Origin of the sequence: Parafrankia elaeagni, from assembly GCF_000374165.1 — a bacterium.
Lineage (GTDB): Bacteria > Actinomycetota > Actinomycetes > Frankiales > Frankiaceae > Parafrankia > Parafrankia elaeagni.
Map to the genome: position 1 here is coordinate 1 of NZ_KB893727.1, position 57,499 is coordinate 57,499.

The following is a 57,499-nucleotide window of genomic DNA, read 5'->3' on the forward strand; positions in this document are numbered from 1 at the left end:
CCGCCAGTCTGTCGGACAACGCCCTGGGTATACGGCTACTCGACCAGGTCACAGACACCTACCGGGCGATCTCCAAGACCTGGGTCGACAAAGGCTTCAAGAACACCGTGGTCGAGCACGGGGCCACCCTCGGTGTCGACGTCGAGGTCGTCTCCAGAAACACCGGGGCCCGCGGTTTCCACGTCGTGAAACGGCGTTGGGTCGTCGAGCGGACTCTGGGCTGGCTGATGTTCCACCGCCGTCTGGCCCGTGACTACGAGACCCTGCCCGCCAGCTCCGAAGCAATGATCCACATCGCCATGATCGACAACACGGCCAGGCGCGTAACGGGCGAATCGACACCAACCTGGCGAGATTCTCAATAGAAGAGAAGCCGCAATCAAGTCAAATCAAACATCCAGTCAGTTCCCGACCCGACGCTCGTTATGGCGCACTGTCAACGCCGCGATCACCGCCGCCGGACACCCTGGCACTCTCGACCTACACGGCCCGGACGCGCGGCCGGCCGCGACGACGCTCGCTGCCCTGTGCTGTCTCCAGATGCACCGGCCGGACGATGCCCGCGAGTTCGTCGAACGCCTGCCTGAGCCGCTCGTCGCCGGTGCCTTGCAGCTTGCCCGCTTCTCACTGGCCACCGACGGACCTGCGGAGCCGGTCATGCTCACGTGGTCACCCCGCATCGCCGGTCGCCTCGGCGATCGCCCGGCACAGCAGCGGGAACTGCTGAGCATCGTCGAAGCGGTACTCCGGTGAGCACCAGTCCTACTCCCGCCCCGGACTTGTGGCGCCGGAGCCTGCCCGCGATCGAGAGTGCCGCGACCGTGTGGACGGTGCAGGTCGCGACGCCGTGGCTCACCGATCCGGACCACCAACGGGTCCGGGACGACCTCGACCTCATCCTGTTCCGCCGAGCGCTCAAGGAGCAGACCGGCTTCTGCTTCCGGCGCGTCCTGCTCTACGACCCGCCGAGCGACCTCGGCGGCGCGCCGGACAGGTACGCCACCGCCCAAGCCGACCACACGGCCTGGATCGGACGGGTCCGCCGGCACCTTGCCGCCATCGGCGCCGAGGGGAGCGCCGGTGGGTCACTTCCCGACAGTTGCGAGTACACGGTCCGGCTGCTCATCCTCGGCCGGGCGGGCACACGCACCGCCCCGACGGTCGAAGATGGACTCTGGACCGAACCGACGCCACCGGCTGATGTCCAGGCCGCGTGGTCCGACCCGCGGTTGATCCCGCTCGACCCACACGAGGAACTCATCATCGGACCGCATCGGGACCGCAACCCACTGTGGCAGGGGGCGTTCCTTGACTGACGAGCCCTTCATCGACCCTGCCCTCGGCCTGCCGCTCGTCGGGCACCGTTCCCTGGCTGACCGGGGCGGGCCGGTCAGCATCTGCATTCCCGCCCACAACGAAGCCGAGACCATCACCGAGGTCGTCAGCGAGGCTCGACGAGCGATCGAGATACTCGGCACAGATGGTGAAGTCATCGTCGCGGCAAGCGCCTGCACCGACGAGACTGCGACGCTCGCCCGTGCGGCTGGCGCACGCGTGGTCGAAGCCGAGAAAGGCAAGGGCAACGCGGTCAAAGCCGCACTCTCGGAAGCTACCGGCACAGTCGTGGCGACTGTGGATGGCGACTTTCGATACTTTGGCTCCGAGCCGATCGCCGCGACGCTTCTTCGGCCGATCATGACGGGAATCGTCGACGCGACGATAGCCGACCTCTACTGGCGTCCGCTCTATCCGCAGATGTGGCTGTATGGATTCCTGGCTCCGCTAGCGGGCCGCATCTTCCCCGAGATGCTGCCCAAGGTCGGCGCGACCCCCTGGTCAGGGCAACGAGCCGCAGTCCGGTCCCTATGGCCTGCTGACCTGCCCGACGGCTTCACGGTCGACCTCACGCTGAACCTGGCATGGAACGACGCACCGGCGCGCGTCCGCCCGGTGCCTGTCGATGACTGGGTAAACCCACAACGCCCCAAACCTGAGTTGCTCCGGCAGGAGTTCGACGTCATCGCTGCACACGGGGTGGCTAAGGGCCGAATTAACCCCGGAGACGTTGATTTCCTGACCTCTTGGTTCACTCAGGCTCAGCATCGCATGGCCACCTACCGGCCCGACGTTGACGACGTCGATGAGTTTGAACAAATGCTACTTCGAGAAGGCGTTAGAACGATGCCACACCTTCTTGGGTAAGTATAACCGCAGCTCTCGGTTCAGTGCGGTACACGACGGCTGCCATGCACACCAGCTGACGCGCAGACCTCCCGTTTCGATCGACACCTACCGCCCTGCCTCCCAGTGGGAGGTCATGTCTAGATCTAGGGTGCTTACTCCACGGTGGATCAGCAGTAGTACGCTTCTGAAGACAGGTCATCAGCGCTGGCTGTAGGGGCATCCCGGCCGCATCGCCAGCACTCGATGTCACGGACTCTGTAGGAAGTGGCGATGCTGGATCGGGCTATGTCTCCCGAGAGCAAGATCTCGTCTACGCAAAATGAACAAGTGGACGCGTGGAACTTCTTTGTTTCGTACACGAGCGCCGATCGGTCCTGGGCCGAATGGATTGCTTGGGAGCTAGAGGGTAAAGGGTATAGGGTTCTTCTTCAGGCGTGGGATTTTGTTCCTGGCTCCCACTGGATGACTCGCATGGCGCAAGGTGTCGAGCAAGCGGAGCATACCTTGGCGATCATTTCGAGGGCCTACCTAGAATCCGTCTACGGAAGGGAGGAATGGCAGGCAGCACACAGGGCCGACCCGGGGGGCTTGAAGCGGAAATTGATTCCAATTCGCGTCGAAAATTGCCAGCGTCCCGACCTCCTAGGCGGAATTGTTTCCTTCGATCTGTTCGGGTACACCGAGGAAAGGGCCCGATATCATCTCCACTCGCAGATCCAGGATTCAATTCGCGGGCGCGCAAAACCCGCTGGATCGCCCCCATTCCCCAGCATCCCCACTGGGAATTCTGGCGGAAATGAAGTTGGACTCATAGCGCCCAATGAGCCTAGATCGGAGACTTCTCCAGAGTTTCCTGAGAGCGGTGCACCCAATTGGGCGCGGCCCACCCAAAAGCATCCTCGTAAAAGTTGGGGCCCCCGAAGAAGTATCCTAGCGGCCAGCTCTCTCCTTGCGATGATTGCGCTCGCTATCACAATTTACAGCACCGTAGATGGAGATGATAAGCCCACTATATCTGGCACACCAACGAGCACTAGCGCGCCTTCATCGCCGACTGGATCCGAGTCCATACGCCCGCTGGAACTCCATGCGCTCGGGAATGAGATGATCTCTGCCGGGCAGAACGTGAACTCTGTAGAGTACTCACCAGATGGTCGTGTGATCGCGAGCGGCAATGATTCAGGCCTCATAGAGCTTAGGTCTACATCCGACGTTCTCGATGCTAACGAGGTACGTAGCCTCAAATGCGGCAGCGAGGAAATCGGGCACGTGACCTTCTCCCCTGTGGGGGATCTCCTTGCCGCTGGAGCCCACGACGGACTCGTCTGTACCTGGGATATTTCAGACCCGCAGCAGCCCCGTCCACGCCACCAGTTCAAGGGGAGTGGGCCAGCCGGAGTGTCGTCGCTAGATTTCGATCGCATTGGTCGAAGCCTTGCCATTGGCAGCTACGATGGTAGCTCCTGGCTTTGGGATGTGTCGGGTTTGGATGCTCGAAAATCCAATGTACTACCGTTGACGCCTCGTACCGATAAAGGTTACGGGCCGGTTGTAGAGTTCGCACCGAACAGCGATACCCTCGCAGTAGCGAGCAACGCGGACAATAATACGATCAAGCAATGGGATATTTCTGACCCCGCCAACCCGATCCCACTCGGCGTGCCGCTGGAGGAGCTTACCGACTCCGTCATATTTTTGTCTTACTCTTCAGATGGCAAAACCCTCGCCAGCACCTACGGTGGTGGAGACGGAAGAGCGTGGCTATGGGATATCTCCGATCCCGACAGTCCGCATAGGTTGAAGAACCCAGTCAAGGTTGACACTCCAATCATTGTGGCCACTTTCGGCCCCAAGGAGAATCTGTTCGCGACCGGAAGCAGCGATGGCACGATACAACTTTGGGATGTAGCTAACCTGGAAGATCCTCGAAAACTGGGATCTCAGATGCCTGGGCACAGCGATTTTGTCGCCGCAGTTGATTTCGCCCCCGAAGGAGACACTGTAGTCTCTGGAGGGGGTCGTTCTATTCGATTCTGGTCCATAAGTTAATCACTCTTAGTGCGCGAAGGCCGCTTCCTTGATCGATCGGGGAAGCGGCCCTCGTCGTGTGTCAGGTGCAGCCGGTCAGTCGGCCGTAGAGCGCCAGTGCGAGTTCGGTGACGAACGCCTGTTCGTAGCGTTCCTCGGTCCGGAACGTGACCGGCTGGATGTCGACCAGATCGGCCGCGCGCCTACGACGCGCCGAGAGGGTCATGCCTGCAGTGCCCGGTGCCAGGCACAGCATGATCGACATGATCCGGTCTATCGGCGGGTCGAGCGCGTCGACGGTGTCAGCCACCAACCGCGCGGCTTCGAGTGCCCGTTGGGCGTCGGGCGGTGCCTCCTCACTCGGCTTTGCTGGGTTGAGCAGGTCGACGAGCGCCATACGGTCAAGCAGCGACCGGGCCCGTGCGCCGTGGCGCAGGGTTGCGCGCAGCTCGGAGCGGAGAGCCTCGAAGTCAACGGTCGGTGTGATCATCGCGGTTCGACAGGGGCCAGTGTGACCCCACGGCGTCCCCCGTCGGTTCGCCTCCTCTCTGTGGCGGGTGTCCCGGACCTTGCCGGGGGACGTGTTCCGTCCGGGACGACCCAAGAGCATGCCAGGTTTGCAGCTTGATCGCCATGTTTGCCTGCGTTTGCGTCCTACAACCGACGCTTGAGGCTCCCAGGGACGTTCCAAGGCCGTCCGATCACTACGGGCTGCACCTGCGCTGAGCTGCACGGATAGCAGTCAGCCAGCACTTTCCCAGCAGTCCTCCCACACTTTCACCGCGCATTGCCGACGTTCCGTACGCAGTTTTTCGCTCTCTCTCAACCGATACCCATCCGGAACTCGGCGTTCTGGCCTGCGAATGCCAACAGTCGACTGCCCCATGATGGGAAATGTCGAACGGCAGCCACCGGAAAGCGGGTCTGATAGGCGAACCCGCCGAGCGATGACTCCCAACAGAACACCCATCTACTGGAGGCAATAATGCGTCGCTACTACTATCGATCACCCTTCGGGACCATCCTCCGCTGGACGCTGGGGACCGGGGCCCTGTTCCTCTTCCTGGCCGGCCTTCAATGGCTCTTCATCAAGGTCATTCCCGCCATTCTTCCGTTCATGGTCGTCGGAACTCTTGTCGTCGCGGTCGCGTGGAGCGTCCACCGGCTACGGGAGTAGCGAGAAAACCTGATTCTCTGCGGCAGGAGCGAACCCCTTTGGAGGACCTGGCCGAGAACGCCAGTCAAACCGAGAGGATCACCCGCCATTTCATGTTGACTACCGCCGATCCGGCACCGAGTTCCAGAATTCCGTTTCTTTACCCACGACAGAAGGAGCTATAGAGATGTCCAACTCACGTAACGCGGGCACCACCGGGAGCGGCGACGCCACGGTTTTCGGGAGCCTGGTGTTGGCCGATCTGGAGAACCGCGCCACCCGAGCGTACGCCGATCACGGGGACGGCTACACCGCGTCATCTGTCCTGCATGTGCTGTGGATGGACCACGCCGACGAGTCCCTTCGGGAGGCGTTGAACCTCGTCTTCGCCGAGCTGGAGAGGCACCACACGAGGACGCGAAAGGCGTGGCACGACCTGTACAACGCGTGGGCGGTGGCCGCGGGGATCGAGCCCATTCCCGACGAGCCCGACGAGGGTCTCGGCGGTGACATCAGCGACGGCTGCGACTTCGGCTCCGACAGCGTGTGACGCCTCAAAATCCCGTTCGATTCTTCAAGGAAAGGATTCGACGTTCACCATGGTGAGCATCTCCATCGTCGTTCTTCTGCTCTTCGCGGTCGTGGTTCTCGTCCGCTCCTACCGACTCTCCATTTCGTCTGCGCTGCTGTGCATCGTTCTCGGCTTCTACCTGGCCTCGTCCAGACTCGCCCCGACGATCGGCGACATCATCGGCGAGGTTGTCGGGATCGTCTCGACCATCGGGGTTTAGGGGAACCGCATGCCGTCTTTCGTTCTCGCGGCGCTCGTCCTCTCGAATGCAAGCCTGTTCGTGATCCTGCTTATTCGACTCGCGGAGGAAAACCGCGAGGCCGCCGACCGGCGCCGCCTGGAGGAAATGTGGCGGCGTAAGGAAAACGCCACACCTACTCGCTGAATTCGCCCCGGGGCGCGGTCCTGACCGCCAAGACAGACGCCGCGCCCCGGGCTCCCCGCTCTCACGGAGGAACCACAAGTATGTCCGAGAATCCGTCCCCGGCACCGTCCGATCCGGCCGGTGCGCCGCCCCGCACCGGCGGGTGGGTGCCCGACGTCAGCCCCGAGGCGGTCAGCCTCGTCCCGTACGGGTCCGGCGACCGGCTACCCGCCACACCGGCGCAGATCGTGTACGACCTCGTGAAACCCGCACCGCGGGACGGCCGGTCCGACAGCGAGGACGTGGTCGTGACCGGTGTGCCGGTCAACCCGCCCGAACCGCCGCCGAGTCCATGGGCGCTTGCCCGGTCGGGCGCACGGCGGCCGGTCCTGCCGACCTGGTTGCGATCGTGGGCGGCACTGCGATCGGCGGCCCGGTGGTTCGCTGGCTACTGCTTCCACACGGCCCTGTTCCATGCCATCCGGCTACCCTTCTACGCCGCGGTGCTGGTCTGGCGTGCTCCCCGTGGCCTCGGGCGCGTGACGACCGGTACCGCCGGATGGCTGACCGATGCCGAGACTCGACCGGCCCGCGCGACGGCGATCCGTCGGGAGGAGACGAGCGAGTACCTCAGGTTGGCGAAGCTGCGGGACGCGCGCGTCCGCGTCCGCACCATCACGGCCTTCGCCGCGGGACTGCCGTCCATCGCGGCGTTCACGATCGCGTGGACGGCGACTCCCCCGGTCGTCCATCTGGCCATCCTCGCGGTTCTGGTCGGCATCCTCGGGATGCTCGGCGCGCCGGCGGACCGGCCACTCGTCGGCCCGGCCGTCACTCCGACGAAGGTCGGTCGGCTGACCGCTGACATCGTCGTCCGCGCGCTGGAGTCCCTCGGGATCGCTGAGATCAACAAGGCACGACGGGAAGGCGGCGGGATCACCTTCCCGGCACCCATCACCCGCGATGGGCCCGGATGGCGCGCGGACGTCGATCTCCCCTACGGGGTGACCGTGTCCGACATTCTCGACCGCCGGGAACGTCTCGCGTCCGGCCTGCGGCGTCCGATCGGGTGCGTGTGGCCCGAAGCCGTCCATGACACCCATGCCGGACGGCTCGTCCTGTGGGTGGGCGACGAGGACATGTCCAAGGCCAACGCCGCCGAATGGCCGTTGGCGCGGCGCGGCACCGCGGACGTGTTCGCGCCCCTGCCGTTCGGGTCCGATGCTCGCGGCCGGCCGGTCACGGTGCTCCTGCCGGAGAACAACGTCCTCGTCGGGTCGCTACCGGGCGCAGGCAAGACCTCGGCGGTGCGGGTGCTGTTGCTCGCCTGCGGGTTGGACCCGACGTCCGAAGTGTGGGTGTACAACCTCAAGGGCACCGGCGACCTGGACGCCGCCGAGAAGTTCGCCCACCGGTACGTCAGCGGCATCGACGATCCCAGCATCGAAGCCGCCCTCGTCGCGCTGCGGGACCTGCGCGCCGAGGTCGTCCGCCGGGCGGCGGCGATGAAGAACCTCCCGAAGGACCTGTGTCCGGACGGCAAGGTCACCCGCGCACTGGCCAACCGCCGCTCTCTCGGGCTGCACCTGCTCGTCGCGTTCTTCGACGAGTGCCAGAACCTGTTCACCCACCCCGTCTACGGGGAGGAAGCCGGCACCCTGGCCACCGACGTCATCAAGCTCGGACGGGCCCTCGGCGTCGTCCTCGTCCTGGCCACCCAGCGCCCGGACGCCAACAGCCTCCCGACCGGAGTGTCGTCCAGCGTCTCGGTACGGTTCTGCCTGCGGGTCATGGGCCAGGTCGAAAACGACATGATCCTCGGAACATCGATGTACAAGAACGGTGTCCGGGCCACCACGCTCCGGCCGACCGACAAGGGAATCGGCTACCTCGTCGGCGCGACGGACGACCCGCTCATCGTCCGCGCCGCTTACATTGACACGCCAACAGCAGAAAAGATAGCCGACCGGGCACGCGCCGCGCGTATCCAGGCCGGCACGCTCGCCGGAAACGCGGCAGGGGAAGCAGCGCCGACACCGACCGACAGGACATCGACCATTCTGGACGACGTGTTGGCCGTAATTCCAGCCAGCGAAACCAAGGTGTGGTCGGAAACGATCGTCGCCCGACTCGCCGAGCTACGCCCCGACGCATACACCGGGTGGGGCGCCGAGCAACTTACCGTCGCACTCAAGCCCTACGGGATTTCCCCCGGGCAGGTCTGGGGCACGACCACCGGCGGGAAAGGCGCCAACCGGCGCGGGATCGAGCGGCAGCAGATCGTCTCGGCGATCACGGATCGTAGCAGAATCGGGGGCGGTGGCTGACCGCTTGCGCTGCTAGGTCTAGCACCCCCACCTGCTAGGTCTAGCAGCACCTCTAGCAGCCTAAAGTGCCTCCGAGCTGGGCTCTAGTGACCTAGCAGGGCTCCGGCGGAGAGCTGCGAAACGGGCCAGATAGGCACTCTCGCCCCCTTCCCACCGCTACTAGACCGCGAGAGCTGGAGGTCACTCAACGTAGCAGCAGACGACGGGGTCGCATGGGACCAACCGGAACATCACACTCGCCAAAAGGAGCGAAATGCCTACGAAAATTTCCGGATCGGCGTCGACTACCGGAAACCCCGAAGAACGCGGTACGCGACTTTGGACAGCTAACGATCTGGCCCGCTACCTCGGCGTACCCGTCAACACCATCTACAAATGGCGAAGTACCGGGGAGGGCCCTCCGGCGTATCGAGTCGGGCGGTATCTCCGCTTCGATGCGGCGCAAGTGGCCGACTGGCTCGAGAAGCAGCGGAGATAATAGCACCGGAATCCTTTGGCCGCCAGGAGTTTCCAGCCCACGAATCGACGATAGCCAGTTGCGGCGAGTGGACCGCTCGACCCACAACCCGAAGACCGGCCGGCAGAGATCCATAGAGTAGAAACGGCCCCCGACACCTGGTCAGGTGTCGGGGGCCGCTCTGGTTTTCGGTGATGGAGTTCGGATTCTCCTTGTGGCGGAGCTGACCGGCGGCTCCGTCAGGCGACCGACGGCCGACCCGACATGGTCAGGAGCTTCTCCGTGTCGATCCGCAGTCACACGGGCTGACGAGCCACGTCCGCCGTGCGGCAACGCTCGGGTCGAGAATCCCGGTCATCGCCTCTACGTACCGGACGGCGAGCATGGCCGACGGCCGGTGGCGTAGCGGTGACGGCTGGCCGTCGGACTCGACGAACATCAGGTGTACCGGCCCCGGATCGTCGCTCGCGAGGATGACGACACGGGCGCCCGTCGTCGCGCCCATGGCCCTACTCACCGGTGAAGGCGCCGAGGGCCACTCCGACGGCGCTCAAGTCGGCGTCCTCGTCATCGTGGCCGATGACCTTGAACGACAGCTTGCCGTCCATCATCGACGCCAGGACGCACGCGATGGGCAGTGTGCGCAGTGCAGCCGCGAGCGTCGCAGGGTGGATGCCGTCCGGGACGGTCACCGTGACGTAGTGGTATGGGCCTGTTCCCTCCTCGTTGATCGTGAGCGTGGTGTCGGGGGCGCTCCCAGCGCTGGCGGTGCGCGCGGGAGCTGACAACATGTCGGACACGGTGTCGACCTCCTGAAGGGTCGGTGCCGAGGGCCGCCCCTGGTGCTGACTCACCGGGGGCGGCCCGCCCTCTTTTCGGGCTACTGGGCACGCTACACGCGCTCTTCCACCCTCGGTAGTCCTAGGGTGGAAGTCCCTAGGTTCGTAGTGGTGGGCCGGCTGATCACGATCTCCGAGGTGCAGGAGCTACTGCGCCCGTCGTCGCCGGACGGGCACCTCTCACGCCGTCGCGCGGACCAGATCACGCGGAAGGCCGGCTTCCCGGAGCCTGCACAGCGGACCCCGGCCGGCCGCTTCTGGGACGAGGACGACGTCCGCGCCTGGATCGCGGCGAACCGCTCGTCGGACGGCCCCGGCCCCGGCCCCGGCGATGGATGATCCAGGGTCACCACCGCGGCGCCTCAAGCAGCCCTCAGATAGACGACCGTCCGCCGATCGCCCCACGGTGATCGATGGACGCTTCGGCGGCCTCGGTCGCGGCGGTTGAGTCGCGGTAACCGGCTGTCGATACCCGCATCGGCGAAATGCACCGGCCGAACTGCCCTGCAAGCGGACTTCCAGCCCAGCACGCCAGATGGCCTTCCACCCAGAGGATAAACTGATCTACATGCAGGAATCCGTCCCACAATTCGAAACCGATGACCATTGGAGACTTCTAGCAAAACTAATCGATCTTTTTTTTAAGCGCATCACAAAAGATGTTCCAACAGTTTGGATACCAAACACTGAACATTCAGACCCGGCGAAGCTAGCGTCTAGCTTACTGCACGGACTTCAGTCGTCTCACATCTTCAACAGGCCGACCAACCTCTTCCTCGGTTCAGATCTGCAGGATATTCCAATTGATGGGGCCACCTTTTTTGTCCCCTCGTGGAAGATGCGCCGAGACATGAGACCGGAACCATACGAACTTGAAATAATGAGGTGTCGCCCGACCGGGCAGGACTCACTGCTCGGCACGATAATACCCTCAACCACCCTGACCTCCCGCTCCGCGCTGAAAGTGCGAGAGACTCTGGCGGCATCGTGGAAACCAGTCCTGGTAATTCACTCGACAGTCACCCTACCCGGATTGGGCTTAGTTTTTCATGTCACCATTCCATTTTTCGCCGATCGAAACACGAGCATTGATCAACTTTACATGTTCAGAGTTCCTCCAGAAGCAGAGAGCGCTGCCGTCCTCCGAGAGTTCAACAGAATAATTGAGGGCAAGTCACAGAGTTCCAGGTACGGCTACACCTCAATCCTGAAGACTTACGATGGAGAGGCCTTGACGTTTGGCCGACACGATCCTGAGGTATTAAATCTCAAACGAGAGGTCGCGAATCTCGGACCTAACATCGATATTGGAGAGATGTTCAGTCGGGGACCGAATCTGGTACGTTCGAAAGACGCGACGTGGCGCGAAGAGGAAATATACTCGGAGGGCCCAAGGATAATTACCGGACACGATATCGCTCGATATGGAGCGATCGGCCTTCCTGAGACTCAGAGGAAATCCTCAGAGGTAGCGTCCGAGCACCAACTTAAAGTTGGAGATCTACTTCTTCCCAGAATTTTTTCCTCCCGCAGGAAGAGTCTTGCAGTCGTTGAAGTAACGGAAGACCTTCTGCCTGCAGTGGCCCTTCAGTCAGTGCTGGTTCTGCGACCGAACCCGGAGTTCGATGAGCGGGATCACATATTTGTGAAGTACTACCTTCGATCGTCGATTGCCTATGAGATCATAAAATCGACCGCGAATGTATCACCAACGGGATCCGATGTTCGCCTGGATTGGAGTGAACTCCGGAAAGTTCTCTTGCCTCGCCCTGACGAGGCTTTGAAAGCCGCGCTCATGGAGCTCGATGACGCCGCTCGGCAGTTCGACGAGTGGAGGTCGCAGGCAGAGACAGTTCTTCAATCTTCATTTTCCGAGACTAGCAGTAAGGATATTAGACGACTGATAGTGGGTCAGGGACGTGAACTCCGACTTAGAAGCCAGGCGGCATCTCTCATCGGAGACTCGGCGTATACGATCCGGACGAGATATCCTTATCCAATTGCATACCGTTGGCGGCGAGTCGAGGCAGCCACAAGCGCTGGCGACTACCGCGGCGCCTACGAAGAGATCCTCGATAGCGCCGAGATTTTGCTTTGCTACCTAGCGCAAAGCGTGCTGGCGCTGGCGCAGAATAGCCAACTTGAGTTGGGTTTCAAGCAAAATCTGCGAAATCGACTGGCGAATGGCCGGGGTGGTCTAACTCTTGGCGACTGGATCGCGATTCTGGCAGAGGTCCGTGACGGAAAAATATTTCGGAGGCTGCCCGACGAGCATCCTTTGAGCGATTTTCGCGCCACATTGACTGACGCCGCTTTTGAGAGGGCTAGAGACCGCCTCTACAAACGAAGAAATGATCGCGCTCACTTGCGCGGCGTTGACGGGCCAGAGCTTCCCGATGCAGTCACAGAAATACTTGACGACCTCACGCAACTAATGACAGGTGCGAAATTTCTGACAGACCTGAAGCTTGTGCATGTGACCGGTGTCCACTGGGACAGCATGCGAAGCCAAGGAAGCATAACTCATCGCGAACTAATGGGAGATCATCCCGTTGTTCCGACGAAGATTTTGCAACACGATAAATCCGATATTGAGGTGGGCAGTCTATACCTGCAAGACAGGCAGGGTGGATTCTATCTACTGAGGCCATATCTGACCGGACGCCATTGCCCCAAGTGCCACCTATGGTCCACTTTTCATATTGATAGCGCAACATCTAAAATCATCACACTGAAGAGCCTTGAACATAGCCACACCCTAGTTGACCCATCAATTAATGCCGCACTCGAATATGTTGGAATCTTGTAGCTCTCTACCGTGCCAGTGATAGCAATTTTGGCAACAATGTCGACGAAATGCCAGGCTCGCACTGGTGGACGTCGTGTCCAGCGAGGACGGTGCCAGGCTGGCTACATTCGGCCGCCAGACTGGTCGCCCGTGGTTGTCTGGGGTGCGGCTGGTGACCTCAGATCGGTAGCGTCAGACTCGTCGATCACGCATGGCAGCCGGTGGGGTTGCCATGGCAACCTCGGCCATGTGGCAGTGCACCGCCCGTCAGGCCAGGGGCCAAGGCAGGTAGTCGGCGACTCTGCGATCCGGCCAGGACGGCCCACCGACAGCGAAGGACGAGCTACGTCGAAGATCAACGATGGCTGTCGACAGCTTCGCAAAGCGTGGGGTTACCGTGGGGTTTGCGATCTTCAAGATCTGCCTGGCAGACTCGAAAGTGGCTGCCTACCTGCGGGTTTGGTGGGGCGGGTGGGGCTCGAACCCACGACCGACGGATTATGAGTCCGCTGCTCTGACCGGCTGAGCTACCGCCCCGGCGGGCCACCGTGAGTGCGGCGACCGCCCCCCAAGAGTAGCGGTCCGGGTGATGTGCGGTCCGAAACGGTGGGCGGACCGGCTGGGGCGTCCGCAGGGCGGAGGGGGCAGCAGCCGCGACCGGCCGGGAGCACCCTTGCCGGTGCCGCCTGCCTCGGCACGGGTACGGGGTTCCGCGGGCCTGGTCGGGACGTGCCCCCCGGGTGCTCCCCCACCCTGGTCGGCGGGTGAGTGAGCATGATCGGGAGACACGTCCGCGTCCTGGCCCGGCCGGGCCTGCGTCGCACGGCGGAGCACGTCGACGGTGAGTGGGTGAAGAGCGGCTGCTACGACAGCGATCGCAGGGCGCGGGTCTTCGCCAGCATCTCCTCACGCCGACGCTGGCGCTCCTCGTCCGTCGAAGGCGGGCTCACCCAGAAGGAGAAGCACCAGTCCTGGATGGTGCCCATCGAGTCCCAGACGTACTGGATCTCGTAGCTCTGGCCGTCGACGGAGACGATGTGGTTCGGCCCCCAGTTTTCCTCGGTGGTGATCCACGGGTCGTTCCACTCGTCGGGCTGGGTCCGCTTGGTGCTGATGCTCTTGTCCGAGCCGACCGCGTCTCCGATCTCGCGGGGCTGCGCGGTGAAGAGGTAGGTACCGTCGGGGAGGCTGACGTCGATGTCCCACCAGTATTCGAGGTTGTCCTTGATTCCCTCGCTGTTGTCGACCCACATCACGTCCGTGGGGTTTCCCGAGTCCTCGTAAGGGGCGGATTCCGACAGGACGTCCCAGTACTTTCCCTGTTCCAGGGGGGCACCTAGCTGGCTGAACTGCAGCGACAGCGTCGGAGGCATCTGGTTCCAGACATACATCTGGTTCGTCATATGGCCACCCTTCGGTCGACGACGGACACAGTGTCTCCTACCCGTGACCAGGGCCTTTCATGGCAGGGTCTCCCCTTGACGGGCCATGATGGGGGTCCGCGTTCCTCTGAAACTCGCAGAAACGCACGAAAACTCACAGGAAGGCAGAACCTGCGCCCGCCTTTTGCTCGGGTACGGGTGACATGGCCGGATTCTGCTTATCGGTCATGCCACATGCCGTCGAGATACATGCCCCTCGAGAATCGCGGCGGTTTTCGCGGTGTCCGAATGATACGCCCGCGTGGCAGGAACGATACGCCCGCGTGGCAGGTCGGTGGTTCACGGGCTGGATTACGGACTGGGCCCCGGACCGGGCCACGAACTGGGTTCACAGCCGACGAAGGCGGCCGGGGGTGGCGGCTGTCGAGTTCGACGATCATGCGGTGCTGGTGTCCGGGGTGACTGGCGAGCGTCCACGACCGCCACCACGTCAGGGCGGGCAGTCGTCGCCCCGTCTCGCCCTCGCGCTACGCCGGGGTCCGGACGCCGCGCGACGGGCACCGCGGGCTCGTCCACGCCCGCCGGAGAGATCACCGAAAAAAGTTCGGGCGGGGATGTCGAGATGCCGTGGCTGGTTCCGTCCCCGGGGTGGACGCGGCCACAATGGGCCGCACCAGCACCGAGGAGAACCGTCATGGCCAAGTACCTGCTGCTCAAGCACTACCGTGGCGCGCCGGCTGCGGTGAACGACGTGCCGATGGACAGGTGGACGCCCCAGGAGATCTCGGCCCACATCCAGTACATGAACGACTTCGCGGCCCGGCTCGAGGGGACCGGCGAGTTCGTCGACGGCCAGGCGCTCGCGCCGGAGGGCACCTTCGTCCGGTACGACGGCGAGGGACGCCCGCCGGTCACCGACGGCCCGTTCGCGGAGACGAAGGATCTCATCGCCGGCTGGATGGTGATCGACGTCGACAGCTACGAGCGTGCCGTCGAGCTGGCCGGGGAGCTGTCGGCCGCCCCCGGGGCGGGTGGGAAGCCGATCCACGAGTGGCTTGAGCTGCGCCCGTTCCTGACCGCGGCGCCCAACATCTCCGAGTGCCACTGACCTCCGAGAGTGACCGCCGAGATCGGCCTCCGAGAGTGACCACCGAGGTGGACGAGGTTCTGCTGCGCGGCCTCAGCCCCCAGGTGCTCGGGATCCTCGTCCGCCGCGGGGCTGACTTCGCGGCGGCCGAGGACGCCGTGCAGGACGCGCTGGTCGAGGCGGTCCGCGTCTGGCCGGCCGATCCGCCGCGGGATCCGTTGGGCTGGCTGGTCACCGTGGCGTGGCGCCGGTTCCTCGACGGGGCCAGGGCGGAGGCGGCCCGCCGCCGCCGTGAGGGTCTCGTCGAGGAGGAGCCGGCGCCCGGGCCCGCGTCCGCGGTGGACGACACACTGGCGCTGTACTTCCTGTGCGCGCACCCGTCGCTGACGCCGGCGTCCGCGGTCGCGCTGACGCTGCGCGCCGTGGGCGGGCTGACCACCCGCCAGATCGCGCAGGCGTACCTGGTGCCCGAGGCGACCATGGCGCAGCGCATCAGCCGGGCGAAGCGGACCGTCTCCGGCGTGCGGTTCGACCAGCCCGGGGACGTCGCCACCGTGCTGCGTGTCCTCTACCTGGTGTTCAACGAGGGCTACGCCGGCGACGTCGACCTCGCCGCCGAGGCCATCCGGCTCACCCGGCAGCTCGCGGCGGCGATCGACCACCCGGAGGTCGCGGGGCTGCTCGCCCTGATGCTGCTCCACCACGCCCGGCGCGCGGCCCGGACCGCGCCCGACGGGAGCCTGGTGCCGCTCGCCGAGCAGGACCGCGGCCGGTGGGACACCTCGGCGATCGCCGAGGGTGTGGACGTCCTGCAGGCGGCCCTCGCCCGCGACCGGCTCGGCGAGTTCCAGGCCCAGGCGGCCATCGCGGCGCTGCACGCCGACGCGCCCACGGTCGAGGAGACGGACTGGGTGCAGATCGTCGAGTGGTACGACGAGCTCGCCCTCCTGACCGACAGCCCGGTCGTCCGGCTCAACCGCGCGGTGGCGATCGGCGAGGCCGACGGTCCGCGCGCGGGCCTGGCGGCGCTCGCGGGTCTGGACACCGCCCTGCCCCGCCACACCGCGGTGGCGGCGTACCTGCACGAGCGCGACGGCGACCTGGCGACGGCGGCCCGGCTGTACGCCGAGGCGGCCCGGAAGGCACCCAACCTCGCCGAGCGTGACCACCTGACCCGCCAGGCCGCCCGTCTCAACACCCGCCGGTGACACTGCCATCCGCCGGTGACGCTGACACCCGCTGGTTCCCACGCGGCGTTGCTATAGCTGGCCCTACCGGATAGTTTTAGGGAAAGCGCTTCCCAAGCGAGGTGACCGGATGCCTGGCAACCCCCCGCAACCGAGCGGGCCCGCGGCGGCGGGACGGACCCGGGTGCTGGTGGCGCCGGACTCGTTCAAGGGATCGCTCCCCGCGGCCGAGGCGGCGGCCGCGATCGCGGCCGGCTGGTCGTCGGCGAGGCCCGCGGACATGGTCGTCGCCCTTCCCGTCGCCGACGGCGGCGAGGGCACTCTGGACGCCTTCGCCGCCGCCGTCCCGGCTGCCCGCCGCCACACCCGGGCGGTGACCGGGCCGGACGGGCGCCGCGTCGCGGCCGCGGCCTGGCTCGCCCTGCCTGACGGCGTGGCGCTGGTCGAACTGGCACAGTCCAGTGGCCTGCCGCTGATGGCGGGTCCGGATCCGCTGCGCGCCCAGTGCACCGGGCTGGGTGAGATGATCGCCGACGCCGCGGACGCGGGGTCCCGCCAGATCCTGGTGGCGCTGGGCGGGTCGGCGTCCACCGACGGCGGGACGGGTCTGCTGACAGCGCTGGGTGCCCGTTTCCTCGACGCGGCGGGCCGGCCGATCGCCCCCGGTGGGGGTTCGCTCGTCGAGCTGGCCGAGGTCGACCTGACCGGGCTGCGCCGGCCTCCCCCGGGGGGCGTGCGCTGCCTGGTGGACGTCGACGCGCCGCTGCTGGGGCCCACCGGCGCCGCGGCGGTCTTCGGCCCGCAGAAGGGCGCCGGAGCGGCTGAGATCGCGCGCCTCGAGGCGGGTCTGGCCCGGCTCGCCGAGCTGCTCGGACGGGCCGGTGGGCGGGCGGGCGCGGCCGTACTGCCGGGGGCGGGGGCGGCGGGAGGCTGTGCCTTCGGGCTGGCCGCCGCCTTCGGGGCGGAGCTGGTGCCGGGGGCGGCCACGGTCGCGGCGCACGCCGGGCTGCCGGCCGCCCTCGCGCGGGCCGATCTGGTGGTCACCGGCGAGGGCCGGTTCGACCGGACGTCCCTGTCGGGGAAGGTGGTGGGCGAGGTGCTGGCGCTCGCCGCGCGGGCAGGGGTTCCCGTCCTGCTGGTCGCGGGCCGGTTCGGCGCGCCTGCGCCGGCCGGGGTGGCTGGCGCGGTGGCGCTGGCCGACCTGGCCGGCGGTGCGGCGGAGGCGATGGCCCGCCCGGCGCACTGGCTTCGACAGGCCGGTGCCAGCCTGGGTCAGGCGTCGGCCACGTCGGCCACGTCGGCCACGTCGGCGACGGCGGCCGCGGTGTCGCCGGCGGCCGCGGTGTCGCCGGCTCGTCCGACCAGCCGCTCGCAGCCCGCGACACCGCGGGGGCCATCCGCGACGATCACGTCGTAGCTCAGGGTGAGAGTCCCGCCGGGGGCCAGCTCGTGTTCGACGTCGTAGAACGGCGCCGGGCACACGGCGGCGAACACACCCGTGCGCACGAACCACTTCGTCGGATGGCAGTGGTTCGACGTGTGGTCGACGAACACCACGGTGGACGCCGTCCCCGCGCCGTCGTGCCGGCCGACGTAGCCGAGCCAGGGCCCCTGCCAGCCCATTCTCTCGTCGCCGCCGGTCCCGTCCGGAGTGACGACGACGCCGTCGGAGAAGGAGCGCGGTCCACGCCAGAACAGGCCGCTGTAGCCGGCCGCCTCGCGCCCTTTGGTCGTCGGGCTGCCGAAGGCCAGCGGTGTCGCACTGGTGCTGCGCATCGCGGTGGAGTACGTCAGCTGCCAGGCCCCCAGGTCGGGATGTGCCCGCACCGTGAACGCACGCCGCTCGGCAATGATCACGTCGCCGCCCTGTGTGATCCACTCCAGGTCCTCGACGACGTCCACGACGTCGACCTGCCCGGTGACGGCCGGCTCGGTGGTGACGGCCAGCCGGCCGAATCGGACGTGGTTCTGCGTGCCGTTGTTGTCGAGCTGGCGGTAGCCCTCGCCGCGCAGGTAGGTGCGGCCGCCCCAGAAGTTCTCCGTGCCCACGTGGGACAGTGCCCACGAGATCCCCTTGTGCCAGGTGTGGTCATGCGGCCGGTAGAGGCTGACCAGGGCACCGTCCAGGGTGCGTAACGGGTGGAAGTAGGGCCGCGGGGACTCCAGCCGCGGCTCCCAGGGCCGGTACACGTACCGGAGGATCTCGGTGCCGCGCCACCGCACCGTCACCGCCCGGTCCAGATCGTGGTGCAGGCTCAGTCCGGGGGCCGCGGGTTCGACGCCGCCGGGCCCGGCGACCTTGCCCAGCTCCAGCTCGCCCGCCGGCTCCAGCTCGCTTTCCGGCTCCAGCCCACCCGCCGGCTCTCTCGGTGTTTCTGTCTCTCGCACGGCTTCGCGTTCCTTTCGCTGCGGGTGGACGTCCGCCACCGCTGACGGCTCTGCCGCTCAGGGCCGGACGAGCTCGTCGGGGCGGGGGAAACGCGGGCCGTCCGTGACGGGCCAGCGCGGGTCGACGGTGAGGACGGCGGGCTGCTCGGCGGTGAGCAGCACCGTGTCCTCGATCTTGTTCCCGGGGGCGGTCGGATTCCAGGCGAACGCCTGGTCGACGGCGACGACGTCGGTGCCGCCGGGGGCCGCGCGGGGGTCGCGGCCGTGGTAGCCGGCGGCACCGCCCTGATGGTGGCGCCTCCACTCGTCCGGCTCGAACCCGGCCGCGCCGTAGGCGGCGGAGGCCTCTGTGAGGACGTCCGCCAGGGTCCGTCCGGGCGTGGTCGCCTGGAAGAACGCCTCCTCGACGGCCCGGATGCGGGCCGCGGTGGCGCGTTCGGCCGCCGTGGGCGGGGTGAAACGCACCCAGCGGGTGAGGTTCGCGATCAGACCCGCCCGCCGGCCGCAGACGACGACCATCGCCCGGCCGCCGAGAGGCGCGTCGGTGGGGAGCGGGTGGCGGTGGGCCGCGCGGGAGGCACCGCCGACGAGCACGGTGAGCGGGTCGGTTCCGCGTGCCGCGAGGGCTGCCGCGACCCGCGCCGCGAGCGCGCGTTCGGTCTCGTCGGGCCGGGTGGTGGTCAGGGTGTCGGTGAGCACCTCGGCGCAGTCCCGGCCGAGACCGGCGAAGCGCGCGGCTTCGGCCGGGAGCAGGCTCGCGCGGGCCTGGCGCAGTGGGCCGGCGAGCATCGACTCGTCGACGGCGCCGGGTGGGACGGCGGTGGCGAGTGGCTCGTGCCAGGGCAGCGCGGCCACGGGCAGCTCCGGGGGCAGCTCCTCCGCCGCGAGCCGGTCGCGCTCGTTGGCCGTGGTCACGACCAGGTCGCCGGTGCGGTCCACGACGACCCACACGACCGGGTCGCCGGCGAGGCCGACGTGGGTGCGGGCGCCGTCGAGGTACCACGAGACGGCGGTGTGCGAGCGCAGGACGACCGCCTCCGCCTGCGCGGCGTCCAGCACCGCCAGCACCCGCGTGCGCTTGGTGGCGCGGTCGACCGCGGACGGCCCGCTCCCGGCGGCCCTCGCCGGACCCGCGGCCCTCGCAGCACCCACGACTCTCACCGGACCCGCGGCCCTTGCGGCGTCGGCGGCCCTTGCGGCGTCGGCGGCCGTCGCGGCGTCGGCGCTCATCGCGCCGGCTCCCGGGCCCACGGCGCCCCGACCGCCGCGAAGCCGTGCCCCCGCACGGCGACCTGGTCGATCCAGCGGTCGACACCGTCGACGACGGGATGGCGTCCGGACTCGTCGTCCACCCAGCGCACATACCGGTCCGGGATGGGCGCCGGGTCGGGCGCCGTCCGGACGGCTTCGAGCACCGCGGTGAACGCGCCGGTGTCGACCAGCGGGCTGCGCAACGGGCCCGAGTGCGCCCGCGCGTCGAGAAGATCGAGGAGCAGGTCGGTGCGGCCGTGCTTCTCGGTGACCGGCGGACGTCCGTCGATCTCGATACGGACCGTGTCCAGCGTGTAGTGGAAGTCGATGCGGCCCCGTTCACCGAACACGGACACCACCGGCTGGCCCGGCCATTCGGCGCACAGGGTGAGGCCGAGGGCGATGCGCGGCCCGGTGGTGGTCGTGACGACGACGCTGGAGGTGTCGTCGGCTTCGATCGCGTTCGCGCGGTGCAGCTCGACCCGCACCGCGCGGACGTCCTCGGCGCGGCAGGCGCCGGCGAGACGCAGCGCGGTCGCGGTGGCGTGCGCGAGCGGGTTCGTGACGACACCGTCGACGACGGGGACTCCGTCCAGGACCCGCCGCCCCGCCCAGGGCGAACGCTGCCAGTACCGGGTGTCACGCAGCCAGGTGCCTGCCCCGCCGAGGTGCGTGACGGCTCCGACGGCGCCGTCCGCGACGAGGTCGCGGACGCGCTCGATCGCGTGCGAGCCGAGGCTCTGGAAGGCGACCTGGCAGCGGCGGCCGGTCGCGCGCTCCGTGTCGAGGAGGGCACGGAAACCGGCCGCGGTCGCGGTGGGCGGCTTCTCCAGAAGCACGTCGACGCCGGCTGTCATGAGCGCGGTCGCGAGCGGGGCGTGGGTGTGGATGGGGGTGCACAGGATCGCGACGTCGGGTGCCGCCCCGGCGGCGAGGAGGTCGTCGACGCCGGCGAACCACGGCCGTTCCGTCCGGGGGCGGTTCGGGTCGACGACGGCGGCGAAGGTCAGGACGCCCTGCGCCTCGAACTGTTCGAGGCGGGCGGTGTGACTGCGCCCGTGTCCGTGGGCGCCGACGAGAGCGACGGTCGGTCGGTGGCTCACGCCCGCACCCCCGCGGTGCTCGCCCGGACGACGATCTCGGGCCGGTGCAGGAACGGTGCCGTCGGGACGGTTCCGTGGATCGCCTCGTGCAGCAGGTTCCAGGCCTGCGCGCCCAGTTCCAGCTGCGCGACCGCGACGGTTGTCAGCGGCGGCGTCGCATAGGCGGCGAAGGGGATGTCGTCGAAACCGGCCACGGAGACCTCGCCCGGCACGTCGACGCCGCTCTCCCGCAGCCCGGTCAGGAGGCCGAACGCGACCAGGTCGTTGAAGGCCAGCGCGGCGGTGCACCGGGAGGCGAGGAAGTCGGGGGCGACGCGGTGCCCGTCCTCGATCCGCGCGCCCGTCGGCAGGATCGTGAACTCGACGTCGGCGGAGGCTGCGAGCACCGGGCCGAACCCTTCGCGGCGCAGCGCGTCGGAGGTCGATCCCGCGGGCCCGGCGAGGTAGGCGATCCGCCGATGTCCGAGGGAGACGAGATGCTCGGCGAGCGCCTGGGAGCCCGCGGCGTAGTCGACGACGACGGTGGGGACGCCCGGGTCCGAGGCGCGGCGGTTGACGAGGACGACGGGTTCGAGCCGGGGCAGCAGGGTCCGTAACACGTCGTCGGGCATGCGGGGGGCGCAGAACACGAGCGCGTCGCAGCGGCGGCGGGCCTCGGCCGCCACGTCGCTCTCGACCTCGGCGTGTTCCTCGGTGTCCGCGACCAGCACCCGGTAGCCGCTCGTCGCGGCCGCCCGGGTGACGCCGCGCAGCACGGACTGGAACATGGGGTTCTCCAGATCGGGGACGACGACGGCGACCGTCTGGGTGCTGCCCAGCGAGAGGCTGCGGGCGAGGGTGCTCGGGTGGTACTCAAGCAGGGCGATCGCGGCGGAGACCCGTTCGGCGATCTCCGGCGCGACCGTCGACAGCCCGTTGACCACCCGCGAGACCGTGGCCCGGGAGACCCCGGCCAGCTCGGCGACATCGGAGATCGTCGCCGGTCTGCGTGCCGGCCGTGGCGACGAGTCCTCCGGTCTCGCCACGGACGCGTCGCCGCCGGGTGGCTCCACGCCGGACTCCACGCCGGGCGGCGCGTTTCCGGGCGGCTCGTTCTTCAGGGGCCCGGATGCCTCGTCCGCGGCCGGCGGGACTCCGACCGGGGTCTTCGAAAGTGGCCGGACGACAGTCAACCTCACTCCGTTCCGTCGAGGGGGACGCGAGCTCGCGCACACCCACGCCCGCCACCGGGCCTCGCGGCTCTCCGGGTGCGGGCAACCTGCACCCTCTCAGTACGGTAACCGCTTACCCGATTGCTATCGAGCACTTTGACAGTTCGAGGCAACGCAGTAGAGTCCAGTTCGGAAACCGGTTTCCGAGCGTACTCCCCCGATGGAACCGACGCCATGGAACCGACGCCGGCCGCAGGCCACAACCGACACCCGACGGGCCGGCCCCGGACAGGCCGCACACCTGGCGGCGTGGGCAGGGAGGACGGAATGCGCATCATCGTCACAGGCGGCTCGGGCCGCCTCGGCCGCAGCGTCGTCGCGGGGCTCGCCGCTGCCGGTCACACGGTGACGAGCATCGACCGGGCCCGCGCCCCTGTTCCGCCCGACGTCGACCAGATCGAGCGGGCCGAGCAGGCCGAGCAGGCCGAGCGGGCCGAGCGGGCCGAGCACGTCGAGCACGTCGAGGCCGATCTCCTCGACGCCGACGCCACGGCGGCGCTGTTCAGCCGGACCGGGCCCGACGCGGTCATCCACCTGGCCGGGATCGCCGTTCCCTTCAGCCGGCCGGAACGCGAGATCCTGCTGACGAACACGGCCCTCGCCTGGACCGTCCTGGAGGCGGCGGTGGCCGCCGGCGCCGGGCGCGTGCTCGTCGCGAGCAGCCCGACCCCGGTCGGCTACGGCGCGCCGGCGGGCTGGCAGCCCGACTACCTGCCGATCGACGAACGGCACGCACTCGCCCCGTGGCACGCCTACGCGCTGTCGAAGGTCGTCGTGGAGGAGACCGTGCGGACGTTCGTGCGCACGCGGGGAGCGACGACCAGGTTCGGCGTCTTCCGCCCGTGTTTCGTGATCTCGCCCGAGGAGTGGGAGGGAGCACCGACCCAGCAGGGCCACACCCTGGTCGACCGGCTCGCCGACCCCGGCCTGGCGGCGGTGAGCCTGTTCAACTACGTCGACGCCCGCGACGTCGCCGCCTTCGTCGTCGCCTGGCTGGAACGCGCGGAGGACGTCCCGAACGGCACCTGCTTCTTCATCGGGGCGGACGACGCCCTCGCGACCGAACCGCTGGCATCGCTCATTCCCCGCCACCTGCCCGGCTCGGAGCCGATCGCCGGCCGGCTCACCGGTCGGCAGCCGGCGTTCAGCAACCGGCTCGCCCGCGACCTGCTCGGCTGGCACCCGGCCTGGTCGTGGCGCACGGCGCTGGCAGACCCGCTCCGCGACGAGCTCGCGGCGCGTATCGGCGGCCACCCCCGGCCCCCCGCGAAGGAGAGTGTCCGTTGACCAACCCTGTCGCCTTCGACGGCATCCTGTTCTTCCCCGTCACCCCGTTCGACGCCGCCGGCGCCGTCGCTCTCGACGTCTTCGAGTCGCACCTGGCGGCCCGGCTGCCCTTCGGCCCGGGCGCGGTGTTCCCCGCCTGCGGCACCGGGGAGCTGCACGCCCTGTCGGCCGCCGAGGCGGGCGCCGTCGTGCGGCGGGCTGTCGACGTCGTCGCGGGCAGCATCCCCGTGGTGGCGGGCACCGGCGGCCCGCTCGGCCTGGCGATCGAGCTGGCCGGCACCGCGGAGCGGGCCGGCGCCGACGCCCTCCTCGTCCTGCCGCCGTACCTGGTGCAGGGCCCGCAGGCGGGGCTCGTCGCCTACGTGGAGGCCGTGCTCGCGGCGAGCTCCCTGCCGGTGATCCTCTACCACCGCGGCACGGCCCAGTACTCCCCCGAGACGGTGCGGCGCCTCGCCGCCAACCCGCGGGTCATCGGCTTCAAGGACGGCGTCGGTGACCTCGCCCGCGCGCAGGAGACCGTGCTCGCGGTCGCCGAGGAGCGCGCCGACGGGTTCGCGTTCTTCAACGGCCTGCTCACCGCCGAGCTCTCGCAGGCCGCCTACCGCGGCATCGGGATGCCGTTGTACTCCTCGGCGGCGTTCGCGATGGCACCCGAGGTCGCGCTGGCGCACTACGCCGCCTACCGCGCGGGAGACGAAGGGGCACGCCAGCGCATCCTCACCGTGTTCTACCGGCCGCTGGTCGCGCTGCGCGACGAGGTTCCGGGGTTCGCCGTCTCGCTGATCAAGGCAGGCCTGCGGCTGCGCGGGCTGGACGTCGGATCCGTCCGCCCGCCGTTCGTGGACCCCACGCCGGAGCAGCTTGACCGACTCGCCCGCATTCTGGACGCCGGTCTCACCGTCGCGGCCGCGGCCGACACCTCCCACGCCGACACCTCCCACGCCGACAGTGCCCACGCCGGCAGTGCCGCGGCAGCCGGCGGGGACGCTGCCGAAGCCGGCGGGCTTCGCCCCGAGCTGGTGCCGTGACGGCAGCGATCGCCTCACTGTCGACCCGGCTCGTCCGGATACCGCTGCGCCGTCCCTGGGCCGAGGACGTGCGGGACGTGTCCGTGGTGGTCGTCGAGGTCGTCGACACGGACGGAGCGACCGGGCACGGCTTCTCCTGGACGCCCGCCATCGGGGCCCGGGCCGTGCAGGCGTTGCTCGACCACGACATCCGGGCCTGGGCCGTGGGCCGGCCGGCCGCCCTCGCGGACTGGCAGGGCGCCGGGCCGGCGGACGACCTCGACACCCCGGCACCGACGGGGGCCCCGGGCCCGCCGCCGTCCCCGCCCCCGCCCCGGCAGCCGCGGCCGCGGCCGGACGACGACGTCGGCGGGGGCTGGGATGCGCTGTGGCGGCACCTTCACGAGGCCGGCGGCGGCGGGGTGACGACGATCGCCATGGCCGGTCTGGACCTGGCCCTGTGGGACCTCCACGGGCAGCGCACCGGTCGCTCCATCGTCGACGTCATCGGTACCCGGCGCCCGGACGCCGCCGTGTACGGCAGCGGGGTCAACCTGCACTACCCGCTCGCCGAGCTTGTCGCGCAGGCCGAGCGCTGGGTCGCCGCCGGCTTCGACACCGTCAAGATGAAGGTCGGCCGGCCGGACCTGCGCGACGATCTGGCGCGGGTGCGCGCCGTGCGGGAGGTCATCGGCCCGGAGCGCACCCTGCTGGTCGACGCCAACCAGCGCTGGAGCCTGTACCAGGCGGAACGCGCCGTGGAGACGCTCGCCGAGGCGGGCCTCGGCTGGGTGGAGGAGCCTCTGCGGGCCGACGACCTGACCGGGTACGTCGGCCTGCGCCGCATACTCGCCGGCGGCTGTGCCGTCCCGGTCGCGTGTGGGGAGAACCTGCACACGCGCTACCGGTTCCGCGAGTTCGCCCGGCTGGGGGCCGCCGACGTCCTCCAGCCCAACGTGGTGCGGGTGGGTGGCATCACGCCGTTCCTGCGGATCGCGCGGGACGTCGAGGCCGCCGGGCTGCGGCTGGCCCCGCACCTGCTGCTCGAGGTGTCCGGCCAGCTCGCGCTCGCCCTGCGGCAGGAGACCGCCGTCGAGGACGTCGAGGACGCCGGATTCGGTCAGCTCGGTGCCCTGATGTCCGACTCCCCCGTCTCGGTCGGTGCGGCCAGGGTGCGTTTCATCCCGGCGCCCGGCCTCGGCATCGCCTTCCGCCCGGCCGCCGAGCCGGCCGGGCCGCCCGGCTGAGAGCTGCGGCCCGACTGAGAGCCGCGGTCGGGCCGGGCACCGCGGTCGACCCGCCTGACCGGGCGGGGCACGGCGGGAGCCCGGTCAGGCGGTGATCTGTCAGGCGGTGATCTGTCAGGCGGTGGTCTGTCCGTCGACGACAGCCGCCGCCTCGTCGATGTCCACGGCCTCGTCGATGTCCACGGCCTGCCCCGTCGCCAGCGAGTGGTTGGCCGCGATTCCGACGGAGATCGCGCGGATCCCGTCCGTGAACGCGGCGGGCCGGCGCAGGGCGTCGCGCTCGGCGGTGACCCGGTGGAACAGATGCTCGAGCAGGTAGGCGTCTCCCCCGCCGTGACCGCCGACACCCGCGGGGATCGGTTCCTCCCGCGCCTTCTCCCAGTGTTGTTGCACGACGAGGCGGCATCCGGCGGGCCGCACCGCATTGCCGGTGTCGGCATTGCCGGTGTCGACGTCGACGGCGCTCGGGTCGAGTACGGCGTTCCCGTCCGCGTCGAGGACGACGGCGCCCCGCTCGACGACCTCCAGCTCGGCCCGGCCCAGGGTGCCGTTGACGGCGACCCGGTAGCCCTCCCAGGGGCTGTGGGCGTTGAGCGAGTAGCTCAGGCTCGCACCGGAGTCGTAGTCGACGACGAGCGCGAGATTGTCCTCGATGGTGATCCCCTCGTCGAAGACGTCGCGGTCCCGCAGGTAGCCGTCCGCCCGCTCGGTGTCGAGGTAGAGCGCCCGCAGCCGGTCGTCGCGGGTCAGATCGAGGGCGAACGGGTCCCCCGCCGCGCCGGTGCCGCGTGCCGGCCGTGGCCCGAGGCCGCGCTCGCGGGCGTTGCGCGCCCCGTAGAAGCGCAGGCCACCGGTGGCGTACACCCGTGTCGGCGCGGCGTCGATCCACCAGTTGACGAGGTCGAAGTGATGGGACGACTTGTGCACCAGCAGGCCGCCGGAGCTCTCCTTGTAGCGGTGCCAGCGGCGAAAGTAGTCGGCGCCGTGCACCGTGTCGAGAAGCCATTCGAACTGCACGCTCGTCACCCGCCCGATACGGCCGGAGGCGATGACCGAACGCAGCGTGCTGTTGCGAGGACTGTAGCGGTAGTTGAAGGTCGTCACGACGTCACGGCCCGAACGCCCGATCGCGGCGGCGATGCGCTCGACACCGGCCCGGTCGATGGTGAGGGGCTTCTCGACGACGACGTCCGCGCCGCCGAGGAGCGCGCGCGCCACCACCTCGGCGTGAGTGTGGTCGGGGGTCGTCACGATGACGCGGTCCACCCGCTGTTCGGTGATCATCCGCTCCAGGCCGCCGGGGTCGGCGGCGAGGTCGTAGCGGGCCGGCTCCGGCCCGCCCCGGGCGACGAGCCGGGCCTGGTAGTAGTCGATGCGCCCGGGGTTGGTGTCGGCCAGCGCGACGAGTTCGGCGACGTCGGAGTGCGCGCCGACGATCGCGTCGATGTACATCTGCGCGCGGTGCCCGGTACCGACAACGGCATACCGCTCACGGGTCTCCTCCGCTGACGGGCTCATCCGAAACTCCTCCTGTGTGGTCACGCGGGTGGACACGGCGGTCCCGCTGCCCGGGCAGCGGGCAGCGGGCAGCGGGAGTCTCCGGCGCGCGGCCGGCCGGGGCCGCGCGTCGGAGGGCTGTGCTGCCCGGCGGCTACCTGGCGTTCTCGACCTCGGTGGTGAGCTCCTTCAGGAAGCCGTTCGCGGCGTCCGCCGGCGTCGTCCTCTTGAAGAGCACCTCCTCGGTGTAGCGGGACACCAGGCTTTCGATGGCGCTGCCGCCGGGAGGAGTCACCGGCTCCGCGTCGCCCGGCTCGATGCGGTCGAGGTACTCGACAACCGCCTGGTCGGTCTCACCGAGCTTCGGAGTGATGTAGGCGCGGATCCGCTCGTTCGCCGGCACCCCGCGCTCGGTCTGCTGGATGTCGGCCGCCTCCTCGCTGTTGAGGAGGAAGTCGAGGAAGAGGGCGACCTCGGCGCGGTGCTCCGTGGTGGACGAGGCGGACCAGTACATCGACGGCTTGAAGTAGTAGGTGCCGCTGGTGGCGGCCTCCGGGTACTGCAGGAGCTTCATCTCCTTCCCCGTTGCCTTCGACAGCGCGGTGAGCTGGTTGTTCCACCAGACGCCCATGGCCGAACCGTTCGTGGCGGTGAACGAGGCGGACAGCCCGCCCTTCTGCTTCTCGATCGTCTCGGGCGGAGGAGGCGCCGCTCCGCTCTCGGTGAGGTCGAGGATCTGCTGCCAGAAGCTCGTCAGCGTCTCGGGCCTGATGACGACGTTGCCCGCGTCGTCATAGAGCTGGTCGCCGTGCGAACGCGCCCAGAGCCGGATGCCGCCGTCCTCGAAGCCCCAGGCCTGGGTCCCGTAGAAGTTCCCGCCACCGGCTGCGGAGATCTGCCTGGCGGTCTCGTTGAAGTCGGCCCACGTCCAGGTGGTGTCGTCCGGGATCTCCACTCCCGCCTGCTGGAAAAGGTCCGTGTTGGCGACCACCGCGTAGGCGTTGAGGCCGATGGGGACGCCGTACAGGCCGTCCTTGACCCGGCCGACGTCCAGAACCGTCGGATCGTAGTCGTCCGTGTTGAGCGTGCTACCGAGCTCGGAAAGGTCGAGCAGGGCGCCGCGGCTGGCGTAGGTGGAGATGTACTTCTCGTCCATCTGGACGATGTCCGGGGTGTTTCTCGCCGCGGTCTCGGTGGCGAGCTTGTCCCAGTACTCACTGAAGGCGGTGAAGGATGCCTCGATGGTGATGTTCGGGTGCTTCACCTCGAACGCGTCGATGATCTCCTGCGTGTTCGTGGTACGGGTGTCGTTGCCCCACCAGGTCATCGAGAGCGTGACGGGGCCGTCGGAGAGCTCTCCGGCGCCTTCCTCGGTCGAGTCCGCGGTGCCGCAGGCGGACACCAGCACGGCGGAAACCGAGGCGATGGATAAGGCGACGGCGGTTCTGCGAGTGACCTTTAAGTTCCTCATCTTCGTACCTTTCGTCAGGGCAGTGGTGGGGTCGGCTATTTCCCGCCGGTCGTGGCGATGCCCTTGATGAGGAACCGCTGGCCGAGGAGGAAGACGACGAAGACCGGGACGAGCGACAGCACGGACATCGCGAACATGGGGCCCCACGAGGTCGTCGAGGTCGCGTCCATGAAGGCCCGGAGCCCGAGCGGGACGGTGTACATCTCGGGCTTCGTGAGGTAGATGAGCTGGCTGAAGAAGTCGTTCCAGGTCCAGATGAAGGTGAAGACCGCGGTCGTGGCGAGCGCCGGGACCATCAGCGGGAGGATGACCCGCAGGAAGATCCGCACATGCCCGCAGCCGTCGATGCGGGCCGCCTCGTCGAGCTCCCGCGGAATACCCCGGATGAACTGGACCATGAGGAAGACGAAGAAGGCGTCGGTCGCGAGCACCTTGGGCAGGATGAGCGGGATGAACGTGTTCACCCAGCCAAGCTGCGAGAAAAGGATGTACTGCGGAACGATCACCACGTGAATCGGCAGCATGATCGAGACGAGCATGATCGAGAACCACAGGCGCCGGCCCCTGAAGTCGAGGCGGGCGAACGCGTACGCCGCCATCGAGCAGGCCACGAGGTTCCCGACGATGCAGCCCATGACAACGATCACAGAGTTGATCATGTAGGTGCCGAACGGGTTCGCCAGCGCCGACCAGCCGTCCGTGTAGTTCGAGGTCTCGAGGTGGTCGAGGACGATCCCCGGCTCGCGGAAGATCAGCTCCGTGGGCCGCAGTGAGGACACGACGAGCCACAGCACGGGATAGAGCATCACCAGCCCGGCGGTGATGAGACCCGCGTGCCGGAGCGCGCTGCGGACCAGGCTGCGGGCGGACCGGTTCCCGCGGGTACCGAAGGCCCCTCGCGGCGCGGCATCGTCGTCGTGGGGGTGGCGGGAGTTCGGCGACGTGCCCGCCGGCTCCGGGCCGGCGGCGTCGCGCACGGCGAGTGCCTGATTCTCAGTCATCGTAGAAGACCCAGTACTTGGAGGCCCAGAAGTTGACCGCGGTGAAGATCCCGACGATGACGAGGAGTACCCAGGCCATCGCGGAGGCGTAACCCATGTCGAAGTTCGCGAATCCGCGGTCGTAGAGGTACAGCGTGTAGAACAGCGTCGAGTCCGCGGGGCCGCCCGTGCCGCCCGAGACGATGAACGCCTGGGTGAACGACTGGAAGGCGTGGATGATCTGCAGCACCAGGTTGAAGAAGATGATCGGGGTGAGCAGGGGAATCGTGATGCTGCGGAACTTGCGCCAGCGGGACGCCCCGTCCACCTCGGCCGCCTCGTAGTACATGGTCGGTATCTGCCGCAGTCCGGCCAGGAAGATGACCATGGGAGCACCGAACGTCCAGACGTTCAGGATGATGAGGGTTCCCAGGGCGGTGTCAGGGCTGGAGATCCACCCCTTTCCCTCGATCCCGAAGACGTTGAGGAACTGGTTGAAAATGCCGTCCGCGCCGAACACCCGGGCCCACAGCACCGCGATCGCGACGCTCGTTCCGAGCAGCGACGGCAGGTAGAAGACCGACCGGTAGAAGGCGAGGCCGCGCACCCCGCGGTCGAGCACGAGCGCCAGCGCCAGCGCCAGCGCCAGCTGCAGCGGTACCGAGACGAAGACGTAGACGAACGTGACCGTGAGCGCCTGGTGCAGCCGGTCATCGGAGAGCATTCGCGTGAAGTTGTCGAGCCCCGTGAAGGTCGCCGGCTGAAGCAGGTTGTACTTCGTGAAGGACAGGACCAACGAGGCGATCATCGGCCCGATCGTGATCGCCAGGAGGCCGAGGAACCACGGCGACAGAAAGAGATAGCCGGCCCCGTTGTCCCGGTGTCTGATCCGACCCTTCCGCCCTCCCTTCCCCTTGGAGTTCCCCTTGGAGTCACCTAAGGAGCGGAGTTCGGTGAGTGCGCTCATGCGTCCCCACCGGTAGACGGGCGCGGACGCGCCGCCAGCCACGCCACTGCTGTCACAGCGAACACCTCCTGGCTCTTCGATAGCCCTTGACATTGGTCGACCGGACGTTTGCGGGCCACGCATCCACGCCCCGACGCCAGGTCGACATCTCATCAAGGAAAGCGCATTCCGCGAGTCCGTAATGTGTAGCATCAATCGTCGGCTATGGTCAAGAGACCGGTTTCTCGCGGTCCGGCGGGAGCGGGCCCCGCTCCCGGATCGAACGCGGATCGAACGCGGGCCCGGCGGTGCCCGCCGGAAAACCTCCACGAAGGGCACCGCGGTACGCCGCCGAACGGCTCGAGTCACCTACGCCCGACCACACGACGCCCCCACCGCACGGTGCCGTTACAGGGCGGTGCCGTTTACAGAGCGGTGCCGCTACAGGGCGACGGCCAGGCCCAGGCCGGCGCACGCGATGGCGACGCGCAGCGGAGTCTCCGGGAGTCGTCGCAGCAGTGCCGGCCCCACCCAGCCCCCTATCAGGCACCCCAGACCGAGCTGCCCGGCCGCCATCCAGTCGACCGGCGCGGCCAGCGCGTAGGCGACCGCGGCCGTCATGCTGGCCGTTCCGGTCACGATGTTCTTGACCGCGCTGGTCACCGGCAGCGGCTCACGGGTCGACAGCGACAGCACCGCGAGCATCAGAATCCCCGCCCCCGCGGCGAAGTATCCCGCGTACAGGCCCACCAGCCCGACGGCGAGGGCGAGCGGGACCGGCAGCCGGCCCTCGCCGCCCGCCGCACCCAGGCGCGCCACCGCCAGCCGACGCAGCGGGTCGCGCGCGAGGATCAGCAGGGAGCCCAGCCCGACGCACCACGGCACGACCGCCTCGAAGGCGGAGCGCGGAGTGCGGAGCAGCAGCGCCGCGCCGAGCGCACCGCCCACACCCGCGATGGCCATCAGGGGCAGCAGCCGGTCGCGCTGTCCCCGCAGCTCCGGCCGTGATCCGGCCGCGATGCCGATGGTGTTGGAGAACAGCGCCACCGTGTTGGTGACGTTCGCGGCCACCGGCGGCAGACCGACGGCGAGCAGCGCCGGATAGCTGACCAGCGAGGCGATGCCGGCGACCGAGCCGGTGAGACCGGCCCCCACACCGGCGGTCAGCAGCAGAAGGGCGGAGTCGACTCCCAAGCTTTTCGCCACCTGTCCTGGGCGCGCGAGGGCCCGCACGGCCCGGTTCGGTCTGCCGGGCGAACCGGTCGGCCGAGCGGTGCGGGCGGGCGGGCGGTTCGTTCAGCCGGGAAGGAGCTTGCCGCCGATCCGGCGCGGGATGCGGTAGGGGTTGTCGTCACGCAGCGCTCCGGGCAGCAGCGCACCCGGCGCGTTCTGGTAGGCCACCGGGCGCAGGAAGCGCTCGATCGCCGACGAACCGACCGAGGTGGTGCGGGAATCCGAGGTCGCCGGGAACGGCCCGCCGTGGACGACCGCGTGACCGACGTCCACACCGGTGGGCCAGCCGTCGAAGATGATCCGCCCGGCGCGGAGTTCGAGGGCGGGCAGCAGGCGGCGGACGTCGTCGAGGTCGGCGCCGACGGCATGCACACTGGCGGTGAGCTGCCCTTCCAGGGACCGCACGACCGTACCGAGGTGGGCCAGGTCGCGGCAGCGGACGACCAGGGCGGCGGGCCCGAACATCTCGTCCTGCAGGGCCGGGTCGGCCAGGAAGTCGTCACCGCCGACGGCCATCAGGACAGCCTGCCCCCCCGCCGCGCCGGCCGCGGCCCCGCCGCGCGCGACGATCGTGACGCCGCGGCGCGCGGCGGTGGCTGCCACCGCCGCCTGGTAGGAGCGGGCGATGCCCGCGGTCAGCATGACCGCCCCCGTGGTGCTGGTGACCGCCCGCGCGGCGGTGGTCACGAAGACGTCCAGACCGAGGCCGTCGACTCCGAGGATCAGACCCGGACTGGTGCAGAACTGCCCGGCGCCGAGGGTGAGGGAGGCGACGAAGTCCCGGCCGAGGCTCTCTCCACCGGCTGCCAGCGCGCCGGGCATCAGAACAACCGGGTTGACGCTGCTCATCTCGGCGTAGACGGGGATGGGGCGGGGCCGCGCGGCCGCCGCCCGGACCAGGGCCAGCCCGGCGGCGCGCGAGCCGGTGAAGCCGACGGCCTGGATCCGCGGGTCGACGACCAGCTCGGTCCCCAGCGTCGGGCCGTCGCCGATCAGCAGGGAGAACACGCCGTCGGGCAGCGCGTGCTCCGCCACAGCGGCCCGGATGGCACCGGCCGCCAGCTCGGAGGTTCCGAGGTGGGCGTCGTGTGCCTTGACCACGACCGGGCAGCCCGCGGCCAGGGCCGACGCGGTGTCGCCGCCGGCCACCGAGAACGCCAGCGGGAAGTTGCTCGCGCCGAACACCGCCACCGGCCCGAGCGGAATCCGCCGCTGGCGCAGATCCGGGCGCGCGGGCGGGGTCCGGCCGGGCGGTGCCTGGCCGGGCGGTGCCTGGCCGGGTTCCGCCGGGTCGATGCGGGCGCCGTGCCAGCTTCCCTCGCGCAGCACGTCCGCGAACAGCCGGAACTGGTTCGTGGTGCGGACGACCTCACCCGCGAGGCGCACGGGCGGCAGCCCGGTCTCCTTGCCGGCCCGGTCGACCAGCGCGTCGGTCAGGGCCGTGAGGTTGTCCGCGACACGTTCGAGGAAGCCGGCCCGCCGCTGCGGATCCGCGTTCCGGTAGGCGTCGAACGCCTCCTCCGCGAGCGCACACGCGCGGCGTACCTCGGTGGTCGTCCCGTGATGGCTGGGCGGGGCGAGCGGCCGGCCGGTCCGTGGGTCCACCGAGTGGACCTCGGTGCCGGTGCCGTCGACCCGCTCGGCGCCGATGAACATGCGGCCCGTCAGGCCGGCCGCGACGGAGCCGGCGGCACCCGCGGTGGTCGTCATGGATCTCCCTTCTGGAGACCTCCGGTGTCGGCGGGTCGCCGCCGCCGGAGGTTCGTGACCGCCGAGGGCTGGTGGCCGCCGGCGCTTCGTCATCGCCCCGAAGCCGTCAGGGTGAGGGGACGCGGTCCGGGGCGACGTGCTCGGCGAAACGCCGGATCGTCAGGTCCACCACCTCGGCGCCCGGCCGGGACCACAGCTCGGCGTTGAAGATCTCCACCTCGATGTCGCCGCTGTACCCGGCGCCGTCGACGAGGGCCCGGATTCGGCGGAAGTCGACATGGCCGTCCCCCACCATGCCTCGGGCCAGCAGGGTGTCCGCCGGCAGCGGAGTGATCCAGTCAGCCACCTGGAAGCTGGCGATCCGCCCCGCCGCCCGGCTGACCGCGGCGTCGAGATCCGGATCCCACCACACGTGGAAGGTGTCGATGACGACACCGACCGCGGCCGGGTCGAACTGTTCGGCCAGGTCGAGCGCCTGGGCCAGCGTCGACAGCACACCGCGGTCGGCGCAGTAGACGGGATTCATCGGCTCGAGGGCGAGGCGGACCTGACGCTCGCAGGCATAGGGCACCAGTTCGCGCAGGGCATCCGTGATCCGCCGACGGGCGGCCGGCAGATCCCGTGACCCGCCGGTCAGACCACCGACCACGAGCACCAGGCACGCCGCGCCCAGCGCGGCGGCCTCGTCGATGGCCCGGCGGTTGTCGTCCAGGGCGGCGCGGCGGGCCGAGCCGGACGGCATGGTGAAGAACCCGCCGCGGCACAGCGACGAGACTCGCAGCCCCGCGTCGCGGACGAGCTTCGCGCCACGGGTGACACCGAACTCCCGCAGCGGCTCGCGCCAGACCCCGATCGACTCGATGCCGGTCCGCAGGCATTCGTCGACCACCGCGGAGAGCGGGAGCCGGTCGACCGTCTTCTGGTTGAGGGAGAGCCGGCTGACCGGCCCGGCCACCCGGGTGGCCGGGAGCCGGCCACCGATCCCGATCGTCCTGGCCTCCGTGGCTGACAGCGCGATCACGCTCCTTGGTAAACGCTTTCCGTTCACCGTAGAGCCCAGCGGGCCGGCTGACAACACCCGTCCGCCACCCGTCGCCCCGGCAGCCGGGCGCCCCGTGCTAGAAAAAGGGCCGGCCTGCCGGCCTGTCGGCCGTAACCTGGGCTGGAGCAGCCGGCCGGGGAATCGCTGCCGCCAGAGGCCGACCCCTGCGTCTGGAGGCCGGCTGCGGGCGGCAGGCTCCTCCCAGGAGTGGGCCCGGCGCGGGTTTCGGACCGGTGCCGGGGGACGGATGGACGTGTGAGAGGGCAAGGACAGAGCCACCGGCAGTCCGCCTCGGCGACCCTGCAGGAGGTCGCACGGGCAGCCGGAGTGTCACTGGCGACGGCGTCGAGGGCGTTCAACGGCAGCGCCACCCGCACCGTGCGTCCGGACCTGCGCGAGCGGGTCCTCGCCGCGGCCGCGGAACTGAACTACACCCCCAACGCGAACGCCCAGGCCATGGCGCGGGGCACCACCAACCTCGTGGGGCTGGTCGTCCACGACATCGCCGACCCCTTCTTCGCCGCCATCGCCGCCGGCGTCATGCGCGCGGCCGACGAGCACGGCCTGATCGTGACGATGGGCAGCACGCAGCGCGAGCCGCTCCGGGAGGTCGAGTACGTCGCGGCACTGCGCCAGCAACGCGCCCGGGTCCTCATCCTCGCCGGCAGCCGCCTGGTGGACAGCGAGATCTTCGAACGGCTCGGCGCCGAGGTAAGCGCGTTCCAGGCGATCGGCGGTCAGGTCGCCGCGATCAGCCAGCCGAAGCTGCCGGTCAACACCGTGGTGGTCGGCAACCGTGCCGGCGCGGCGAAGCTCGCCGAGACGCTCCACGGTCTCGGCTACCGCAGGTTCGCGGTGCTCGCCGGCCCGAGCACCCTGCTGACGGCCCGGGACAGACTCGCCGGGTTCCGCGCCGGTCTGGCCAAGCACGGCTGTGTGGTGCCCGGCGACCGGGTGGTGCCCGGCGAGTTCACCCGCGACGGCGGCTATGCGGCCATGTCCGAACTGCTGCACCGCGGCACCGACGTGACCTGCGTCTTCGCGGTCAACGACGTGATGGCGGTCGGCGCGATGGCGGCCCTGCGTGACCACGGCCTCCGCCTGCCCGACGAGATGGCCGTCGCCGGCTTCGACGACATCGTCACGTTGCGCGATGTCACCCCGGGGCTGACCACTGTCCGGGTCCCGCTCGAGGACCTGGGCGCCTCCGCCCTGCGGCTGGCCCTCGAACCGCCCGCCGAGAAGCCCCGCCTCCAGCGCGTCCGCGGCGTGGTCGTCGTCCGCGAGAGCACCCCCGACCGCACCCGCTGACGCCTCCGCCCGCCCTCCGCCGAGAGCGAGGGCGGAGGGCGGGCGGTGGCGTGCGACCCGGACCGAACCTTGCGTGCCCTCCGGCTCCATCGTACAGTTTTGGAAAACGCTTTCCAAAGGGGGCAGGATGAGTGCTCGCTCGCTCGGTGTGGTGATGAACGGCGTCACGGGCCGGATGGGGTACCGCCAGCATCTCGTTCGCTCGATACTGGCCATCCGTGATCAGGGCGGCGTCGAGCTCGCCGACGGCAGCCGGGTCCTGCTGGAACCGACGCTGGTCGGGCGGGACGACGCGAAGCTGCGGCGCATCGCCGCCCGGCACGGCCTGGACCGGTGGACGACCAGCCTCGACGAGGCGCTGGAGGATCCCACGGCGGTCATCTACTTCGACGCGCAGGTGACAAGTGCCCGCGAGTCCGCCATCAAGGCGGCGATCGCGGCCGGTAAACACATCTACACGGAGAAGCCGGTCGCCGAGTCCGTCGCGGGCGCTCTCGACCTGGCCCGCGCCGCGCGGGACGCGGGTGTGCGCAACGGTGTCGTCCACGACAAGCTCTACCTGCCCGGCCTGCGCAAACTACGGCGCCTGGTCGACAGCGGCTTCTTCGGCCGGATCCTGTCGGTGCGCGGTGAGTTCGGCTACTGGGTCTTCGAGGGTGACTGGCAGTCCACGCAGCGCCCGAGCTGGAACTACCGGGCCGAGGACGGCGGCGGCCTGGTGATCGACATGTTCTGCCACTGGCACTACGTCCTGGAGAACCTCTTCGGCCGGGTCGAGGCGGTCACGGCACGCACCGCCACCCACATCCCGCAGCGATGGGGGGAGGACGGCAGCGCGTACACCGCGACCGCCGACGACGCCGCCTACGGGATCTTCGAGCTCGCCGGCGGGGTGATCGCCCAGATCAACTCCTCGTGGTGCGTGCGCGTCAACCGGGACGAGCTGGTCGAGTTCCAGGTGGACGGCACCGAGGGCAGCGCGGTGGCCGGGCTGTTCGGATGCCGCGCACAGCACCGCGCGAACACCCCGCGCGCGGTGTGGGACCCCGACCGGCCGGTGGCCCACCGGTTCCGCGACCAGTGGCTCGAGGTACCCGACAACCAGGAGGTCGACAACGGTTTCAAGGTCCAGTGGGAGGAGTTCGTCCGGCACGTCCTCGACGGCGCGCCGCACCCCTACGACTTCCTCTCCGGCGCCCGCGGGATCATGCTCGCCACGGCGGCGCTGGAGTCCTCGGACCTGGGCCGGCGCGTCCCGCTGCCGGAACTCGTGCCGTGAGCACCGTGATCCACCTGCCCGGGCCGGACGGGACGACGCAGCGACGCGTCCTGCGTGCGCCGACGGCCTGGCCACGCCCGGCCACGCCGCCGACCAGCCGGATCGCCTACGCCGCCGCGCATGTGGTCGCCGATCCGCTGGGGGGCAACGCCCCTGGGGCTCCCGCGGCGGTGGACTGGGACGCCACGCTGGCGTTCCGTCGGCACCTGTGGTCCTACGGGCTCGGGGTGGCCGAGGCCATGGACACCGCCCAGCGCGGGATGGGGCTCGACTGGCCGGCGACGGCCGAGCTCATCCGCCGCGGCGCCGCCGAGGCGAAGGCCTGCGGGGGCCGGATCGCCGCCGGCGCGGGCACCGATCACGCCGAGGTCGACCTCGCCGGGCTGGACGACGTGGTCAGGGCCTACGAGCAGCAGCTGGCCGTGGTGGAGGAGGCCGGCGCCACGGTCATTCTGATGGCCAGCCGCCAGCTGGCCCGGCTGGCCCGCGGGCCCGAGGACTACCACAAGGTCTACGGGCGGCTGCTGGAGCAGACCGGCGCCCCGGTGATCCTGCACTGGCTCGGTCCGATGTTCGACCCGACACTGGAGGGGTACTGGGGATCAGCCGACCTGGCGACGGCCACCTCGTCGTTCGTCGGCCTGGTGCACGACCACGCCGCCTCCGTCGACGGGGTCAAGGTCTCCCTGCTCGACGCGGATCACGAGGTGGCGCTGCGCCGGGCGCTGCCGCCCGGCGTGAAGCTCTACACCGGCGACGACTTCAACTATCCGGAGCTGATCCTCGGCGACGACGTGTCGGCGAGCCATGCGCTGCTCGGCATCTTCGCCGCGATCGCCCCCGCCGCCTCCGCGGCGCTGCAGGCGCTCGACCGCGGCGACCGTGCGGCCTACCAGGCGGCGTTCGCGCCGACTGTTCCACTGGCGCGGCAGGTGTTCGGCCCGCCGACCTACTACTACAAGACCGGCATCGCCTTCCTGGCCTGGCTGTGCGGGCACCAGCGGGGGTTCTGCATGGTCGGCGGCCTGCAGAGCGGGCGCAGCCTGCCTCATCTGGTCGAGACGTTCCGCCTGGCCGACGACGCCGGGCTGCTGCCCGACCCGGAGCTGGCCGCCGCGCGGATGCGCCGCTTCCTCACCGTCATGGGCGTGGAGGCACGGTAGGGCGGCACGGTGGGGAGACGCGGTGGGGAGACGCGGTAACTCGCGGACTCCCACCGCGGCGGAGTTCTCCCGGTGTGCCCTCCCGCGGTTTCCCGCCGGCGGACACACCGGGAGGACCAGTCAGCGGGGAAGCCGCTGCCCGGTCTGCGCCGAGAAGACGTGGAACTCCCCCTCGCGAATGCGCAGCCGGACCTTCTCACCACGGCGCGGCACACCTCTCGGAGGTATCCGTGCCACGATTCGCGTGTTCCGCTGCGCCTGCTCCAGCTCACCCGCCTCGGTGGCGGTGAGCGTGCCGTAGAGATAGGCGTCGGAGCCGAGCTCCTCGACGATGTCGACCAGCACGGCGAAGCCCTCGCCGTCACCGCACACCTCCAGCGCCTCGGGCCGGAAGCCGATGGTGATCGCGGTGGAGCCTTCGGTCGCCGCCGCCTGCACCGTCGCCCGGGCGAGCGTCACCACCGCACCGCCGACCCGCAGGCCGTCACCCTGCAGTGGCGCCTCGACGATGTTCATCGCGGGCGAGCCGATGAAGCTGGCGACGAAGACGTTGTCGGGCCGCTCGTACAGCGCGAGCGGGGTGTCGACCTGACACAGGCGGCCGTCCTTCAGAACGGCCACCCGGTCGCCCATGGTCATGGCCTCCACCTGGTCGTGGGTGACGTAGACCGTGGTAATGCCGAGCCGGCGCTGCAGGGACGCGATCTGGGTGCGGGTGGACACCCGCAGCTTCGCGTCGAGGTTGGACAGCGGCTCGTCCATGAGGAACACCTGCGGCTCCCGGACGATCGCCCGCCCCATGGCGACCCGCTGGCGCTGACCGCCCGAGAGCGCCTTGGGCTTCCGGTCGAGGTAGGGCTCGAGATCCAGGAGCTTCGCGGCCTCCCGGATACGCCGCCAGCGCTCCTCCTTCGCCACGCCGGCGATCTTCAGCCCGAAGCCCATGTTCTCGGCGACATCCATGTGCGGGTACAGCGCGTAGTTCTGGAACACCATGGCGATGTCACGGCTCTTCGGCGGGAGATCGGTGACGTCGCGCTCCCCGATACGGATCCTTCCGGAGTCCACGGGCTCCAGCCCCGCGAGCATTCTCAGTGACGTGGACTTGCCGCACCCGGACGGGCCGACGAAGACGAGGAACTCGCCGTCGGCGATCTGGAGGTCAAGCGTGTCCACCGCGGGTAACTCCCCGCCGGAGTAGTTCCGGGTTGCTTCGATAAACTCGACGGTCGGCACAGCGGCGCACCTTTCACCGGCAGGAACGTGCCGGACGATCCGAATGATGTGGCGCGGCCGGGGCCAGGATGAGCGCCCGGCATTTCGGCAAATATAGTTCGACCATATTCATCGGTCAACAGCCGTGCGGCGGCCTCCGCCGGCCCGTGGGTCAGATCCGCGCGGCTGCGGAAGAGCCGATCCAGAAAAGACGTGGCGGCCCGGCGAACCGGGCCGCCACAATTGCGACATCACTTCTCGGCGGGTGACGACCTACGAGTAGGTGATGAGGTGGCCGCGGACGCCACCTGGGTGAACGCCGGTGTCGAGGCCGTTGTCGTCACGGCCGCGCCGGCGGCAATGAGCCACCTTCCCCGCCGGCAGCGGGAGGTGCGGAGAGATAACATCCGATCTCCGTTCAGGAGGTTCGTTTCTTTCCGGGTGACGGAGTCGCGTCAGGCGTAGGTCTCGAACTCGGCGACCGTCGGCGTTCCGGTCGAGCCGGTGATCCTGAAGGTGATCTTCTTGAGGGAGGTGGCGGGCACGGAGATGACTCCGGCACCGTTTCCGGAGCGCAGAACGGCGCCGGTGTCGTGGTTGACGACCTGCCAGGATCCGATCGCGCCGACGGCCCCGGCCGCCTCACGAATATTGATCGTCGACACGGTCCTGGCGGAGCTCCACTTGATCGAGATCTCGCCGGTCGAGCCGCTCGGCGACCAGTGGGTGCTCAGGTCACCGTCCCGGACGTCACCGTAGCTCGTCCCGCTGGCCTTGCTGGACCCGTCGGAGCCGGCCCCGATGCTGAGGTTGGTCCCGCTCGGCGTGGTCGGCTGCGGGTTCGGGGTCGTGGGCTGCGGGGTCGTGGGCTGCGGGTTCGGGGTCGTGGGCTGCGGGTTCGGCGTGGTCGGCTGCGGGTCCGGGGTCACCGAGCAGTTGCCGTCCGACACCTGCAGGCCCGTACCGGCGCCCGCCGTCTGGCTCACGATGGCCGGCACGCAGCTGGCGGAGTCGAGGCTGTAGGAGTACGGAATGCTGACGGAGGTGTTGGAGACCGGGTTCGGGCCCGCGGGGTTGGTGTCACCGCCGGGGCTGCTCCACGTCACGTTGTCGAAGGTGTTGCCCGCGACCTGCCAGTAGCCGGCCTCATCGGTGTAGAAGGTACCCAGAACGTCCTTCGAGTCCTCGAAGTAGTTGTTCTCCACCTTGGCCCTGGCACCGGCCCGGGAGTTGATTCCCGACTCATGGAGATCCACGTAGTGGTTGTTGTAGATGTGCGCGATTCCGCCGCGCAGCAGCGGAGTACGGGAATCGATGTTCTCGTAGAGGTTGTGGTGGAACGTGATGTTCCCGTTCGTCAGGTCGCTCTCACTCGATCCGATGAGGCCACCCCGGCCCGAGTTGCGCAGGATGCTGTAGGACAGGGTCACGTACTGGGTGTTGTCCTTCATGTCGAAGAGGCCGTCGAACCCCTCCGACTCACCACCCGAGGCCTCGAGGGTGACATGGTCCACCCAGACACGGCGGACATCCGTCTCCATGCCGATGGCGTCCCCCCCGTTCGAGAGGGGCGAGCCGGACTTCTTGACGTTTCGGACAGTGACGTTCTGGATGATGATGTTGCTGGCTTCCCTGATATGGATGCCTAACTGGTCGAAGACGGCGCCGCTGCCGACTCCCACGATGGTGACGTTGCTGATCTGCTTGAGCTCGATCTTGTCCGCTGCCGTGCTGCAGCTGGAGCCCGAAACCGCGGAGGTGTTGCCGTGGTTGATGGTCCCCTGGACCTGGATGATGATCGGGGTGCTGCTGCTGGCCCGGCCGCACAGAGCCTGGTGGATGGCGGTACCTGTGGTGGCCAGCACCGTCTGCCCGCCCGCGCCGCCGGTGGTTCCACCGTTCTGGGTCGCATAGCCGGTGACGCCGCCGGTCGCCGCCGAGGCCGCCCCGGACAGCGACAGGACAGCGCCGGTCGCCGCCGCGACAGCCGTCGTGGTCAGCGCGGCACCGAGCCGCACTGCAGCTGATCGTTTCATTGTCGTCAGACCTTTCGTGGTAGGAATTGTTCGGATCCTGAAAGAACCATCTCAGGCCAGGCAGTCTCGGCAGGTCGTCAGGGAATCACCCCCCTACCGCCGTCGGGATCGCCGACCGGAGCCGGCTGGGGGCGCCGAAATTCAATGCGCCTGGCCGCGCCTCAACCGCCTGTCAAAGGTAGTCGGGAAACCGCTTTCCGACTGTGAGGATAGAGCGGGCGTCTCCGGTATGGCAAGATCCCGGAACCGCCTGCTTTGGATGTTTCTTCTGGGCTGCCACAGCCGAGAGCACGCGATGCGCGGCGCGATCGGACCCGGACCCGGTCCGCGTTGGATGCCCGACCAGGGCCCGTTTTCCGAGGGTCCGGCCCGGGGCCACCGCCCCGGGCCGGACCAACCGGTACGCGCCCGGTCAGTTCAGGGCGTGTAAAGGTTCGGCGTGGGCGGTGAACCCATCCCGTTGCCGATGAAGAAGCTCGGGTGCGGTGGCTGGTTGTAGGCGGTGTTCTGCCAGGCCAGCGCCACCCGGTACTGCGGGTCGTGCACGAGCGTGTGGATCCGCGTCGAGGTGGGAGCGGTGGCGCTGTGAATACGCAGCGCCGAACTGTCCGACGTCCGCCAGACGACCTCCTCGCGCCAGTCCCCGAGAATGTCGCCGGACAGCGCGGGAGTGGCCTTGGTGCCGTTGTTGGAGGCGACCCCCGACCCGCTCAGCAGCGTGGTGTCCCCACTGGTGCCGTACCTGGCCACCGTGGTGCCGTCGAGCAGCTCCCGCACCGGGTCGCCGTCCCACCAGAGCAGGAAGTTCGTCGAGCCGGGCCTGCGCCCCAGCGCCCCGCCGGTGGACGACAGCAGGGTGGAGTCCGCCGAGGACCAGGCCTCCGCACCGGGGCTGCCGGCGTACACGTCGCCCGCCACGCCCCGGCCGTTGTCGCAGGCGCAGCCGGACTTCGACCACAGGATCTGGCCGGTGCGGGCGTCGGCCATCCAGGAGTCCGGGCCGGAGGTGTTCTCCGAGGGCATGTACACCTCCAGCCCCGCACGGCCGGTGTCGAAGTCGCCCACGTGCAGGGCGTCGCCGTGGCCGAGGCCGGTCGTCCACAGCGGCGATCCGTTGTCGTCGATCGCCATGGCGCCGTAGATGATCTCCTGCCGGCCGTCGGAGTCCACGTCGGCCACGGACAGGCTGTGCGCGCCCTGGCCGGTGTACTGCGAGCCGGACACGTTCGAGTCGAACACCCATCGCCGGGTCAGGCTGCCGTTGCGGAAGTCCCACGCGGCGACGACACTGCGGGTGTAGTAGCCCCGCGCCATGATCAGGGACGGGCGGGTTCCGTCCAGGTACGCGGTACCGGCCAGGAAACGGTCCACCCGGTTGCCGTACGAGTCGCCCCACGACGACACCGTCCCGCGCGCCGGGGCGTAGTCCACCGTGGACAGCGCCGCCCCGGTCAGCCCGTCGAACATCGTCAGGTACTCCGGGCCCGACAGGACGTAGCCCGACGAGTTGCGGTGGTCGGCGGACGCGGAGCCGATGACCTGGCCGGTGCCGGAGACCGTCCCGTCGGCCGTCTTCATCGCCACCTCGGCCCGGCCGTCGCCGGAGTAGTCGTAGACCTGGAACTGGGTGTAGTGCGCTCCCGCCCGGATGTTGCGCCCGAGGTCGACGCGCCACAGCCGGGTCCCGTCGAGCCGGTAGGCGTCGAGGTGGACGTTCCCGGTGTACCCGGACTGCGAGTTGTCCCTGGCGTTGGACGGGTCCCACTTCACGAAGATCTCGTACTGCCCGTCACCGTCGGCGTCCCCCACCGAGGCGTCGTTCGCGGAGTAGCTGTAGGCGACCCCGTCGGGAGTGGTCCCACCGGACGGGACCTGCAGCGGCACGTTCAGCGACCCGCCGGGCAGCGACAGGGAGTTTTCGGTCGACGCGTACTCGACACCGTCGAGCACCGGCCGCACCGTGTAGGTGGACCCGGCGGCGGCACCCGTGTCGAGATGGTTCGTACCCCCGGTGATGACCGAGGAGTTGACCTTCGTGCCGTTCCGGTACAGGTTGAACCCGACACCGGCCGGGTCGGTGCCCAGCAGCCGCCACGACACGAGGTTGTCCGAGCCCGTTCGGACGGAGACCAGGCCCCGGTTGAGCTTCTCCACCTGCCTGGCGCCCGCGCCCGGCGTCACCGGCGGGAGCGTTCCGCCGCCCCCCGGCGGTGTCGTCGTGGGCGGTGTCGTCGTGGGGGGTGCCGTCGTGGGGGGTGCCGTCGTGGGGGGTGCCGTCGTGGGGGGCGTGGTGACGGAGTCGCTGACCAGCACGTCGTCGAAGGAGGCGGTGGCGTGGAAGGTCTGCAGCGAGATCCGGCCAGCCGTGATCGAGCTGTCCGTCCCCGACCCGATCAGGGTGCCGTCCACGTAGCCGCTGATCGTGGTGCCGGAGACGTCGACGCGCAGGGTGTACCAGCTGCCGGTGCTCACCGTGCGGGACACGCCGCCGAGCACGGTGACGGAGCTGCCGCTGACCGCCTGCAGCTCGGCCCGGTTGCTGTTGAGCAGGACCAGCCGGTAGAACTTCGTGTTGCTGGCGGTGCGGGCGCCGATGCCGACGTACCGCTGCGCGCCGTCGAAGGCCAGCGGTCTGACCCTGGCCTGCAGGCTGTAGTCGGTCCAGCTGGTGGAGCCGGCGAAGGCGCGGGCGAGCTCGCTGCCGAGGTTGGTCTGCCGGTAGGCCGGTGTGCCGTCGGTGACCACCGACCAGCTGCCGCCGGACTTCGACCAGCCGTCGGCGTTCCCGTCGGCGAAGTCGTCCGAGAACAGAGCGGCCGCGGACGCGGACGGCGCGATGACCAGGAGCAGGGCCGCCAGCGACGCGGCCAGGGATAAGGCCGTGGTCACGATCAGTGCCGGTCGCCGTCGCCCCGGCTGGTTGCCGGCGGCAGAGCTGTCAGGTGACCGGCGGGACCTGATGCGATGCATACAGTTTCCCTTCGGGAGCGCGGGCAGTCGGCCCACTCAAAGGAAAGCGCATTCCGCGCTCACCGTAACATCGCTTTCCGGCTTGTCAAGGTCACGAGATTGCCCACTTGCACCGCCTCGCAAAGTGTGCTGTGCTGCAGCTCAGGGAAAGCGTTTTCCGATACGGAGGTCCCTGGATGCAGCGGCTGACGGCGACGAGACGACCGCGGAGAAGAAGAGCGCCCCTGGCCGTCCTGGCGGCCCTGAGCGTGGCCGTGACCGGGGCGCTCACCCTCCCGGCACACGCCGACAGCGGCCGCCGGGGCCCCGGCGGCCAGGCCGAGGCGGCGGCCCTGCAGCTGGCCGGGGAGCCTCTCGCGGCCGGCGACGGCTGGGGCTCGGCCGGCGCCGGCACCACCGGTGGTTCGGCCGCCGGGGCCGACCGTGTCTTCGTGGTGAAGACGCGCGCGGAGCTGGCCGCCGCGGTCTCCGGCGACGAGCCGAAGATCGTCGTCGTCTCCGGGAAGATCGATGCCAACACGGACGACGCCGGAAAGAAGATCGAGTGTTCCGGGTACAACCGCGACGGGTACTCGCTCGAAGGCTACCTACAGGCCTACGACCCGGCTGTCTGGGGACGGGCGAACAGTCCCAGCGGGCCGATGGAGGACGCACGGAAGGTCTCCCAGCAGGCGCAGAGCGCACAGATCACCGTCACCGTCGGTTCCAACACGACACTGGTCGGGGCGCGGGGAGCGGAGATCTCGGGCGCGTTACTGCGCCTGCAGGGCGTGTCCAACGTGATCATCCGTGGTCTGGTGCTGAGTGACGCCTACGACTGCTTCCCGGCCTGGGATCCGGCGGACGGCTCGTCGGGTGCCTGGAACTCGGAATACGACCTGATCTCGCTCCGCGAGAGCACCAACGTGTGGATCGACCACAACGACTTCAGCGACGGTGACAACCAGGACTCGCGGCAGCCGCTCCACTTCGGGCAGCCCTACCAGGCACATGACGGACTGCTGGACATCACCAACGCGTCGGACCTGGTCACGGTCTCGTACAACCGTATTCACGACCATGACAAGACGATGCTCATCGGCTCCAGTGACTCGCGGGTGACGGACGCCGGCAAACTGCGGGTGACCGTTCACCACAACGAGTTCCGCAACATCGGCCAGCGTGCGCCGCGGGTCCGGTACGGCCAGGTGGACGTCTACAACAACCACTACGTCCAGGACGGCGGAACCTCCGCGGACTACATCTACTCCTGGGGGGTCGGCAGGGAATCGCACATTGTCGCCGAGCGCAACGCGGTGACCCTGCCCGCCGACATCAGCCCGGGGCGGGTCATCGGTCACTGGGGCGGGACGCGGATCACCGAGAACGACAACCGGGTCAACGGGGCACCGGCGGATCTGCTGGCGGCGTACAACGCGGAGAACGACCCGGACCTCCCCGAGGTGCCCGCCTTCGCCGGGTCCCGGCGCACGGTGCACCCCGCGCAGGCGGTTCCCCGCGTCGTCGCGCGCCAGGCCGGTCCGGAGAACACCGGCGTGCGCGACCGTGTCGTCGTCGCCGCCGACGGATCCGGCGATGCCACCACCGTCCAGGACGCCGTGGACCTCGCGGCGACCGACGCGGTGGCGCGGACGGACATCGTCATCCGGCGTGGCACCTACCGCGGGCCGGTCACCGTCGACGCGGCGCACAGCAGGCTGTCGTTCATCGGCGGCACCGGCAACCCCAGGGACGTGGTGATCAGCCACGACAACGCCGCGGGCACCCCGAAGCCGGGCGGCGGCACGTGGGGGACCAGCGGCAGCGCGAGCGTCACCGTCGCCGGCGCGGAGTTCGAGGCGCGGGCGGTGACGTTCGAGAACGCCTTCGACGAGGCGGCGCACCCGGAGATCACCGCCCGTCAGGCGGTCGCCGTGAAGACGCTCGCGGACCGGATCGTGTTCGACAAGGTGCGTTTCCTGGGAAACCAGGACACCCTGTATCTGGACTCGCCGTCGGTCGACGTCCGCTCCCGGGTCTACGTCAACGACAGCTGGATCCAGGGCGATGTCGACTTCATCTTCGGCCGGGCGACCGCGGTGGTCTCCCGGTCGGTGATCAACGCCGTGCGCCGCGACGACGGCCAGCCCGGCTACGTGACAGCTCCCAGCACCTATCCGTCCAACCCGTACGGCTTCCTTATCACGGGCTCACGCCTGGTCTCCGACGCGGGCCGGGGCACCTACTTCCTCGGACGTCCCTGGCACCCCAGCAGCGCGCCGGACAACAACCCGCGCGTGGTGATCCGTGACTCCTGGCTCGACCGGCATGTCAGGGACGACCCCTGGGCCACCATGTCCGGCTACGACTGGACGGCGGGGAGTAACGCGGAGTTCCGGAACTCCGGGCCGGGGGCGAAGGCCAACGACGACCGGCCGCAGCTGACCCGGGAGCAGGCCGCCCAGCACGAGATCGCGACGTACCTCGCCGGCGAGGACCACTGGGCACCGCAGTCCTGAGAGTGGAAGTGCCAGGAGCCGAAGTCGACGGTGACGTAGCCGTCGTACATGGCGATCTTCCGGGGGGCGTTGGGGGCCGCGACCTCCCAGGCGGCTCCCTGGACCAGGACACCGAAGCCGATCTGGCGCCAGTGCTCGGTGAAGACGTCCGTGATGATGCCGAGCAGGGTGTCGGTGTCGATCGGCAGGTCCCAGATCTGCAGGGTGCCGTTGCCGAGCTCGTCGACGGTGCGGAAGCTGGTGTCGGTGGTCATCGCGGTGTCCTCTCCTGTGGTCCGTGCAGGGGGCAGTCGCCGCAGGTGCCGCCGCCGGGCACCCGGTAGAAGAGGCAGCAGCTGCGCCGCACCACGGTGGATGGCACGACCTGCCCGTCCGCGGTGAGCGCGTGGACGGTCGTGTGCGCCAGCGGCGGTGTGGCGAGCAGGAGCGCCGTGACCCGTCCGACCGCCGCGCCCGCCGGCACAGCCTCCGAGGTGGTCTCCTGGGCGGGGCTGCCGACCGGGTCCGTGGAGGCGAGGTGCGCGATGAGCACCCGTGTGGCGCCGACCAGCGCGGAGGCGGCGTTGCCCCAGAGGAGCCCGGCGGGCAGCCGGGTCTGCCGCTGGACCGCGGCGAAGTAGGGCCGCAGGTTCCGTTCCACGACGACCTCCCGGAGCAGGTCCGCGGCGCTGTCGACGGCAGTGGTGGTGGTGGCGGGGTTGGTGCCGGCGACAGGCGGGGCGGGGCGCCGTCCGGTGGGCCTGTCGACGATGAGGCGGAGTGGGGCGGTCAGCCGCGGCTGGACGCGCAGAACGGACGGATCGAGGTCGGGGACGATCCCCGTGGTCGCCCAGCAGCCGAGCGCGACCGACCACAGCCGGGCGGCATGGCCGAGCGCGAGGGTGGACGCCGCCACCCGCCGTTCGACGCCGCCGAGCCGCGCGTTCACGCCGTCGATCGCAGCGGCGAGAGCCGCCCCGCCCCGGTACAGCTCCTCGACCGGGACGGGGACGCCCCCACCATCACCACCATCACCGCCAGCACCGGCGTCAGCCGGCGAACCGGGCGGCGGGATGTCCGCTTCGAAGTAGGGGCTGATGGCGGTGAGGGCGAGCAGCGCGGAGCGGACCCGCGTGCCGTCGACCGGTTCCGCGGAACCGCTCATCGGTACCTCCCGGTGGGTGGGGCCGCCCGCGGCGGGTGGGCCCGGGCAGGGCGTCACAGTGGGCCGCGCAGCTCGAAGGTTCTGGTCGTCGGGTCGAAGTGCAGATCGTCGCCGTCGAAGGAGGTGTTCACCGCGCCGGAGCCGACCACCTCGTCAGGGTGCCCGGTGTGGAGGGTCCCCGTCCGGTCGACGAGCCAGACCTGGTCTGCGACACGCAGGGAGAGTTCGAGGTCGTGGGTGGAGACGACGACGGTCAGGTCGCGTTCGCGGGCGAGCCGGCGCAGCAGCGCGGTGATGGTGACGCGGGACGGGGCGTCCAGGAAGGCGGTCGGCTCGTCCAGCAGGATGATGGACGGTTCCTGGGCGAGGGCGCGGGCCATCATGACCCGCTGTCGTTCGCCGTCGGAGAGCTCGTCGGCGGCGCGGGTGGCGAGATGGTCGGCGCCGACCGCGGCCAGCGCCCAGTGCACGACTGCCCGGTCGGCGGCGGTGAGGCGGCCGGTGGGGCCGGTGTGCGGGTGGCGGCCGAGGCCGACGAGGTCGGCGGCGGTGAGCAGGCCGGCCTGCACGCGGTCGGTGAGCACGACGCCGACGAGCCGGGCCCGGGCGGCGCCGGTGAGCCGGTTCAGGTCCGCCCCGTCGAGACGCATGCTGCCGGCGAGCGGCGGCTGGAGTCCGGCGAGGGTGCGCAACAGCGTTGACTTGCCGATTCCGTTCGGCCCGAGCAGGACGGTGAGCTGCCCGCGGGGCGCGGCGGCGGACAGGCCGGCCAGCACCGCCCGGCCCGAGCGTCCGACCTGCCCGGTGCGGCTGGACGGACGCAGTGCCCGGCGGCGGCGCCGGTAGCCGACGGCGAGGTCCGCCAGGACGAGTCCGGGTGCCATCAGGCGGCTCCGGCGACGTCGGGGCGGGCGCGCAGCAGCACGGCGATCACGATCGGTGCTCCGACCAGCGCGGTGATGACGTTGATCGGCAGGACGAGGCCGGTGCCGGGCAGCTGGGCGGCGATCGAGCAGGCCAGCGCGAGCAGCGCGCCGGTGAGCAGCGTGCCGGGGACGAGCACTCGGTGATCGGCGGTGTCGAGCAGGCGGCGGGCCACGTGCGGGACCGCGATGCCGAGGAACGCCACCGGCCCGCAGAACGCGGTGACCGCCCCGGCGAGCAGGGACGCGCCGAGCAGGGTGACGGCACGGACCCGGCACAGCCGCAGCCCCAGTGTCCGGGCGTAGTTCTCGCCGAGCAGCAGGGCGTTGAGCGGTTTCACCGTGGCGAGCGCGACGAGCAGGCCGAGGCCGACGGCGGGCGCGAAGACCGTCAGGTCGCCGGTGGACGTCCCGGCGAAGCTGCCGAGGGACCACGTCCAGTACTGGAGGGCGCGTTCCGGGGCCGTCCAGGTGAGCAGCAGGCTGACGACGGAGCTGACGGCACTGCCGAGGATGACGCCGATGACGAGCAGCGTGACGACGGAACGGACCCAGTTCGCCAGCAGGAGCACGGCCGCCAGGACGACCGCCGCACCGGCCGCACCGGCGATGACGACGCCGAACCGGCCGCTGCCGGCGACCTGGGCGGTGAACGTCCCGCCGGAGCCGCCGATGCCGGCGACGACGAGCGCGACGCCGAGGCTCGCGCCGGAGCTGACGCCGAGTGAGTAGGGGTCGGCGAGCGGATTGCGGAACAGGGTCTGCATCTGGAGTCCGGCGACGCCGAGGGCCGCGCCGGCGAGGGCGGCGGTGAGCGCGCGGGGCAGCCGGATCTGGCCGACGACGACCGTCCACCGCGGGTCGCGCGGCGCCCGCCCGGCGAGGACCCGCAGGGTCTCGTCGAGCGGGACGGCGACCGAGCCGACGGCGAGGGCGAGCAGGAACACCGCCGCCACCGCGGCCACGAGACCGCCGAGCACCACCGGCCCGCGCCTCGCCCGGCGGCGGCGTCCACCCCCCTCCCCCGCGGCGGACGTCCCCCCGACCAGGCCGGACGCGGCGGCGGCCGGAGCAGACGTGGCGGCGACCGGGCCGGACGTCCGCGCGGCCGGGCCGGACGTCGTCTGGGTCACTGGAGGTGGCGGTAGAAGGCGAAGGTGTGGCCGGGGAAGGCGTCGGGGTGCAGGATCGCGGCCAGGTCGCCGAGCACCAGGTCGGGCCGGGTGACGCCGCGCTCCCAGTAGTCGTTGCCGCCGCCCGGGCCGATGACCAGCGTGTTGCTCCACACCTGGCCGCCGCGGACGGCCGCGAGCTGGCCGTGGCGCTCGTCCTCGGTGGTGACGTCGGCGAGGTTCTCCCATTCGCCGTCGGCGAGCCAGATCGGGGCGCCGCCGGATTCGGTGAAGACGGTCTCGAAGTCGAGCTCGAGGCTGCCGGTGTCGGTCTCGTCGGCCCACGGGTAGGTGGCGCCGGCGTCGGCGAGGAGCTTGCCGACGTAGCTGCCGCCGGACGGCATGTACCAGGTGCCCTGGTACATGGTGCCGATCAGCGCGGGCACCCGGTCACCGTCGCCGTCGGGGACCCGGTCGGCGATGGCGGTGTAGTCGGCCTCGATCCGGTCGAAGACCTTCGCCGCCTCGGTTTCCTCGCCGGTGAGGGCCGCCATGAACTTCACCCATTCCGCGCGGCCGAGCGGGTCGGCTTCCAGCCATTCGGCGTTGGCGACGACGGGAATGCCCGCGTCCCGCAGCGTTCCGTACTCGGCGGATTCGGTGCCGCCGGTCATCAGGACGTCCGGCGCCTCGGTGACGACCCGCTCGGTGTCGATCTGCCCGCCGGGGGCGTACTCGACGATCTCGCCCGCGTCGAGACGGGCCCGGATGTCGGGGTTGACGACGGTGGCGGCGCTCGCCACCCCGGCGAGAACATCTTCGCGCCCCAGGTCGACGAGCAGCGGCAGATGCGTGGTCGAGCCGGAGTACAGGCTGCGGACCGGGACCTCGATCCGGGCCGCGCCGGCGAGTTCACCGGTCAGTTCGGGCTCGGGTGGCGCTCAGGGCCACCAGACGTGCGCGCATGCCGGAATCGGCCGCCTTCCAACACCTCGTGGACGGATCGCGGGTGCCGTGGCCGGTCTCCTGGCTGACGGGTGGTGCGCCGGCGGCCGCCTTCCCGGGCGTTGCGGTCCGTGTGGCCCGCTGCCCAGTGGCTTCCCCGGCTGGCGGGGAGTGGCTGTCGACATCCCGATCACAGTGGCGAGGGCCGCTCCGGCATCACACCGGTCTTCCCGAACACCACGGCGACGAGAAAGGTACTGGCAGCCCGCCATTAGCTGCAAGGCTATGCAGATGTTCTCTCGTTCTGTTCCCGACCTCCGGCCCGACGCCCTACCCTGGTCGGTTCGGCTCGGGAATCTGACGTGGTGCGCCTGGCCTGGGCCGCGCCATAGGGTCGAAAGACACCGGGCTGACGAAGGGACAACGATGAGAGAGCAGCGTCGGGGCCGCAAGATCGCCATGACCCAGGAGGAGGTGGACGCCTTCCTCGCCGAGGAGCGCACCTGCCGGGTGGCGACGACGAGCCCGAGCGGTCCTCATCTGACACCGCTGTGGTTCGTGTGGGACGGGCAGGCACTGTGGCTCAACTCGGTCGTGAGAAGCCAGCGCTGGACGGACCTCGAGCGTGATCCGCGGGTCGCCGTGGTCATCGACACCGGGCACGGCTTCGGGGAGCTGCGCGGGGTGGAGATCCGCGGCCGGGCGGAGAGTGTGGGAGAGGCCCCGCGCACCAGCACTCCCGACCCCGGCCTCGCCAACACCGAGCTGCTCTACGCCCGGAAGTACACCGGCCGCGACGAGATGCACTACGACGGCCGGCACGCCTGGCTGCGGGTGGTCCCCGAGAAGATCAGCAGCTGGGACTTCCGCAAGATGTAGAGCGGCCCGCACCGGCCGCGGGCTGCCGACCGCCGGCGGCCAGCGGCCGGCGGCGGCCGGCGGCCGGCGGCGGCCGGCGGCCGGCGGCGGCCGGGCGTCACAGGGCGGAGAAGGCGATCTCCGTCGACTTGATCAGCGCCGTGACCGATGTTCCCGGCGCGAGGCCGAGGTCGTCGGCGGCGGCGCGGGTGATCGCGGCGGTCAGCTCGGTGCCGGGCCCGAGGGCGACCCGGGCCAGTGCCATCGCGCCGCCGGTATCGAGGGCGACCACGGTGCCGCCGAGCCGGTTGCGGATCGTCAGCCCGGACGTCTCGCCGATGGCGAGGGAGACGTCCGTCGCCTTGATCAGCACCTCGACCTCGCTGCCGATCGCGACGCCGACATCCTTGATCGCATCCATGGTGACGGCGGAGGTGAGTGTCTCGCCGTTCGGCAGATCAATGCGAACGGTGCCCATCACAGCGCCGCCGGTGATCTCGGCGACGGTACCGATGAGCCGATTGCGGATGCTCAGAGTCATGGCCTGACGGTAGCCAGATCCTGTTGCGGGCGGATTGCGCCCGAGCCGGCATCCGCCCGCCGGGCGCCCGATCGGGCCGGTGCCGGCGGGCCGGTGCCGGCGGGCCGGCGGGCCGCCCAGCAGACGACCCCGGCCGGGGATGGCCCACCCACGATCAGCGGCTACCGCCAGCGGAGAGGTCGTCCGCGGCGGACTCCCGATTCCCTTCTTCCAAAGCCGCCGGTTTCCCCGGCACGACCGGAAACATTCACCGAGAGCCACCGGCGATGGTGACCACCATGGTGGTCGTAGTAACGCCGCCGTTCCGGGTAGACTCGCCCCACCGCTTCGCCTGGGAGATCGGCCCTGCGGTGAAAACAACCCTCGACCCGCTCCCGGAAACGATGTGCTTCCCGGAAACCACGCCAGGAACGGGGTGTTCGGTACGGCGCCCGACTGCCTGTACCAGGGAACCGGGCTGACCACGTTCACCCGGTACCACCTCGGCATCATCGCACCTGACACCGTCGTCACCGACGGCGGTGTCGACGTCCTGCGGAAAACACCGCACCGCACCGTCGACGCAGCACCGAGCGTTCTCACATGTTTCTCCGGCGCGGCCGCGCCGGAATTCCCGATCCGGGGTGACTCCGTGCCACATTTCGTCGTCCATCCCGACCGTCATCACCAGTTCGGGAAACCCGGCGAGACGTTCCTCCTCATCACCCAGGCCGACCGCGCGGAGGAGTTCACCCTCGCCCCCGGCAGCAGGTACCGGCACACCGCCGTGGCGACGATCGAGGCCGGCGAGCCGCTCGACGCCGTCCTGGGCTCGGCCCGCTGCCCGGACAGCGCGGACGTCTTCGTCGTCTGCCCGGACCGTTTCGTCCTCTCCCCCGAGCCGGCGGTGCTCGGGCCCGGCCGGCGGCTGGTCGTCATGCCCTGCGGGTCGACGCCGGTCACCGACGCCCAGATGGGCTACTTCCTCACCGCCGTCGAGAACACCGACCCGGTCGCCCTGCAGATCCGGGCGGACCGCCTGTTCGGCGCGCTCGGCGCGACGCCATACGTGTGGCTCACCGCCGCGCGGGAGGGGACGTCCGCCACGTTCGGGATCTCGGCCGACTACGAGTGGAACCAGCAGGCCGGCCCCCTGGCGCCCGGCGAGCAGCAGATCGCGCCGTCCGGCGGGGCCAGTGCCATGCCCGCCGGCCTGTACCGCTCCGGTGCGTCCCGGCGGCTCGACCTGCACGGATCAATCACCCTGCTCGGCGCCCCAATCGTGCACCGCGGTGACGATCCGGCCTGCGTCGACGAGCAGGCGGCCCTCCACAAGGACCTCGACGCACTGCGCGAAAGCCCGGTGATCCTGACTTTGGCCGACGGCCTGGTGACCGACGTCCGGGCGACCGCGCCGGCGGGCAAGGGCGCGGTCGCCGCCCTGCACGATCTCTACGAGGCGGACGAATCGTACCGGGTGCTGCGGGAGTTCGGCGTCGGGCTCAACCCGGTGCTGCGCCAGCAGCCCGGCAACTGCGGCCTGAACGAGATGTTCGGTGCGACCAACGGGGTTGTCCACCTGGGCTTCGGCCTGACTCCCAGAACGCGCTACGCCCTCACGTTCACCTGCGTCGACACCGTCATGACCGACGCGGAGGGCAACACTCTGGCCGGCCCCGTCCCTCGCCGCCGGGGCCGACCGGCGTAGTCCGGCTCACAGCCCTCCGGGCCGGCGGGGCACTTCGCACGGCCGGGCGGCCGGTAAGAATGGGGCCAGCGCACCCGAGGCAAGCCAGGAGGAAACCGTGCAGCGGACCGCCACCCGGCGTCACTACCTCATGGTCGAACCGAAGTATTTCGACGTCGAATACTCGATCAATCCCTGGATGCATCCCGAAGTGCCGACCTACGCCAAGATCGCACTCGAGCAGTGGGGGCGCCTGCGCGATCTCTACCTCGAACTCGGGCACCGGGTGGAGGTCCTGGAAGCGCGCCCCGGGCTGCCGGACATGGTCTTCTCCGCCAATGGCGCGACCGTCGTGGACGGGCGGGTGCTGGTCGCGCGTTTCCGGCACCCGCAACGACGCCCCGAATCCGCGGCGTTCCTCGAATGGTTCGAGAAGCGGGGCGGGGAATTCGGCGAGGTCCGGCAGGCGCAGTGGACGAACGAGGGCGAGGGTGACTGCCTGACCGTCGGGGAACGCATCCTGGCCGGTTCCGGCTTCCGGACCGCCACCGAGGCGCACACGGAGCTCCGTGAGTTCTTCGGGCGCCCGGTCGTCACCCTGACACTCACCGACCCGCGTTACTACCACCTCGACACGGCTCTCGCCGTTCTCGACGAGCAGACCATCATGTACAACCCGAAGGCCTTCACCGACGAGAGCCGGCAGCTGCTGGCGGAGCTCTACCCGGACGCCGTCACCGCGTCGGACGCCGACGCCGTGGCGTTCGGCCTGAACGCCGTCTCGGACGGGCGTCACGTCGTCCTGCCGCGGGCCGCCGTCGGGGTGATCGCCGAGCTGCGCGAGCGTGGTTTCGAGCCGATCGGCCTCGACCTGTCCGAGCTGCAGAAGGCCGGCGGCGGGCCGAAATGCGCCACCCTGGAGCTGCGCGGCGGGCCAGAATAGGCGTCGTGCTGCACCCCTCACGCGCCGTCGCGCGCGTCACCTACGACCGCGACGCCGTCGATGCCGTCCTTGACGAGGCGCTGACCTGCCACGTGGGTTTCGTGGTCGACGGCCGGCCGCATGTGATTCCCACGCTGCACGTCCGGGTCGGGGAAACGCTGTATGTGCACGGATCGACCGGGGCGCGGCTCCTCGCGGCGGGGCGGTCCGTGGCCCTTCCGGTGTGCGTGACGGTCTCCCTGCTCGACGGTCTCGTCCTCGCCCGGTCGGCTTTTCACCATTCGCTGAACTACCGCTCCGTCATCGTCCACGGTGACGCGCGGGCCGTCGTGGACACGGACGAGAAGAACCGTGTTCTCGCCGCCCTCGTGGACCGGGTCGGGGTCGGGCGGTCGGAACAGTGCCGCCCCCCGACACCGAAGGAGCTGGCGGCGACAGCCGTCCTGGCGCTGGGCCTGGGCGACCCGTCCACGGATGTCGCGCTGAAGTCCCGCACCGGCCCGCCGAACGACGACCCGCCCGACCTGGACTCGGGCTACTGGGCCGGTGTCGTCCCCGTCCGGCTCACCGCCGGTGCCGCGGAGCCGGACTGCGACCTGCCCGTCCCCGCCGGTCTCGCGCCGACGCTGGAAGCCCGCCGGTGACGCGGCAGCCGGTGACGCCGCAGCCGACCGGCGACGCGGAGGATCCGCCCGTGTCTCAGCGGCAGGCGGTCGTCGCGGTGCTGCTCCGCGCCGGGCGGGTGCTCGTCATCGAACGCGGCCCGCTGGCCGCCCGGTCCGGGTTCTGGGCACCGCCCAGCGGGCGGATCGAGCCCGGCGAGACACAGGCCGAGGCCCTCGTCCGCGAGGTGTGGGAGGAGGTCGGGCTGACCGTCGTCGCCGGTGCCAGGGTCTGGGAGTGCGACACCGACGACGGCAGCTTCCGCCTGCACTGGTGGACGGCCCCGGCCGAGACCGGCGACCTCCGCCTCGACCCCGGCGAGGCCAGCGACGCCCGCTGGGTGACAGCGGCGGAGTTCCGCACGCTGACACCCACCTTCGACGGCGACCTCCCCTTCTTCGAGGAAGTACTGCCGACCCTGCTCTGACATCCCCGCGCCCCGGAGGATGCCGCGGCGGGAAAGGCCGCCGACATCAAAGGCCGCCGATCTCAGTGGAAGAGGCCGCGCGGCTTTCCCGGGGGGAGGTCGAGGTGTGTCCGGATGCCCGGCGGGGCGGCGACGACGTCGTGGATCATGTTGACGACGGCCATGGTCGTCCAGGTCCGCCCGGCATCGACCCGGCCGTTGGACGGATGCTCCTCGAGCGTGAACGTGGTGGCCGGCTCGCCGAGGAACTCGACGATGTACCGGCTCGCGCCGTCGACGATCTCCGGGGTGAGGTCGTCCGCCATCTTCCACTTCGACTGGAAGACGATGGCGGGGCGCCCGTCGACGATCGCCTCCCAGCGGCGGCACATGCCCGCCACCTTGCCGGCCGGGATCAGTCCGGAGGCAACGGTGAGGTCCCTGTCGCTGACGGCGACCGTGAGGCCGCACTCGTACCGGTCGACCGTGAGCCCGAGACCCGTTGCCAGCAGGCCGATGGACTGGCTGTAGACGTCGAGGGCGAGCCGGTGCGTCCGGTGGGCCTCCTCCGGGTCGCGGCCGAACCCGAAGGCGGTGAGCATGTCGCTCGCCGGCGCGGCGCTGAAGTCGACCACCTCGGTCACGACCACCTGGTCGAGGCGGCTGTGCAGCCGGGAGCCGACGAGCGCGAGGATGTCACCGGCGAATCCCGGGTGGATGCCGCCGGCGTGAAAGCTGGTCCCGCCCGCCTGGCAGGCCGCCTGAAGGCGGATCGTCTGCTCGTCGTCCGGCCGCGGGAACGTGAAGCCGAGCGGCGTGACGACGTTCTTCCCGGAACGCAGGAGCGCCTCGAGGTCGTCGAGATCCGGCTGTAACGGCGCGTAGTGGACGCAGTCGGCGTCGAGGGTGAGGAGCTTCTCCTTGTCCGTCGTGGCCGTGACGCCGACCGGGTCCATCCCGGCGAGCACGCCCGCGTCCACGCCGTCCTTGGCCGCGGAGGTGGTGTAGACACCGGCCAACTCGAAGGTGGGATTAGCTGCGAAATGGCGGATGGCGATCTGGCCGATATGGCCGGTACACCAC

At 69.8% G+C, this 57,499-nt stretch carries 51 protein-coding genes, 1 tRNA gene, 3 pseudogenes and 1 riboswitch (1 of these 56 cut by a window edge); of the genes and pseudogenes, 29 read left to right on the forward strand and 26 right to left on the reverse strand.

What is annotated here, in order from left to right:
- The 6 genes and pseudogenes from B207_RS0116220 to B207_RS41535 form a co-directional block, all read left to right on the forward strand.
- Positions 1-365: transposase (locus B207_RS0116220; protein WP_018637615.1), on the forward strand; the 365-nt coding region annotated here is incomplete at its 5' end.
- 175 nt (positions 366-540) lie between these two features.
- Positions 541-753 (forward strand): hypothetical protein, encoded by a 213-nt coding sequence (locus B207_RS41525; RefSeq protein ID WP_018637616.1) that lies wholly within the window; start codon positions 541-543, stop codon positions 751-753.
- Complete coding sequence (locus B207_RS0116230) at positions 750-1,316, forward strand: hypothetical protein (protein ID WP_230205050.1); 567 nt, start codon at positions 750-752, stop codon at positions 1,314-1,316. The genes B207_RS41525 and B207_RS0116230 overlap by 4 nt, the downstream gene beginning before the upstream one ends.
- Entirely contained in the window at positions 1,309-2,202 is an 894-nt protein-coding gene (locus tag B207_RS0116235; RefSeq protein WP_018637618.1) for a glycosyltransferase, read from the forward strand. The genes B207_RS0116230 and B207_RS0116235 overlap by 8 nt, the downstream gene beginning before the upstream one ends.
- A gap of 267 nt (positions 2,203-2,469) precedes the next feature.
- Positions 2,470-2,862: pseudogene (locus tag B207_RS41530) on the forward strand (toll/interleukin-1 receptor domain-containing protein); the annotation flags it as partial.
- 426 nt (positions 2,863-3,288) lie between these two features.
- The gene (locus tag B207_RS41535; RefSeq protein WP_230205056.1) at positions 3,289-4,233 is read left to right on the forward strand and encodes a WD40 repeat domain-containing protein; all 945 of its coding nucleotides are present in this window, start codon (positions 3,289-3,291) and stop codon (positions 4,231-4,233) included.
- A gap of 61 nt (positions 4,234-4,294) precedes the next feature.
- Here B207_RS41535 and B207_RS0116240 read toward each other — a convergent pair whose 3' ends face one another.
- Entirely contained in the window at positions 4,295-4,702 is a 408-nt protein-coding gene (locus tag B207_RS0116240) for a hypothetical protein (protein ID WP_018637619.1), read from the reverse strand.
- Positions 4,703-5,197: 495 nt separating this feature from the next.
- On the opposite strand from B207_RS0116240, the gene B207_RS0116245 reads away from it, so the two are divergent.
- From B207_RS0116245 to B207_RS38425, 6 genes are all read left to right on the forward strand, one after another.
- Positions 5,198-5,389, forward strand: coding sequence for a hypothetical protein (locus B207_RS0116245; RefSeq protein ID WP_018637620.1), 192 nt, complete (start codon positions 5,198-5,200; stop codon positions 5,387-5,389).
- A 166-nt stretch (positions 5,390-5,555) separates the two neighbouring features.
- Complete coding sequence (locus B207_RS0116250) at positions 5,556-5,918, forward strand: hypothetical protein (protein WP_018637621.1); 363 nt, start codon at positions 5,556-5,558, stop codon at positions 5,916-5,918.
- A 49-nt stretch (positions 5,919-5,967) separates the two neighbouring features.
- A complete protein-coding gene (locus B207_RS0116255) occupies positions 5,968-6,159 on the forward strand; it encodes a hypothetical protein (protein ID WP_018637622.1) in 192 nt (63 codons plus the stop codon).
- Between the two features lie 9 nt (positions 6,160-6,168).
- Positions 6,169-6,324, forward strand: a complete 156-nt coding sequence (locus B207_RS39815; protein ID WP_154675397.1) for a hypothetical protein — start codon at positions 6,169-6,171, stop codon at positions 6,322-6,324.
- An 80-nt stretch (positions 6,325-6,404) separates the two neighbouring features.
- The gene (locus B207_RS0116260; protein ID WP_018637623.1) at positions 6,405-8,630 is read left to right on the forward strand and encodes a P-loop NTPase family protein; all 2,226 of its coding nucleotides are present in this window, start codon (positions 6,405-6,407) and stop codon (positions 8,628-8,630) included.
- 253 nt (positions 8,631-8,883) lie between these two features.
- Positions 8,884-9,108, forward strand: coding sequence for a helix-turn-helix domain-containing protein (locus tag B207_RS38425; protein ID WP_084692173.1), 225 nt, complete (start codon positions 8,884-8,886; stop codon positions 9,106-9,108).
- Between the two features lie 247 nt (positions 9,109-9,355).
- On the opposite strand, the gene B207_RS0116265 is transcribed toward B207_RS38425, so the two are convergent.
- Positions 9,356-9,592 (reverse strand): hypothetical protein, encoded by a 237-nt coding sequence (locus tag B207_RS0116265; RefSeq protein ID WP_018637624.1) that lies wholly within the window; start codon positions 9,590-9,592, stop codon positions 9,356-9,358.
- Between the two features lie 4 nt (positions 9,593-9,596).
- The gene (locus tag B207_RS0116270) at positions 9,597-9,878 is read right to left on the reverse strand and encodes a hypothetical protein (protein ID WP_230205057.1); all 282 of its coding nucleotides are present in this window, start codon (positions 9,876-9,878) and stop codon (positions 9,597-9,599) included.
- A 159-nt stretch (positions 9,879-10,037) separates the two neighbouring features.
- Between B207_RS0116270 and B207_RS0116275 the strand changes: the two genes are divergently transcribed.
- Positions 10,038-10,265 carry a helix-turn-helix transcriptional regulator gene (locus B207_RS0116275; RefSeq protein WP_035740922.1) on the forward strand — a complete coding sequence of 76 codons (228 nt, stop codon included), beginning with the start codon at positions 10,038-10,040 and terminating at the stop codon, positions 10,263-10,265.
- Between the two features lie 196 nt (positions 10,266-10,461).
- A complete protein-coding gene (locus B207_RS39820) occupies positions 10,462-12,735 on the forward strand; it encodes a restriction endonuclease subunit S domain-containing protein (protein WP_154675398.1) in 2,274 nt (757 codons plus the stop codon).
- A 439-nt stretch (positions 12,736-13,174) separates the two neighbouring features.
- Here the strand turns inward: B207_RS39820 and B207_RS0116280 are convergent.
- Positions 13,175-13,251, reverse strand: a tRNA-Ile gene (locus B207_RS0116280).
- A gap of 326 nt (positions 13,252-13,577) precedes the next feature.
- The gene (locus B207_RS0116285) at positions 13,578-14,117 is read right to left on the reverse strand and encodes a hypothetical protein (RefSeq protein ID WP_018637627.1); all 540 of its coding nucleotides are present in this window, start codon (positions 14,115-14,117) and stop codon (positions 13,578-13,580) included.
- A 673-nt stretch (positions 14,118-14,790) separates the two neighbouring features.
- Between B207_RS0116285 and B207_RS0116290 the strand changes: the two genes are divergently transcribed.
- From B207_RS0116290 to B207_RS38430, 3 genes are all read left to right on the forward strand, one after another.
- On the forward strand, positions 14,791-15,204 hold the full coding sequence (locus B207_RS0116290) for a YciI family protein (protein ID WP_018637628.1): 414 nt from the start codon (positions 14,791-14,793) through the stop codon (positions 15,202-15,204).
- A 47-nt stretch (positions 15,205-15,251) separates the two neighbouring features.
- A complete protein-coding gene (locus tag B207_RS0116295; protein ID WP_026311115.1) occupies positions 15,252-16,391 on the forward strand; it encodes an RNA polymerase sigma factor in 1,140 nt (379 codons plus the stop codon).
- 109 nt (positions 16,392-16,500) lie between these two features.
- Positions 16,501-17,787 carry a glycerate kinase gene (locus B207_RS38430; protein ID WP_084692174.1) on the forward strand — a complete coding sequence of 429 codons (1,287 nt, stop codon included), beginning with the start codon at positions 16,501-16,503 and terminating at the stop codon, positions 17,785-17,787.
- A 32-nt stretch (positions 17,788-17,819) separates the two neighbouring features.
- Here the strand turns inward: B207_RS38430 and B207_RS34165 are convergent.
- The 4 genes and pseudogenes from B207_RS34165 to B207_RS0116330 all read right to left on the reverse strand — a co-directional run.
- Positions 17,820-18,797: pseudogene (locus B207_RS34165) on the reverse strand (DUF6807 domain-containing protein); the annotation flags it as partial.
- Positions 18,798-18,815: 18 nt separating this feature from the next.
- Positions 18,816-20,009, reverse strand: a complete 1,194-nt coding sequence (locus B207_RS0116320) for a M24 family metallopeptidase (protein ID WP_018637631.1) — start codon at positions 20,007-20,009, stop codon at positions 18,816-18,818.
- Positions 19,985-21,112, reverse strand: a complete 1,128-nt coding sequence (locus B207_RS0116325) for a Gfo/Idh/MocA family protein (RefSeq protein WP_018637632.1) — start codon at positions 21,110-21,112, stop codon at positions 19,985-19,987. The genes B207_RS0116320 and B207_RS0116325 overlap by 25 nt, the downstream gene beginning before the upstream one ends.
- Positions 21,109-22,284, reverse strand: a complete 1,176-nt coding sequence (locus B207_RS0116330) for a LacI family DNA-binding transcriptional regulator (protein WP_018637633.1) — start codon at positions 22,282-22,284, stop codon at positions 21,109-21,111. The genes B207_RS0116325 and B207_RS0116330 overlap by 4 nt, the downstream gene beginning before the upstream one ends.
- 306 nt (positions 22,285-22,590) lie before the next feature.
- On the opposite strand from B207_RS0116330, the gene B207_RS0116335 reads away from it, so the two are divergent.
- Genes B207_RS0116335 through B207_RS0116345 form a run of 3 tightly spaced genes read left to right on the forward strand, consistent with a single transcriptional unit; the run spans position 22,591 to position 25,864 of the window.
- Positions 22,591-23,610, forward strand: coding sequence for an NAD-dependent epimerase/dehydratase family protein (locus B207_RS0116335; RefSeq protein WP_018637634.1), 1,020 nt, complete (start codon positions 22,591-22,593; stop codon positions 23,608-23,610).
- Complete coding sequence (locus tag B207_RS0116340) at positions 23,607-24,638, forward strand: 5-dehydro-4-deoxyglucarate dehydratase (RefSeq protein WP_018637635.1); 1,032 nt, start codon at positions 23,607-23,609, stop codon at positions 24,636-24,638. The genes B207_RS0116335 and B207_RS0116340 overlap by 4 nt, the downstream gene beginning before the upstream one ends.
- Positions 24,635-25,864 (forward strand): mandelate racemase/muconate lactonizing enzyme family protein, encoded by a 1,230-nt coding sequence (locus B207_RS0116345; protein ID WP_018637636.1) that lies wholly within the window; start codon positions 24,635-24,637, stop codon positions 25,862-25,864. Before B207_RS0116340 ends, B207_RS0116345 begins: the two co-directional genes overlap by 4 nt.
- 114 nt (positions 25,865-25,978) lie before the next feature.
- Here the strand turns inward: B207_RS0116345 and B207_RS0116350 are convergent, their stop codons facing one another.
- The 7 genes from B207_RS0116350 to B207_RS0116380 form a co-directional block, all read right to left on the reverse strand.
- Entirely contained in the window at positions 25,979-27,382 is a 1,404-nt protein-coding gene (locus tag B207_RS0116350; protein ID WP_018637637.1) for a Gfo/Idh/MocA family protein, read from the reverse strand.
- Positions 27,383-27,515: 133 nt separating this feature from the next.
- On the reverse strand, positions 27,516-28,832 hold the full coding sequence (locus tag B207_RS0116355) for an ABC transporter substrate-binding protein (RefSeq protein ID WP_026311120.1): 1,317 nt from the start codon (positions 28,830-28,832) through the stop codon (positions 27,516-27,518).
- A gap of 35 nt (positions 28,833-28,867) precedes the next feature.
- Entirely contained in the window at positions 28,868-29,833 is a 966-nt protein-coding gene (locus B207_RS0116360) for a carbohydrate ABC transporter permease (protein ID WP_018637639.1), read from the reverse strand.
- Positions 29,826-30,779 carry a carbohydrate ABC transporter permease gene (locus B207_RS0116365; protein ID WP_018637640.1) on the reverse strand — a complete coding sequence of 318 codons (954 nt, stop codon included), beginning with the start codon at positions 30,777-30,779 and terminating at the stop codon, positions 29,826-29,828. Before B207_RS0116365 ends, B207_RS0116360 begins: the two co-directional genes overlap by 8 nt.
- A 420-nt stretch (positions 30,780-31,199) precedes the next feature.
- A complete protein-coding gene (locus B207_RS0116370) occupies positions 31,200-31,952 on the reverse strand; it encodes a sulfite exporter TauE/SafE family protein (RefSeq protein ID WP_018637641.1) in 753 nt (250 codons plus the stop codon).
- Between the two features lie 102 nt (positions 31,953-32,054).
- Complete coding sequence (locus tag B207_RS0116375) at positions 32,055-33,701, reverse strand: aldehyde dehydrogenase (NADP(+)) (RefSeq protein ID WP_018637642.1); 1,647 nt, start codon at positions 33,699-33,701, stop codon at positions 32,055-32,057.
- Between the two features lie 106 nt (positions 33,702-33,807).
- The gene (locus tag B207_RS0116380) at positions 33,808-34,683 is read right to left on the reverse strand and encodes a sugar phosphate isomerase/epimerase family protein (protein ID WP_051102556.1); all 876 of its coding nucleotides are present in this window, start codon (positions 34,681-34,683) and stop codon (positions 33,808-33,810) included.
- Between the two features lie 315 nt (positions 34,684-34,998).
- Between B207_RS0116380 and B207_RS0116385 the strand changes: the two genes are divergently transcribed.
- The 3 genes from B207_RS0116385 to B207_RS0116395 all read left to right on the forward strand — a co-directional run bounded on the left by B207_RS0116385 (position 34,999) and on the right by B207_RS0116395 (position 38,496).
- On the forward strand, positions 34,999-36,054 hold the full coding sequence (locus tag B207_RS0116385) for a LacI family DNA-binding transcriptional regulator (protein ID WP_026311121.1): 1,056 nt from the start codon (positions 34,999-35,001) through the stop codon (positions 36,052-36,054).
- A 127-nt stretch (positions 36,055-36,181) separates the two neighbouring features.
- Positions 36,182-37,333, forward strand: coding sequence for a Gfo/Idh/MocA family protein (locus B207_RS0116390; RefSeq protein WP_026311122.1), 1,152 nt, complete (start codon positions 36,182-36,184; stop codon positions 37,331-37,333).
- Positions 37,330-38,496, forward strand: a complete 1,167-nt coding sequence (locus B207_RS0116395; RefSeq protein ID WP_018637646.1) for a dihydrodipicolinate synthase family protein — start codon at positions 37,330-37,332, stop codon at positions 38,494-38,496. Before B207_RS0116390 ends, B207_RS0116395 begins: the two co-directional genes overlap by 4 nt.
- A gap of 120 nt (positions 38,497-38,616) precedes the next feature.
- On the opposite strand, the gene B207_RS0116400 is transcribed toward B207_RS0116395, so the two are convergent.
- From B207_RS0116400 to B207_RS34170, 3 genes are all read right to left on the reverse strand, one after another.
- Positions 38,617-39,732: an ABC transporter ATP-binding protein gene (locus B207_RS0116400; RefSeq protein ID WP_018637647.1), complete on the reverse strand. Its 1,116-nt coding sequence runs from the start codon at positions 39,730-39,732 to the stop codon at positions 38,617-38,619.
- Positions 39,733-40,166: 434 nt separating this feature from the next.
- Complete coding sequence (locus B207_RS0116410; RefSeq protein WP_026311123.1) at positions 40,167-41,747, reverse strand: pectate lyase family protein; 1,581 nt, start codon at positions 41,745-41,747, stop codon at positions 40,167-40,169.
- Positions 41,748-42,164: 417 nt separating this feature from the next.
- On the reverse strand, positions 42,165-44,717 hold the full coding sequence (locus tag B207_RS34170) for a rhamnogalacturonan lyase family protein (protein ID WP_195905302.1): 2,553 nt from the start codon (positions 44,715-44,717) through the stop codon (positions 42,165-42,167).
- A gap of 176 nt (positions 44,718-44,893) precedes the next feature.
- On the opposite strand from B207_RS34170, the gene B207_RS38435 reads away from it, so the two are divergent.
- Positions 44,894-47,215, forward strand: a complete 2,322-nt coding sequence (locus B207_RS38435; protein WP_154675400.1) for a pectinesterase family protein — start codon at positions 44,894-44,896, stop codon at positions 47,213-47,215.
- 14 nt (positions 47,216-47,229) lie between these two features.
- Here the strand turns inward: B207_RS38435 and B207_RS43145 are convergent.
- From B207_RS43145 to B207_RS34185, 5 genes and pseudogenes are all read right to left on the reverse strand, one after another.
- Positions 47,230-47,469 (reverse strand): annotated as a pseudogene (locus B207_RS43145) (DUF7676 family protein); the annotation flags it as partial.
- Positions 47,466-48,359 (reverse strand): (2Fe-2S)-binding protein, encoded by an 894-nt coding sequence (locus tag B207_RS0116430; protein ID WP_018637650.1) that lies wholly within the window; start codon positions 48,357-48,359, stop codon positions 47,466-47,468. The gene B207_RS0116430 and the pseudogene B207_RS43145, both read right to left, overlap by 4 nt.
- Before the next feature lie 53 nt (positions 48,360-48,412).
- The gene (locus B207_RS0116435; RefSeq protein ID WP_018637651.1) at positions 48,413-49,243 is read right to left on the reverse strand and encodes an ABC transporter ATP-binding protein; all 831 of its coding nucleotides are present in this window, start codon (positions 49,241-49,243) and stop codon (positions 48,413-48,415) included.
- Positions 49,243-50,265: a FecCD family ABC transporter permease gene (locus B207_RS0116440; RefSeq protein WP_018637652.1), complete on the reverse strand. Its 1,023-nt coding sequence runs from the start codon at positions 50,263-50,265 to the stop codon at positions 49,243-49,245. Before B207_RS0116440 ends, B207_RS0116435 begins: the two co-directional genes overlap by 1 nt.
- 146 nt (positions 50,266-50,411) lie before the next feature.
- Positions 50,412-51,317, reverse strand: coding sequence for an ABC transporter substrate-binding protein (locus B207_RS34185; protein ID WP_084692175.1), 906 nt, complete (start codon positions 51,315-51,317; stop codon positions 50,412-50,414).
- Between the two features lie 76 nt (positions 51,318-51,393).
- Positions 51,394-51,596, reverse strand: a riboswitch (cobalamin riboswitch).
- 169 nt (positions 51,597-51,765) lie between these two features.
- Here B207_RS34185 and B207_RS0116450 point away from each other — a divergent pair.
- Positions 51,766-52,218: a pyridoxamine 5'-phosphate oxidase family protein gene (locus B207_RS0116450; RefSeq protein WP_026311125.1), complete on the forward strand. Its 453-nt coding sequence runs from the start codon at positions 51,766-51,768 to the stop codon at positions 52,216-52,218.
- Positions 52,219-52,315: 97 nt separating this feature from the next.
- Here B207_RS0116450 and B207_RS0116455 read toward each other — a convergent pair whose 3' ends face one another.
- Positions 52,316-52,738, reverse strand: a complete 423-nt coding sequence (locus tag B207_RS0116455) for a TOBE domain-containing protein (protein WP_018637655.1) — start codon at positions 52,736-52,738, stop codon at positions 52,316-52,318.
- 385 nt (positions 52,739-53,123) lie between these two features.
- Between B207_RS0116455 and B207_RS0116460 the strand changes: the two genes are divergently transcribed.
- From B207_RS0116460 to B207_RS0116475, 4 genes are all read left to right on the forward strand, one after another.
- On the forward strand, positions 53,124-54,425 hold the full coding sequence (locus B207_RS0116460; protein ID WP_230205053.1) for a hypothetical protein: 1,302 nt from the start codon (positions 53,124-53,126) through the stop codon (positions 54,423-54,425).
- A 97-nt stretch (positions 54,426-54,522) separates the two neighbouring features.
- A complete protein-coding gene (ddaH, locus tag B207_RS0116465) occupies positions 54,523-55,347 on the forward strand; it encodes a dimethylargininase (protein WP_018637658.1) in 825 nt (274 codons plus the stop codon).
- 5 nt (positions 55,348-55,352) lie between these two features.
- Positions 55,353-55,991 (forward strand): pyridoxamine 5'-phosphate oxidase family protein, encoded by a 639-nt coding sequence (locus B207_RS0116470; protein WP_018637660.1) that lies wholly within the window; start codon positions 55,353-55,355, stop codon positions 55,989-55,991.
- A gap of 50 nt (positions 55,992-56,041) precedes the next feature.
- The gene (locus tag B207_RS0116475) at positions 56,042-56,437 is read left to right on the forward strand and encodes an NUDIX domain-containing protein (protein WP_026311126.1); all 396 of its coding nucleotides are present in this window, start codon (positions 56,042-56,044) and stop codon (positions 56,435-56,437) included.
- Between the two features lie 62 nt (positions 56,438-56,499).
- Here B207_RS0116475 and B207_RS0116480 read toward each other — a convergent pair whose 3' ends face one another.
- A protein-coding gene (locus B207_RS0116480) for an NAD(P)H-dependent amine dehydrogenase family protein (protein ID WP_018637663.1) crosses the window boundary here: on the reverse strand, positions 56,500-57,499 show its 3' portion. Its footprint extends 35 nt past the window's final position; only the last 1,000 of its 1,035 coding nucleotides appear in the window; the start codon falls outside the window, past its right edge; it ends in the stop codon at positions 56,500-56,502.

What these genes read in the sequence shown, in the direction of transcription:
- B207_RS41525 (WP_018637616.1), top strand. Translation starts at nt 541, where the DNA reads ATGCACCGGCCGGACGATGCCCGCGAGTTCGTCGAACGCCTGCCTGAG.
- B207_RS41535 (WP_230205056.1), top strand. Translation starts at nt 3,289, where the DNA reads ATGATCTCTGCCGGGCAGAACGTGAACTCTGTAGAGTACTCACCAGAT.
- B207_RS0116240 (WP_018637619.1), bottom strand. Translation starts at nt 4,702, where the DNA reads ATGATCACACCGACCGTTGACTTCGAGGCTCTCCGCTCCGAGCTGCGC.
- B207_RS0116245 (WP_018637620.1), top strand. Translation starts at nt 5,198, where the DNA reads ATGCGTCGCTACTACTATCGATCACCCTTCGGGACCATCCTCCGCTGG.
- B207_RS0116250 (WP_018637621.1), top strand. Translation starts at nt 5,556, where the DNA reads ATGTCCAACTCACGTAACGCGGGCACCACCGGGAGCGGCGACGCCACG.
- B207_RS0116255 (WP_018637622.1), top strand. Translation starts at nt 5,968, where the DNA reads ATGGTGAGCATCTCCATCGTCGTTCTTCTGCTCTTCGCGGTCGTGGTT.
- B207_RS39815 (WP_154675397.1), top strand. Translation starts at nt 6,169, where the DNA reads ATGCCGTCTTTCGTTCTCGCGGCGCTCGTCCTCTCGAATGCAAGCCTG.
- B207_RS0116260 (WP_018637623.1), top strand. Translation starts at nt 6,405, where the DNA reads ATGTCCGAGAATCCGTCCCCGGCACCGTCCGATCCGGCCGGTGCGCCG.
- B207_RS38425 (WP_084692173.1), top strand. Translation starts at nt 8,884, where the DNA reads ATGCCTACGAAAATTTCCGGATCGGCGTCGACTACCGGAAACCCCGAA.
- B207_RS0116265 (WP_018637624.1), bottom strand. Translation starts at nt 9,592, where the DNA reads ATGGGCGCGACGACGGGCGCCCGTGTCGTCATCCTCGCGAGCGACGAT.
- B207_RS0116270 (WP_230205057.1), bottom strand. Translation starts at nt 9,878, where the DNA reads ATGTTGTCAGCTCCCGCGCGCACCGCCAGCGCTGGGAGCGCCCCCGAC.
- B207_RS39820 (WP_154675398.1), top strand. Translation starts at nt 10,462, where the DNA reads ATGGCCTTCCACCCAGAGGATAAACTGATCTACATGCAGGAATCCGTC.
- B207_RS0116285 (WP_018637627.1), bottom strand. Translation starts at nt 14,117, where the DNA reads ATGACGAACCAGATGTATGTCTGGAACCAGATGCCTCCGACGCTGTCG.
- B207_RS0116290 (WP_018637628.1), top strand. Translation starts at nt 14,791, where the DNA reads ATGGCCAAGTACCTGCTGCTCAAGCACTACCGTGGCGCGCCGGCTGCG.
- B207_RS38430 (WP_084692174.1), top strand. Translation starts at nt 16,501, where the DNA reads ATGCCTGGCAACCCCCCGCAACCGAGCGGGCCCGCGGCGGCGGGACGG.
- B207_RS0116335 (WP_018637634.1), top strand. Translation starts at nt 22,591, where the DNA reads ATGCGCATCATCGTCACAGGCGGCTCGGGCCGCCTCGGCCGCAGCGTC.
- B207_RS0116350 (WP_018637637.1), bottom strand. Translation starts at nt 27,382, where the DNA reads ATGAGCCCGTCAGCGGAGGAGACCCGTGAGCGGTATGCCGTTGTCGGT.
- B207_RS0116355 (WP_026311120.1), bottom strand. Translation starts at nt 28,832, where the DNA reads ATGAGGAACTTAAAGGTCACTCGCAGAACCGCCGTCGCCTTATCCATC.
- B207_RS0116360 (WP_018637639.1), bottom strand. Translation starts at nt 29,833, where the DNA reads ATGACTGAGAATCAGGCACTCGCCGTGCGCGACGCCGCCGGCCCGGAG.
- B207_RS0116365 (WP_018637640.1), bottom strand. Translation starts at nt 30,779, where the DNA reads ATGAGCGCACTCACCGAACTCCGCTCCTTAGGTGACTCCAAGGGGAAC.
- B207_RS0116375 (WP_018637642.1), bottom strand. Translation starts at nt 33,701, where the DNA reads ATGACGACCACCGCGGGTGCCGCCGGCTCCGTCGCGGCCGGCCTGACG.
- B207_RS0116390 (WP_026311122.1), top strand. Translation starts at nt 36,182, where the DNA reads ATGAGTGCTCGCTCGCTCGGTGTGGTGATGAACGGCGTCACGGGCCGG.
- B207_RS0116410 (WP_026311123.1), bottom strand. Translation starts at nt 41,747, where the DNA reads ATGAAACGATCAGCTGCAGTGCGGCTCGGTGCCGCGCTGACCACGACG.
- B207_RS34170 (WP_195905302.1), bottom strand. Translation starts at nt 44,717, where the DNA reads ATGCATCGCATCAGGTCCCGCCGGTCACCTGACAGCTCTGCCGCCGGC.
- B207_RS38435 (WP_154675400.1), top strand. Translation starts at nt 44,894, where the DNA reads ATGCAGCGGCTGACGGCGACGAGACGACCGCGGAGAAGAAGAGCGCCC.
- B207_RS0116430 (WP_018637650.1), bottom strand. Translation starts at nt 48,359, where the DNA reads ATGAGCGGTTCCGCGGAACCGGTCGACGGCACGCGGGTCCGCTCCGCG.
- B207_RS0116435 (WP_018637651.1), bottom strand. Translation starts at nt 49,243, where the DNA reads ATGGCACCCGGACTCGTCCTGGCGGACCTCGCCGTCGGCTACCGGCGC.
- B207_RS0116450 (WP_026311125.1), top strand. Translation starts at nt 51,766, where the DNA reads ATGAGAGAGCAGCGTCGGGGCCGCAAGATCGCCATGACCCAGGAGGAG.
- B207_RS0116455 (WP_018637655.1), bottom strand. Translation starts at nt 52,738, where the DNA reads ATGACTCTGAGCATCCGCAATCGGCTCATCGGTACCGTCGCCGAGATC.